The sequence below is a fragment of the Vibrio eleionomae genome (assembly GCF_009874545.1).
GTDB lineage: Bacteria > Pseudomonadota > Gammaproteobacteria > Enterobacterales > Vibrionaceae > Vibrio > Vibrio nitrifigilis.
Map to the genome: position 1 here is coordinate 1 of NZ_WEKT01000049.1, position 40879 is coordinate 40879.

33 protein-coding genes are annotated in these 40879 nt (G+C 43.4%); 16 read left to right on the forward strand and 17 right to left on the reverse strand.

Going from position 1 to position 40879, the window contains the following annotated elements; all coding sequences use genetic code 11:
* Positions 1-70 precede the first annotated feature (70 nt).
* From F9817_RS18845 to thrS, 5 genes are all read right to left on the reverse strand, one after another.
* Positions 71-2278 (reverse strand): family 43 glycosylhydrolase, encoded by a 2208-nt coding sequence (locus tag F9817_RS18845; RefSeq protein WP_161157714.1) that lies wholly within the window; start codon positions 2276-2278, stop codon positions 71-73.
* Positions 2279-2875: 597 nt separating this feature from the next.
* A complete protein-coding gene (gene rplT, locus F9817_RS18850) occupies positions 2876-3229 on the reverse strand; it encodes a 50S ribosomal protein L20 (protein WP_073605034.1) in 354 nt (117 codons plus the stop codon).
* Between the two features lie 41 nt (positions 3230-3270).
* Positions 3271-3465 (reverse strand): 50S ribosomal protein L35, encoded by a 195-nt coding sequence (rpmI, locus tag F9817_RS18855; RefSeq protein ID WP_161157715.1) that lies wholly within the window; start codon positions 3463-3465, stop codon positions 3271-3273.
* A gap of 105 nt (positions 3466-3570) precedes the next feature.
* A complete protein-coding gene (gene infC, locus F9817_RS18860) occupies positions 3571-4098 on the reverse strand; it encodes a translation initiation factor IF-3 (protein WP_202436523.1) in 528 nt (175 codons plus the stop codon).
* Positions 4099-4125: 27 nt separating this feature from the next.
* The gene (gene thrS / locus F9817_RS18865) at positions 4126-6054 is read right to left on the reverse strand and encodes a threonine--tRNA ligase (RefSeq protein WP_161157716.1); all 1929 of its coding nucleotides are present in this window, start codon (positions 6052-6054) and stop codon (positions 4126-4128) included.
* 397 nt (positions 6055-6451) lie between these two features.
* On the opposite strand from thrS, the gene F9817_RS18870 reads away from it, so the two are divergent.
* Complete coding sequence (locus F9817_RS18870; protein ID WP_161157717.1) at positions 6452-7690, forward strand: MFS transporter; 1239 nt, start codon at positions 6452-6454, stop codon at positions 7688-7690.
* A 44-nt stretch (positions 7691-7734) separates the two neighbouring features.
* Here F9817_RS18870 and F9817_RS18875 read toward each other — a convergent pair whose 3' ends face one another.
* Genes F9817_RS18875 through F9817_RS18890 form a run of 4 tightly spaced genes read right to left on the reverse strand, consistent with a single transcriptional unit; the run spans position 7735 to position 13281 of the window.
* Positions 7735-9327, reverse strand: coding sequence for an ABC transporter ATP-binding protein (locus tag F9817_RS18875; protein WP_161157718.1), 1593 nt, complete (start codon positions 9325-9327; stop codon positions 7735-7737).
* A gap of 5 nt (positions 9328-9332) precedes the next feature.
* Positions 9333-10373, reverse strand: coding sequence for an ABC transporter permease (locus F9817_RS18880; RefSeq protein ID WP_161157719.1), 1041 nt, complete (start codon positions 10371-10373; stop codon positions 9333-9335).
* A complete protein-coding gene (locus F9817_RS18885) occupies positions 10373-11455 on the reverse strand; it encodes a microcin C ABC transporter permease YejB (protein WP_161157720.1) in 1083 nt (360 codons plus the stop codon). Before F9817_RS18885 ends, F9817_RS18880 begins: the two co-directional genes overlap by 1 nt.
* An 8-nt stretch (positions 11456-11463) precedes the next feature.
* Positions 11464-13281 carry an extracellular solute-binding protein gene (locus F9817_RS18890; protein ID WP_161157721.1) on the reverse strand — a complete coding sequence of 606 codons (1818 nt, stop codon included), beginning with the start codon at positions 13279-13281 and terminating at the stop codon, positions 11464-11466.
* 326 nt (positions 13282-13607) lie between these two features.
* On the opposite strand from F9817_RS18890, the gene F9817_RS18895 reads away from it, so the two are divergent.
* Positions 13608-14396 carry a siderophore-interacting protein gene (locus F9817_RS18895; RefSeq protein ID WP_161157722.1) on the forward strand — a complete coding sequence of 263 codons (789 nt, stop codon included), beginning with the start codon at positions 13608-13610 and terminating at the stop codon, positions 14394-14396.
* A gap of 53 nt (positions 14397-14449) precedes the next feature.
* Here F9817_RS18895 and F9817_RS18900 read toward each other — a convergent pair whose 3' ends face one another.
* Together F9817_RS18900 and yjjG are read right to left on the reverse strand one after the other, a co-directional pair.
* Positions 14450-15151: a UTRA domain-containing protein gene (locus F9817_RS18900; protein ID WP_161157723.1), complete on the reverse strand. Its 702-nt coding sequence runs from the start codon at positions 15149-15151 to the stop codon at positions 14450-14452.
* Positions 15152-15193: 42 nt separating this feature from the next.
* The gene (gene yjjG, locus F9817_RS18905; protein WP_161157724.1) at positions 15194-15868 is read right to left on the reverse strand and encodes a pyrimidine 5'-nucleotidase; all 675 of its coding nucleotides are present in this window, start codon (positions 15866-15868) and stop codon (positions 15194-15196) included.
* Positions 15869-16080: 212 nt separating this feature from the next.
* On the opposite strand from yjjG, the gene F9817_RS18910 reads away from it, so the two are divergent.
* Positions 16081-16998 carry a LysR family transcriptional regulator gene (locus tag F9817_RS18910; RefSeq protein ID WP_161157725.1) on the forward strand — a complete coding sequence of 306 codons (918 nt, stop codon included), beginning with the start codon at positions 16081-16083 and terminating at the stop codon, positions 16996-16998.
* Here the strand turns inward: F9817_RS18910 and F9817_RS18915 are convergent.
* Positions 16995-17954, reverse strand: coding sequence for a transposase (locus F9817_RS18915; protein ID WP_161157726.1), 960 nt, complete (start codon positions 17952-17954; stop codon positions 16995-16997). The two genes, F9817_RS18910 and F9817_RS18915, sit on opposite strands and share 4 nt — an antisense overlap.
* A 415-nt stretch (positions 17955-18369) precedes the next feature.
* Here F9817_RS18915 and elbB point away from each other — a divergent pair, with 415 nt between their 5' ends.
* The 5 genes from elbB to eutC all read left to right on the forward strand — a co-directional run bounded on the left by elbB (position 18370) and on the right by eutC (position 25135).
* On the forward strand, positions 18370-19020 hold the full coding sequence (gene elbB / locus F9817_RS18920) for an isoprenoid biosynthesis glyoxalase ElbB (RefSeq protein WP_161157727.1): 651 nt from the start codon (positions 18370-18372) through the stop codon (positions 19018-19020).
* A 346-nt stretch (positions 19021-19366) separates the two neighbouring features.
* A complete protein-coding gene (gene yiaY, locus F9817_RS18925) occupies positions 19367-20515 on the forward strand; it encodes an L-threonine dehydrogenase (RefSeq protein WP_161157728.1) in 1149 nt (382 codons plus the stop codon).
* A gap of 199 nt (positions 20516-20714) precedes the next feature.
* Positions 20715-22463: a formate--tetrahydrofolate ligase gene (locus F9817_RS18930; protein WP_161157729.1), complete on the forward strand. Its 1749-nt coding sequence runs from the start codon at positions 20715-20717 to the stop codon at positions 22461-22463.
* A 420-nt stretch (positions 22464-22883) separates the two neighbouring features.
* Positions 22884-24287, forward strand: coding sequence for an ethanolamine ammonia-lyase subunit EutB (locus F9817_RS18935; RefSeq protein ID WP_161157730.1), 1404 nt, complete (start codon positions 22884-22886; stop codon positions 24285-24287).
* Positions 24287-25135: an ethanolamine ammonia-lyase subunit EutC gene (gene eutC, locus F9817_RS18940; protein WP_161157731.1), complete on the forward strand. Its 849-nt coding sequence runs from the start codon at positions 24287-24289 to the stop codon at positions 25133-25135. Before F9817_RS18935 ends, eutC begins: the two co-directional genes overlap by 1 nt.
* 102 nt (positions 25136-25237) lie before the next feature.
* Here the strand turns inward: eutC and folE are convergent, their stop codons facing one another.
* Positions 25238-25891 carry a GTP cyclohydrolase I FolE gene (folE, locus tag F9817_RS18945; protein ID WP_161157732.1) on the reverse strand — a complete coding sequence of 218 codons (654 nt, stop codon included), beginning with the start codon at positions 25889-25891 and terminating at the stop codon, positions 25238-25240.
* A gap of 167 nt (positions 25892-26058) precedes the next feature.
* On the opposite strand from folE, the gene moeA reads away from it, so the two are divergent.
* From moeA to F9817_RS18960, 3 genes are all read left to right on the forward strand, one after another.
* A complete protein-coding gene (gene moeA / locus F9817_RS18950) occupies positions 26059-27294 on the forward strand; it encodes a molybdopterin molybdotransferase MoeA (RefSeq protein WP_161157733.1) in 1236 nt (411 codons plus the stop codon).
* 9 nt (positions 27295-27303) lie between these two features.
* Complete coding sequence (gene moeB / locus F9817_RS18955; RefSeq protein WP_161157734.1) at positions 27304-28056, forward strand: molybdopterin-synthase adenylyltransferase MoeB; 753 nt, start codon at positions 27304-27306, stop codon at positions 28054-28056.
* Between the two features lie 77 nt (positions 28057-28133).
* The gene (locus tag F9817_RS18960) at positions 28134-28970 is read left to right on the forward strand and encodes a sulfurtransferase (RefSeq protein ID WP_161157735.1); all 837 of its coding nucleotides are present in this window, start codon (positions 28134-28136) and stop codon (positions 28968-28970) included.
* Between the two features lie 93 nt (positions 28971-29063).
* On the opposite strand, the gene F9817_RS18965 is transcribed toward F9817_RS18960, so the two are convergent.
* Positions 29064-30062, reverse strand: coding sequence for a sugar-binding transcriptional regulator (locus F9817_RS18965; protein ID WP_161157736.1), 999 nt, complete (start codon positions 30060-30062; stop codon positions 29064-29066).
* A 475-nt stretch (positions 30063-30537) separates the two neighbouring features.
* On the opposite strand from F9817_RS18965, the gene tal reads away from it, so the two are divergent.
* Both tal and tkt read left to right on the forward strand, forming a co-directional pair.
* Positions 30538-31488 (forward strand): transaldolase, encoded by a 951-nt coding sequence (gene tal, locus F9817_RS18970; RefSeq protein ID WP_161157737.1) that lies wholly within the window; start codon positions 30538-30540, stop codon positions 31486-31488.
* Positions 31489-31651: 163 nt separating this feature from the next.
* Complete coding sequence (gene tkt / locus F9817_RS18975) at positions 31652-33646, forward strand: transketolase (protein WP_161157738.1); 1995 nt, start codon at positions 31652-31654, stop codon at positions 33644-33646.
* Between the two features lie 69 nt (positions 33647-33715).
* On the opposite strand, the gene F9817_RS18980 is transcribed toward tkt, so the two are convergent.
* Complete coding sequence (locus F9817_RS18980; RefSeq protein ID WP_161157739.1) at positions 33716-34642, reverse strand: ketopantoate reductase family protein; 927 nt, start codon at positions 34640-34642, stop codon at positions 33716-33718.
* Between the two features lie 325 nt (positions 34643-34967).
* Here F9817_RS18980 and F9817_RS18985 point away from each other — a divergent pair, with 325 nt between their 5' ends.
* Together F9817_RS18985 and F9817_RS18990 are read left to right on the forward strand one after the other, a co-directional pair.
* Entirely contained in the window at positions 34968-35693 is a 726-nt protein-coding gene (locus tag F9817_RS18985) for a helix-turn-helix domain-containing protein (protein WP_161157740.1), read from the forward strand.
* A 182-nt stretch (positions 35694-35875) separates the two neighbouring features.
* On the forward strand, positions 35876-36550 hold the full coding sequence (locus F9817_RS18990) for a tRNA (adenine(22)-N(1))-methyltransferase (protein WP_161157745.1): 675 nt from the start codon (positions 35876-35878) through the stop codon (positions 36548-36550).
* A 49-nt stretch (positions 36551-36599) separates the two neighbouring features.
* Here the strand turns inward: F9817_RS18990 and F9817_RS18995 are convergent, their stop codons facing one another.
* Positions 36600-37403, reverse strand: a complete 804-nt coding sequence (locus tag F9817_RS18995; protein WP_161157741.1) for a DODA-type extradiol aromatic ring-opening family dioxygenase — start codon at positions 37401-37403, stop codon at positions 36600-36602.
* Positions 37404-37728: 325 nt separating this feature from the next.
* On the opposite strand from F9817_RS18995, the gene oxlT reads away from it, so the two are divergent.
* Entirely contained in the window at positions 37729-38991 is a 1263-nt protein-coding gene (gene oxlT / locus F9817_RS19000) for an oxalate/formate MFS antiporter (protein WP_161157742.1), read from the forward strand.
* A 100-nt stretch (positions 38992-39091) separates the two neighbouring features.
* Here oxlT and F9817_RS19005 read toward each other — a convergent pair whose 3' ends face one another.
* Positions 39092-40534, reverse strand: a complete 1443-nt coding sequence (locus F9817_RS19005; protein WP_161157743.1) for a carbohydrate porin — start codon at positions 40532-40534, stop codon at positions 39092-39094.
* Positions 40535-40879: the final 345 nt, after the last annotated feature.

Sequence of the window (40879 nt, forward strand, 5' to 3'; positions counted from 1 at the left end):
ATAATTAAAAGTATTTAAAGACAAAAAAAATGGACACTGTTATCAGTGTCCATTAATTTTCTATGACTCTTTAGTTTTGACTAACTAAATTAAACATCTGGTTAGTTGAACCAGCTGTACATTTATACTGCACAATATCTGCGCCATCGTCAGTAGAAGAATCAACAACATTTAGGCATAGCTCGCTATTGCGATTGATGAGACGCCATTTACCTGATCCGGCAGATTGAATCCGAAACTGTTGATCCCAACCTTCATCATAAGTATCTAACTCTATGGTTGTATTACTTGTTCGATAGCCATTTTGCACTGTCAGCGCTTTGGTCGGTGCATTTAATGGGGAAATACGATGCCAAATTTCATCGACACTAGAGATAGCAAATTTTTGGCAATCATTATCTAACCAGCTCCACTGCTCGACATTGGTACCGTCACTCGTCGCACAATTTGTAATATCGATAGCTTTACTTGATACAACAGGCGTAATGCGATAAGTGCCACTGACAGTCGTATTTGTGACAGTGGATGTTTCAACGTCTCGTAAGTAAAAACGCTGACAGATATTATCTAGATCGGAATACACGCCAATTGCAGTACCATCACCTAACCCACAATCAGTGAGATCGAGCAATTTACTGTTATACGCTGAAACAAATCGATAGCCACCTTCATCTCTTGGCTGTAAATACCATTGAGATTTGGTACTTGAACAACTTGCGAAGCTTGTGCTGCTGCCACTTACACTTAAACAAGTGGATGTGTCACTCTCAGGCATTAATGTCACAGTACCATTCGATTGAGCTGTGATTTGCCAAATTTGAGTGTCATCATCGCTCCATTCGTCTTGCTCTGCAGATGAACCTGTCGATGTTAAAACTCGACCACTCTGAGCACTGACAATTGCTACACTACCGGATGCCGATAATGTCCACTCATCACTACAATCATCATCGGTACAAACATCATAAGATTCGTTGCTTGTTGAGTTCGCTAAGGTGAGTAACCCATCAGAACCTACATCGAATGTCCATTTCTGGCAGTCTTCATTTTCCCATGCAGAAAATTCCTGAGTACTACTACACTGGTAGCCCGTAAGGAAGTTGCCATCATCATCAGCTAAGCGAACAACCCCGTCCGCAATCTGGTCGACAATCACTTCAGTAGAACTGTCCAACGTATAATCACCGTCATCACTCACTGTATAGTGGCTCAAGGTTAACATTGGAGCTTCAGGTTTCACTTGGATCGGGCCATCTTCACCTGAAGGAACAGCAATAGATTCTCCTGTAGCAACGGGTTCACCAAAATTAGGAGTGCCATCTGAGTTCCAAGTATAAGACTGAGCTCTTAGTGAGCGAGTGGTACCACAGCCATAACTTGAACTCGCATTTGCGTGATAAACAATCCAATCTTCAGTGCCATCCGGTGATGTGAAAAAGCCGTTATGTCCAGGCGCATAGACACCGTTGGCCGATTCAAATACGGGATCATCAGATTTCGTCCAGTCATCCGTGGTTAGCGGATCGTCTCCGGTGAGTTCCAATAGTCCCAGTTTATAACTTGAAGTGTCACAGTAACTAGCAGAATAGACAACGTAGACATGACCATCATGTATTAAAGGCTCAGGGCCTTCGTTAACGTTCATGCCCACCTGTTCCCAATCTAATGAAGGAGTGCTTAACAGACTAGGATCGCCGGATGTCGTCCATGGGTCAGACATTTTTACGATATAAAGTTGCTGATAGGCACCACTCCACTGTGAATACATCAAATAGAGCTGGCCTTTAATCGTAATATAACTACCATCGATGTTGTAGCTGTCTTCCAAAGGTGAACCTTTGTATTCATAAGGCCCCATTGGATCATCCCCCTGACTTTCCAGTACAGAAATATGCTGATAATCATAAGTTCCACTCTCGCCAGAAGTATAAAGCATATACCAGCGCCATCCGTCTGGACCATTGAGGCGGTGGAATTCAAATGCCCAAAAATTGCAACAGCGTGAAGAATCGGTTTCCGACCAGACATTCACAGGCGTTGCATCATCTAATCCCGCCAATGTCGGTGATTTTCTCATTTCTAACTGAGAACTCCACGTTGTCGTAGCCGAATAGTAGTTACCGTGATAATACATCAGCCATGGATCTGCGCCATTTTCATAGATGGGATTCGTAAAAGTTGAACTAGCAAAACCACTCCCCATAGCCAACATATAGAAAGCTATCATTGCTAACCATCGGCTCCACCAACTTTGGCATAACCGTTTCTGTTTTTTCATTGGTACTCTCCGTTACACGTTATGTATTAAATATTTAATGGCACTAATTGAGCCATTTATATCAACAAATATATGCATTTTGTTGTTTATATTTAGACTATAAATTAGTCACATTTAAAACGCCTAACAGGCCATTGTGATCTCCACTCAATTTAAAAATAAAACGTGATTTCATTTATTTATTTGAGCAGTAAATCAACTTTTATCGACAGAAAACAAAGGAACTAAGCGAGTAGTGTTATAGGAAGAGAATGATGGAAGGTTTATACCCAAGTAACCTCAAGATGCTGTTTCAGCGAGAATGTATTCGCTCTTAGGCAAGGCACTGATTTGAGGACATAGTCATTCTACGTTGAAAATCAGTAACACCGCCTAGGAGCGAATAAAACTCGCCCTTCGGGAGCTCATCAACAAACCTATTTCTGCGCTCAATCACGTTGAAAGGGAATGACCATTCCTGCCGTGATTGAGCTTGACCTAGGCTCGTTGATGAAGCTCTGAATCCTGCATCTTGAGGTCATTTGGGTATAAATCATTAAAACGAAAAAAGGAGAGCCTAGGCTCTCCTTTACTTTAAACTTTTGCTAGAGCTACTAATTAAAGAGCAGCTTTTGCTTTTTCAACTAAAACTGTAAATGCAGCTTTGTCGAATACAGCGATGTCTGCAAGAATCTTACGATCGATTTCGATAGATGCTTTTTTCAGACCGTTGATGAAACGGCTGTAAGAAAGACCGTTCTGACGAGATGCCGCGTTGATACGTGCAATCCAAAGTTGACGGAATTGACGTTTCTTGTTGCGACGGTCACGGTAAGCGTATTGACCAGCTTTAGTAACAGCTTGGAAAGCTACACGATATACACGTGAACGTGCACCGTAGTAACCTTTAGCTTGTTTCAGAACTTTCTTATGACGTGCACGAGCTTGTACACCACGTTTTACGCGAGGCATTATGCTTCTCCTAAACTAAACGAATTTAAAAACTAAAAAGATTAAGCGTATGGTAGACAACGAATCACACCCGCTACTTCACATTTAGGAAGAAGTGAGTTTGGACGTAGTTGACGCTTGTTCTTAGTAGTACGCTTAGTCAAGATGTGGCTTCTTGTCGCGTGCTTGTATTTAATACCGCCAGCAGTTTTTTTGAAACGCTTAGCAGCGCCTTTGTTGCTTTTCATCTTAGGCATGATGAATAAACTCCGCATTGTTGCAGTTAATAACATGTAATCAGGGCGAATTAAAAATCGACCGCCATAAAACGGTCGATTTCAATTACTTGCAAAAGCCGTTAATTACTTCTTCTTAGGGGCCAACACCATGATCATCTGGCGACCTTCGATTCGAGATGGGAAGGATTCAACTACAGCAAGTTCTGCAGTGTCTTCTTTCAAACGATTCAAAACGTCAACACCGATGTTTTGGTGAGCCATTTCACGGCCACGGAAGCGAATTGTTACTTTCACTTTGTTGCCGTCTTCAAGGAAACGCGTCAGGTTGCGTAGTTTTACCTGATAGTCTCCGATATCAGTCCCAGGACGGAATTTAACTTCCTTAATCTGGATCTGTTTTTGCTTTTTCTTCTGCTCTTTTGTAGCCTTGCTCTTCTCAAAGAGGAACTTGCCATAGTCCATTACACGACAGACTGGTGGCTCGGCGTTAGGGCTGATCTCTACGAGATCCAAACCAGCTTCCTCAGCTGTAGCTATTGCTTCTTGAATCGATACTACACCTACAGATTCGCCGTCAACGCCAGTTAAACGAACTTCACGAACGCCACGAATTTCACCGTTTAAACGATGCTGGTTTTGTTTGGCCGGCATTTGGCCACGTCTTCCGCCTTTAATAGTTTATTCCTCCAGATTAAGCTTACGGCTATCAATCTCAGCTTGGATATGGTCAATGAAATCATCCAACTTAAATTTACCGAGATCTTTACCTTTACGAGTACGCACTGCTACTTCACCGGCTTCCATTTCTTGGTCACCGCATACAAGCATGTACGGAACACGCATCAAAGTGTGTTCGCGAATTTTAAAGCCTATTTTCTCATTTCTCAAGTCTGCTTTTGCACGAATTCCACATTTTTGCAGTTTTTTCGCTACTTCATGAGCATAATCAGCTTGTTTGTCCGTGATATTCACTACAACAGCTTGTTCTGGCGCCAACCAAGTTGGGAAGAAGCCTGCGTATTCTTCAATAAGAATACCAATAAAGCGTTCAATAGAACCCAGAACAGCACGGTGAATCATAACAGGTACTAAGCGTTCATTGTTTTCACCAACGTAAGTCGCGCCAAGACGACCTGGAAGGTTGAAATCTAATTGAACAGTACCACATTGCCATGCACGGTCTAAACAGTCGTACAGTGTGAATTCAATTTTAGGGCCATAGAATGCACCTTCACCATCTTGAATCTCGTATGGAATATCCATCGATTCAAGAGCGACTTTAAGGTCTGCTTCTGATTTGTCCCAAATCTCATCGCTACCAACACGTTTTTCAGGACGAGTCGATAATTTAACCGCGATGTTGTTAAATCCAAATGTTTGATATGTATCGTATACCATTTTGATACAAGATGACACTTCTTCTTGAATTTGATCTTCAGTACAGAAGACGTGTGCGTCATCTTGTGTAAAGCCACGTACACGCATAATACCATGCAAAGAACCTGATGGTTCATTACGGTGACATGAGCCGAACTCCGCCATGCGTAATGGTAAATCACGGTAAGATTTTAAACCTTGGTTAAAAATCTGCACGTGACCCGGACAGTTCATTGGTTTGATTGCGTATTCGCGGTTTTCAGAGGATGTTGTAAACATCGCATCTGCATATTTGTCCCAGTGACCAGAGCGTTCCCAAAGTACACGGTCCATCATCATTGGACCTTTTACTTCTTCATAGTTGTACTCTGTTAATTTAGTACGAACAAATTGCTCTAGATTGCGGAAGATTGACCAACCATTGTGGTGCCAGAACACCATGCCAGGGGCTTCTTGCTGCATGTGGAACAAATCTAATTGTTTACCGATCTTACGATGGTCACGTTTCGCTGCTTCTTCCAAGCGAGTAAGGTGCGCTTTAAGCGCTTTCTTATCGTGAAACGCTGTCCCGTAGATACGTTGTAGCATTTTATTGTCACTGTTACCGCGCCAGTATGCACCAGCAATGTTCAACAGTTTAAAGTTCTGACAAAAGCCCATGTGCGGTACGTGTGGACCACGACACATGTCAACGTATTCTAAATGATGGTAAAGACCTGGGTGATCATCGCGAGCTACATTTTCATCAAGGATTTCCATTTTGTATGGTTCACCACGAGATTCAAATGTATCACGAGCTTCCTGCCAGCTTACGGTTTTCTTAACAACTTCGTATTTAGTCTTTGCTAGCTCTTTCATGCGAGCTTCGATTTTATCGAGATCATCTTGAGATAGAGAATGCTCTAAATCGATGTCGTAGTAAAAACCGTTGTCAATCGTTGGACCGATTGCCATTTTCGCTTCAGGGTAAAGCTGCTTTAATGCATGACCTAGCAGGTGAGCACAAGAGTGGCGAACGATTTCAAGACCGTCTACGTCGTCTTTCGTGGTGATGATTTCTAGACTTGCATCGTTTTCGATAAGATCACAAGCATCAACACGTTTACCATCTACACGACCAGCGATGGTTGCTTTTGCAAGACCTGGACCGATAGATTGTGCGACTTCAAGAGTAGATACTGGGTTGTCAAATTGACGCTGACTGCCGTCAGGAAGTGTAATAATAGGCATGTTTAATCCTTACAGTGGTGTTGCACACCAAGCAACACTTGTCAGTGAATGTAGTGCTTTAGAATAAATAGTAAAGCACGCGTAACATTGATTTGTATACTCGTTTAGGCACAAATACGGATGCACCTGCCTGAGCATGTCATCGCATTCTAAATGAATAGTTGGAAATGACAACCGCTTTTATTCCATCTATCTCAAATGACATCGATTGCAGGCAATTTATTATATTTTTCAACCTATTTATGAGGGTGATAGCAATGACAAGTAGGCTTGTTTAAGCACGTAAATCTGGTTACGATCCTTTCACCATTATTGCCATGATTTAATACAACCTTATGTGCTCCTAAAGGTTTTATATCAATAACGCGCTGATTAGCCGTTTCATGAGAGTTTACTAATGACATCATCACCTTCGCCACAAACTGGCGATTTACTGCGTCACTACCCGGCTTTTTTTCATTTTTGGTTTACCCGATTAGCCAGTGGCTTTGCTTTTCAAATGGTCTCTGTCGCGGTGGGCTGGCAAATTTACGACTTAACAGACTCTGCGCTCAATTTGGGGTTAATAGGCTTAATCCAATTTATTCCAGCGGTATTGCTGGCATTACCTGCTGGGCATATTGCTGATCAATTTCACCGTCGTAAGGTAGTGGTTGTCTGCCAAATTTTTGAATGGTTAGCCCTTGTCGGGCTCGCAGTCATGGGATTTGCTCACCTGCTGAATGAAGCCGCTATTTTATGCTTTATCGGCATCATCAGCGTATTTCGGACGTTTGAAAACCCATCGGCACGAGCCATCGTACCAGCACTGGTCCCTGAACGAATTTTACCGCGCGCACTGGCTATCAATGGCTCAGGAGGCCAAGCAGCGAGTATTATCGGCCCTGCTTTAGGCGGTTTTTTGTACATATTAGGTCCAAGTTATGTATACGCAATTGTGGCGTTAATGACACTCACTTCGGTCATTTTGATGGCGAGATTACACTATCAATATCAGCCACCTAAGCGCGTTCCAATGGACCTAAAGCGACTATTTTCAGGTGTGGTTTTTATTCGCCAACAGAAAACCTTACTTGGCGTATTGTCTCTAGATTTGTTTGCCGTATTACTGGGAGGTGCAACCGCACTTCTTCCTATCTTTGCCAAAGACATTCTTCATACGGGCGCATGGGGGTTAGGTTTATTACGAGCGGCACCTGCTGTCGGGGCGCTGCTCATGTCATTTTTCCTCGCTAAATACACCATGCAACGCAAAGTCGGCTTAGTGATGTTTGGCTCTGTTGCTGGGTTTGGCGTCGCAACGATTATTTTTGCACTTTCCAGCAACCTATGGCTATCACTTGGCGCGTTATTCGCGCTAGGAGCTTTAGACATGATCAGCATGGTGATTCGCAGTACCCTCGTTCAGTTAGAAACCCCTGACGAAATGAGAGGTCGCGTCGGTGCTGTCAATTCGATTTTTATCAATACATCGAATCAGCTCGGAGAATTCGAATCTGGCATCGTAGCGGCTGCATTTGGTGCAGTGAATGCGGCATTAATCGGTGGGATTGGCACATTAGTTGTTGTTGGGTTGTGGATGATGTGGTTCCCCACACTGCGTAAACGAGAGAAACTCGTTAATTCAGATTCTTAACTGACCTGCGGCAGTCACAGCGTAGCCTGGTCTCCCTTTCTAAGTCACAACGCAGAAAGAGAGACCAACTCCTGGGTATATTCTTGCACAGGATAAGTGAACAACTGCTGCGTTTCCCCTTCCTCAATCACCCTACCATGACGCATGACCAGCGTATAATGACAGAGCGAGCGCACAACACTTAAATCATGGCTAATAAACAAGTAAGTTAAGCCATATTTACTCTGTAATGATTTGAGTAACTCTAATACTTGGGATTGAACCGTTCGATCCAAGGATGATGTCGGTTCATCGAGTAAGATAAATTCAGGTTTGAGTACCAACGCGCGAGCAATCGCAATTCTTTGTCGCTGACCACCAGAAAACTCATTCGGATAACGGTGACGAGAGCTAGGATCTAACCCCACTTCTCGCATAACGTCACACACTGCGTGTTCAATCTCAGTAGAATCAAAATTTGTGTGAACCGTTAATCCTTCGCCAATCACTTGTGCAACCGACATCCTTGGATTTAGCGCTGAAAACGGGTCTTGGAACACCACTTGCATTTTACTGCGATAGGGCAACATTTGCTTGCGATTTAATCCCTGTAATTCATTGGCTTGATATTGAATTGAGCCTTGAGAGTGCACCAATTGCAGCACCGCCATACCCGTTGTAGATTTACCTGAACCGCTTTCTCCAACAAGACCTATGGTGTGTCCTTGCTGCAATGAAAAAGCCATATCAGTCACCGCCTTAACATGGTCAACTGTTCTTTTAAACAAACCACCTTTAATCGGAAACCAAACCCGCAGTTTGTCGGTTTTAACCAGCACCGGAGTTTGCGCATTCACTGCAACGGGGAATCCACTGGGATCAGAATTAATCAACATTTGTGTATAAGCGTGGCTCGGCTGGGCAAAGATAGTCCGACAGTCATTCACCTCGATTAAATGCCCATGCTGCATTACAGCAACACGGTCGGCAATACGCCGCACAATGCTTAAATCATGGGTAATAAATAGCATCGCCATGCCCAGTTCACGTTGAAGAGACTTCAGCAAATCTAAGATTTGCGCTTGAACCGACACGTCTAAAGCCGTTGTTGGTTCATCGGCTATGAGCAGTTCTGGCTCATTAATCAAAGCCATAGCAATCATTACTCGCTGGCGTTCACCACCGGATAGTTCATGAGGATAAGCGTTTATCTTTTGTTCGGGCTGATGAATGCCAACTTTAGTGAGCCACTCTATCGCTAACGATTCGGCTTTAGTTTGGCGTATACCGCGATGCACCGCGACGGTCTCCACCAGCTGCTTACCAATTTTATGTAGTGGGTTAAGCGAAACCATCGGCTCTTGAAAAATCATGCCTATTCGGCCGCCGCGAATCCCTCTTAACTGACGCTCAGAACAGGTCAACGTGTTTAAACCATCAAAATGGATTGCCCCAGTTTGATAATATGCAGCGCCTTTCGGCAGTAATTTTAAGATGGCATTCGCTGTAACGGATTTGCCCGATCCACTCTCTCCGACTAAAGCAAGAGTCTCACCGCGCTTTATCTCTAACGAAACGTTATAGGTGACCGTTTCTATGCTTTTAGAGCGTTTAAACCCAACCGAAAGTTTATCGATAGTTAACAATGTATCGCTCATATCTATCACCTTTGCATGTGTGGGTCAAACGCATCTCTTACTGCTTCGCCGACAAACACCAACAACGTGAGCATCAAAGATAAAACGACGAATGCAGAAATGCCGAGCCAAGGTGCCTGTAAGTTCGCTTTACCTTGCGCCAATAATTCACCAAGCGATGGGGAGCCAACCGGTAAACCGAAGCCTAAAAAGTCCAACGAGGTTAATGTCGTCACTGAGCCAGATAAAATGAATGGCATCATCGTCAAAGATGCAACCATCGCATTGGGTAACATATGACGTAACATGATACGCGTATCACTTACGCCCATCGCTTGCGCCGCCTTTACGTAATCAAAATTACGACCACGTAAAAATTCAGCTCGAACCACCCCCACTAAACTCATCCAACTAAACAGAACCATAATACCCAGTAACCACCAGAAATTGGGTTCGACAAAACTGGATAAAATAATTAATAAAAATAGCGTTGGCATCCCAGACCACACTTCAATAAACCGTTGGCCAAGCAAATCCACCCAGCCTCCGTAATAGCCCTGAGTCGCCCCCACAAAAACACCAATGAATGAGGAGACGATGGTCAACACAAAACCAAACAACACCGAAATACGAAATCCATAAATGATACGCGCCAAAACGTCTCTTCCTTTATCATCGGTTCCAAGCCAATTCGTTTCATCTGGTGCTGATGGTACGTTGCTTACCAAATCATAATTGATTGTGTCGTAACTAAAATGGATGGGAGGCCAAAGCATAAAACCTTGCTCGTTTATCCGCTTTTTCATGTAGGGATCGGTGTAATCTGTTTCTGTCAAAAATTCCCCACCAAACGTCGTTTCTGGATACATTTTAACAATGGGAAAATACCAATGGTGTTCATAAGACACCAACAGAGGCTTGTCATTGGCAATCACATCAGCCAATAAACTGATTCCAAACAGAACCATAAATATCCATAGCGACCAATATCCGCGCCGATTTGCTCTAAAACGTTGCCAGCGAGCGACATTCAGTGGGTTAGGTCGAGTTCGTTTGAATAAGGTCATTAGCGAGCCTCAAAATCAATGCGCGGATCAACCCACATATAGGTAAGATCCGAAATAATACTTAAAATAAGCCCAAGTAACGTCATGATATACAAAGAACTAAACACGACCGGATAGTCACGCTGAATGGTGGCTTCGAAACCTAATAAACCGATCCCATCAAGCGAAAACATCACTTCAATTAACATCGAACCGGTAAAAAAAATGCTGATAAACGCTGAAGGAAACCCGGCAATAATGATCAACATTGCATTACGAAAAACGTGTTTGTAAAGAATCGCCCCTTCATCGAGGCCTTTCGCTCGAGCGGTGACGACATACTGCTTATTAATTTCATCAAGAAACGAGTTTTTTGTCAGCATACTTAGAGTCGCAAAGCCACCCACAACCATCGCCAGAATAGGCAGTGTCATATGCCAAAAATAATCACCAATTTGCTGATACCAAGTTAATTGTGCAAAGTTATCGGAGACCAAACCACGCAGCGGAAACCAGTTAAAGTAGTTACCGCTCGCAAATAAAATGATCAGAATAATTGCAAACAAGAAGCCGGGAATTGCGTAACCAACAATGACTAAAGCACTGGACCACACATCAAAGCGAGAGCCGTGCCGTATCGCTTTAGTGATACCTAGTGGTATTGATACCAAATAGATAATAAGTGTGCTCCATAGGCCAAGAGAAATCGATACAGGTAATCGCTCTTTAATTAAATCGATGACATTACCGCCTCGAAATAAACTGTCACCAAAATGGAATGTGACGTAGTTTTTAAGCATCTCGGTATAGCGCTGCCAAAGCGGCTTATCAAAACCAAATTGTTGCTTAATTTGCTCCACCACTTCAGGATCTAGCCCGCGCGACCCTTTGTAACCAGCATGATGACTATCTTTACTCGGAGCGATATCCTGACCACTCCCCGTAAAACGGTCCATTAAACCGGATTTTTGCCCTTCAAGTTGCGCGATGGCTTGTTCTACTGGCCCACCTGGCGCGACCTGAATAATAAAAAAATTAAGGGTGATAATCGCCCATAACGTTGGAATCACCAGTAATAGTCGCCGAAGTAAATATGCTGCCATAGTTTTCCTTAACGCCTTTTCGCCGGCAAACGCTGCGCTTTTTGCTTACTCACCCACCAAGTATCTAAAGCAAGCGAATATTTAGGCGTAATAGCGGGACGTTCAAACTTATCCCACATTGCTACTCGGTATTGAGCTAAATACCAGTGTGGAATAATGTAAAAATTCCATTGCAGAACGCGATCGAGTGCCCGCCCCAATGCCAATAATTTTTGTGGGTGAGCTTGGTTACGCGCAATTTGTTCCGTCAGATTATCCACCACTGGGTCACTAACACCTGCGGTATTGTATGTTGAATCGATGTAGTGAGAATTCCAAACAAATAACAAATCAGCGCTTGGATAAGGATTCGGTGCGTAACTCGAGACCACCATATCAAAATCACGATCACGTAAACGCTTCATATATTGCGTGCTATCGACCATACGAATATGAATCTTAATCCCTAACTTTTTCAGGTTACGCTGTAGTTGAATGGCTACCTTTTCCAAACTAGGGCTCGATAACATGAGAGAAAATTCAAATGGCTGCCCTGTTTGTGCATTCACCAACCGCCCCTGTTTAACAATCCAACCCGCCTGCTTTAGTAAGGCAAACGCTTTGCGCATTTGCGGCCGAATGTATCCAGAACCATCGGTTACAGGAGGTTGATATTCTTCTGTAAATACCCGTTTGGGCACTTGGTGTTTAAAAGGCTTTAAAATGGCTAATTCAGCCTGAGATGGTAAACCTTTTGCCTCATAATCGGTGCTTTGAAAATAACTGCGTGTTCGAGTGTATTGATCGTAAAACAGGCGATGATTCATCCATTGAAAGTCCATCGCGTAATTGAGCGCTTCACGCACTCGCCTATCATGAAAAATCGTTCGCTGAGTATTGAATACAAAGCCTTGAGTGGGCGCCGGTGAGGTATGAGGGATTTGTTCTTTGACAATGTAGCCCTTATCGAAATTAATCCCCGTGTAGGAATTCGCCCAAACACGAGCCTGACTTTCTTGGCGAAAATCAAAGTCTCCGGTTTTAAAGGCTTCAAGCATCACGGTATCATCGCGATAATAATCATACTGAATCTGTTTAAAATTATTCCTGCCAACGTTAACGGGCAAATCTTTCGCCCAGTAATTATCGTTAAGGCTATAAGTGACACGTTGCCCCATTTTATAGCTGGACACACGATAGGCACCGCTCCCAACCGGAGGGGTTAACAAAGGCTGACTTAAATCTTTATCTCGCCAATAGTGCTCTGGCAAAACTTGTAATGATTCCACTAAAGAGAACAATTTATCCCGTTCAGGTTTATCCATCTCAATACGCACTGTTAACTTGGCGATTGCCCTTACTGATTTAATATCCTTATAGTAAACCCGAAACTGCGGCACTCCCTGCTTCATTAACTTATCAAATGTAAATGCAACATCTTGCGCCGTAATGGGCGTACCATCTTGAAAACGCGCATGGGGGTTAATCTCTACCTCCATCCAGAGGTAATCATCGGAATAGCGTAGCTTCTGCGCAATCAAAGGGTAATAGGAGTCGATTTCATCGTCTGCTTTTTTCAGCAGCGGGTCATAGAGTTCACTGCTATCCGCTGCGGCGACACCCCGTGAAGCAAACGCATTAAAATTATCGAAACTGCCAAGTTCACCAAAAGTAACCTTCCCGTATTTGGGCGCTTTGGGATTCACATAATCAAAATGACTAAAATTTGCTGCATATTTTGCTTCACCAAACCCAACTAGATGGGTTGTTTCAATGACTTTCGCAAGTGAAACCCCACTGAATACCATCATGAATAGGCCAAGTAATAACGACCTTATTGTGCGCATTGGGCTATCCTTAACATCGATAAATTCGCTTAAGCCTTAAGCTTTTATAATACGTGTCCTGCTACTTTATCATAGGTAACTATTTACATATATGGAGGAAGATTTCGTAAATTAATCAATAATTTCGACGTACTACCATTGTTGGGTAAACAAACGCAAATAACAACAATTCGCGTTGTTATAGTTGTAATGAAACGTTACTGTATAGATTCAGCCAACCCAAATACCCACGCTAGTAATGGCGTTGTACTCACACGATTGGTGGGGTACTGTTATCCATTATTTAGTCGGACACACAATAAAAATACACATAAAGTCAGGTGATTATGCAAGCAAAACCTAATAAACGCCCCAAGTACCGCTTAACTGTTACTGCCACTGAAAGCCTTTCAAACAACTACCAACGCGTCACCTTGCAAGGTGACAGCATCGCTCATTTTGGTGCGGAAAGTGCTGGTGATTATATTAAGTTACTGTTTACTCTCGAGGGGAAAACGGATGTTGATACGTTAGCCGAAGATGCGAAACCTGTTATACGCACTTACACTATTCGTCACTTTGATACAGAAACGAACAGTATTGATGTTGATTTAGTTCGTCATACCACCTCCGATCTCAGTTGCGGTTTTGCTGCTCGTTGGGCAACAGAATGTAAAGTGGGTGACACTATGTATATTATGGGCCCGGGTAAAAAACAGGGTATAAACTTAGAGGCCGATTGGTATTTTCTTGCGGCTGATATGACAGCCCTACCCGCGTTAGCCAATACACTAAATAGCTTACCTGAAGACGCTAAAGGTTATGCTGTCATCGACATCATCGATAGTACAGATAAGCAAGATCTTACCGCCCCAGAAGGGATGAATGTGATTTGGAACATTCAACATCCTGAGCACACATTAGTTGATGTGGTGAAATCTCAGCCATGGCTCGACGGGCAATGTGCCGTATGGTGTGCATGTGAATTTGATTCGATGCGTTCATTGCGCCAGTACTTTCGCAATGAACACGAGATTGAGCGAGACTATATCTATATCAGTAGCTATTGGAAAGATGGTGTAACAGAAGATGGCCACAAAGTGATCAAAAGAGACGATCTTAACGCTCAACATTAAGATTGATAGACAAGAAAAGTGTCATTCTCAACATTTTTCTTGTCTTTAAACGATTAAGAGAATGTAGATTGACCTTGTAAAACAACAACATCATGACGCCAATACTCAACATCCGCTCTTACTTTGCTCCCGTGAGTATCGTACAAAACTTTTTCTATCACTAATGCGGGTGTACCTTCGGTTGCATAGAGTGCCACCGCAATATCTCCTTGCAAAGAGCCCACCAAAATCCGGTATTCAATTTTCTGCCAATCAACGCCGAATTCTTGATGCAAGACATCAGTGAGAGAATGCTGAACGTCGATGTTCTCCAGATGAGTTGACACATCAGCAATCAAATAAGAAGTCACGTAGGCAACAGGTCGTTTATCTAGATGTCGGACTCGTTCTATTCGCTGCATATCACTGAATGGAGCCAACCCTAACAAGCGATTAGCCGCTTTATTCGCCATCTGACTTTGATTGGATATCACCATGGTATAGCCAACACGATTTTGTTGAGCGGTAAGCTCTCGAAACGATACGAGTTGATTAGGATCGTACGATAATGGTGGAGCAGCAATAAACCACCCACGACGATCTTCGCGATAGATCGCACCTTCAGACTCCAGCAAAGAAAGGGCCTCACGCAGGGTAACGCGGGTTGTATTAAACGACTCCGCTAATTTACGTTCCGACGGCAATTTTTGCTGAGGCGATAAGGTGCCCGCTTCAATCTGATCCAAAATCGCTTGTTTGATTTTTACGTACTGCACCTTGCGCCTCTCGTTAAGAAAATCATGTAAGCCTATACGATGCTATGCAAGCAACATTGCTTGTAACTCATCAAGAGAACGTACTTCAAAATGAGCATTGATGCCTTCAGGGGCAGGCTCACCATTCACATTGAGCCAACAGGTTTCAACGCCAATGTTTAATCCACCTAAAATATCTGAATGAGGGTTATCCCCTACCATCAGCACTCGCTGCTTTTCAGGATTACCCATTTTATCTAACGCATGAGCAAAAATACGAGCATCAGGCTTTGCTACACCCACCTCTTCAGAAATAATCACATGTTCAAAATGAGGAGTGAGGCCAGTTCGTTCTAAACGAATCGATTGTAAATCAGAGAAACCGTTGGTGATAATGCCTAACTTCACTTTACCATGCAGCGCGTCTAGTAAGCTTTGCGCACCAGGCAATAAACTGCAAATATCTGCCATCGCCGTCATATAAGAGCGGTTTAACTCCTCAGGTGTCGTATCAAGCTGTGTTGCCCATTCAACAAAACGCGTACGCTTTAATTGATCCGCGGTAATATCGCCATTTTGGTACGATACCCAAAGCGGTTGATTCACTTTTTGATACGCTTGATAAGCCTCGTCAGTCAAGTCCATCCCTTTTCGTTCAAGCATCAGGGTTAATCCACGACGACCATCAAAATGAAAGAGTGTCTCGTCTGCGTCAAAAAGTATCCAATCGTACTGCATGTTTCCTCCTCAATGTTTCCCTGCTAGTTTATACTGTTTCCAACAAACACTTAACCCATTGGTTAAGAAACTTTTTGTTTCCAAAACATCAACAATTTTACTGGGACACACACAGCAAGACTTTATCTTTCCTAACTAACTGGACACACATACCAGTATGTGGGACACACAGGGTTAAAGTGAGATAAATTTCACATCCAATAGAGGTATTCATGTTCAACAACTTTCCATCTATCCCCATATTTGTCGCCGTTGTTGAATGTGGAAGTTTCTCGCGTGCGGCCGAAAAACTAAATCTAACCAAATCCGCAGTAAGTAAGCGTATCAATCACTTAGAAGATGAGTTAGGCATAAGATTAATTCAAAGAACGACTCGCCACATTAGTTTGACGGAAGCTGGCGAACGATATTATGAACATGTTTCCAAAGCGCTTAACTTTGCTCAGCAAGGCGTTGATGCCGTCGCTGAACTACAAGGAGAGCCCAGAGGTAAGCTAAGGATTACAGCCCCGATGTCGTTTGGTGTACGTCACGTAGCGCCATTCATCACCGAGTTTTTAGCACAATATCCGCATATTGAATTGGATCTGCAACTAGAAGATCGCATGGTAGACATGGTTGCTGAAGGATACGATTTAGCTATCCGGATCGGTCATTTAGCCGATTCAAATTTGATTGCTAAAAGATTAACAGATTGCCACAGCGTACTGTGCGCATCACCCGAATATCTGAAAAATCATAAAGTTCCCGAACAACCTTCTGATTTAATGGAACACAACTGCATAAAGTACACATATTTTAGAGGTGGTAACGACTGGACTTTTCTGCGTGAGCAACAAGAATTTAAAGTATTACCGAAAGGGAATATGACGGTCAATAATAGTGAAGCGATCCGGCGTACACTGCTATCAGGCCTCGGTATTGGCCAACTTCCCACTTTTATCGTTGGCAAAGATATTCAAGCGGGGAAACTGGTATCGATTATGAACCACTACCATCTACCTAAACACGCGGTTTATGCCGTTTATCCGCAGCGTAAGCACTTACCACAAAAAGTCAGATTATTTGTTGATTTTATTGCTAAACAATACGGTACTCCCTCTCCATATTGGGATAATGGTGTATTTTAGCTAATCTCGAACGCAGCTAAACGCTTTCTATTTAATTGCAATTTGGCGTCATTTATTCGTGCTTTAGTTCCGATCCAATTTCTTACTTTATCTTCTAACTGAGTTGCGAGAGACAAGCATTCGCTCGGCTCCAGAGCCAGTCGTTGCAAAATGGGTGGCTCTGCATTATCGATAAACCCTTTTCCACTCACTTTTAACTGCTTACCAACCCAATCCACCAGCTCAAGGTAATCCCTTAATAGAAATGGAATTCCTCCTACCGATTTGGGTTTATTCCCGATAAAAGCAGCTAAGTTAGGTGGCGTCTTATTATTTTTTGCTAATTGTTTTAATCTCATATAAACAGAGGTATAACGTGAGTTTTCAGGTTTAGTGGCAATATTGGCGCGAATGGGGTTAAGGTCAACATATGCCATTGCGCTAATGAGCGCTTTTTCATCGAGTAGAGCTTGAGACTTGAAACGTCCTTCCCAAAAGCGCCCCGTACAGTCGTCTTCCTTATTTGCCTGCACAGCAATATGATGATTGAGCTCTTTCATAAACCAACTTAGTGAATATAGGCGCTCACGCCACGTCTTAATGATTTTGAGGCACTGTTTTCGTTCAGATTGATTCGTATTGTTATCTTCTATAAATCGATAAATTTGTAATGGCATTTTATGTAAAGAACACCATCTATCAATCACCTCACGATCACTTAGTTTAGCGGCAGACTCTTTGTTTACATGAACCACAAGATGGTAGTGATTACTCATAACCGAATAGGAGCAAATATCAATGCAATATACTGCAGCCAGCGACAACATTTTCTGTTCCACCCATGCTCTACGATGTTCATAAGATTTTCCTGACAATTGATCATACCCACAAAGGTAAGAGCGCCTGACACATCGAGATACACAATGGTAGTAAGGTGTCACCTCTGGGCAGAGTAACTTTGAACGCGCCGTTGCCATTCCAATTCCTCATCTTTTCAATAATTAAATCATGATGACAATGGGGTTATAGTCCAAACTTATACGACAAAACTTACGAGTAATTTCACAGCTAACCCAACTTTTTTAGCACTTTTAAAACGTGTGTGTCCGATAACAAAATGCCTTTAAAAGCACACGAGATTAATGTGTGTCCAATTTAGAAATGGTGTGTGTCCCATTTGAGGATTTTCTAATTTTTGGTGCGGTGCTATGTTGTTAGGTAGATGTATGTATTAACTGACTATGGAAAAGATTCAACCTCTACCCCTTTTCCTACCTAGTCTGACTGTATAAAATGCCTGATTTTTTAAAGCGTTGCCGTATAACGTTTACCAACAGACTCAGCGTTCTTATAACGTTGAGTGCTTACTAACAAACAAAAAGGAGTGAACCCATGAAAAAAGTCGCAGTAATTCTCAGTGGTTGCGGTGTATTCGATGGCGCAGAGATCCAAGAATCAGTACTAACCCTTCTTGCGATAGAGCGTAATAATGCGACTTGGCAATGTTTCGCCCCAGATGTAGAGCAAATGCATGTGATAAACCACGCGACAGGCGAAGAAATGCCAGAAAAGCGTAATGTGTTGGTCGAGTCAGCGCGAATCTGCCGTGGCAACATCAAAGACGTGGCGACATTGAAAGCAGCTGATTATGATGCGCTCGTCATTCCAGGTGGTTTTGGCGTGGCAAAGAATGTTACCGATTTTGCAGTTAAAGGTGCCGAGTGTAGCATCAACACTCATGTTGCTGGCGCGTGCCGTGCCTTTGCAAAAGCAGGCAAACCCGCTGGTTACCTGTGTATTGCCCCACACATTATTCCCATGATTTACGAAAATGGCGTTGAAGGCACAATTGGTAACGATGCAGATACTGCTGCAGCATTTAATCAACTAGGCGGTCAACACGTAAACTGCCCTGTTGATGATTTTGTCTACGATCAAGAACACCATGTTCTATCTACACCCGCTTATATGTTGGCCGAAAATGTATCCCAAGCAGCGTCCGGCATCGACAAATTGATCAACAAATTGATCTCATTAGCTTAATATTTTAGCGATTGGAAATAAGAATAATTCTCTTCTAAACCCCGTAAACACGGGGTTTACTGTTAAATTTTGTGTCTAACTTGCAACAATTGTGAAATTTAACATTACAACATTAGCACTTTATTTCTTAACAATTTAATCAAAAAACAATAATTGTCCGTTATTTAACCAGTAGAATTCATAAAACAATACATATCATAGGGGTTATTGTGTGATCCGCATCATGAACAAGAAGCAATTTTAACGTGCTTCAAGAATTCTTGCTCTAGATCAAACACCCTCAACAACATTCTGTGCAAATCTATAGCCAGATATTTTGAACATGATTATTTATTGGAGTTGACTCATGGCGAGTGCATTTTTTATTCCTACTGTAAACTTAATGGGCGCAGGCTGTCTTGTAGACGCTGCTGATGCAATTAAATCTAAAGGTTTCAAAAAAGGGTTAATCGTAAGTGACGCGATTCTTAACAAAATCGGCGTTGTAAAAGAAGTGTCTGATCTTCTAACTGAACGTGACGTTCAAACTGTTGTTTACGATGGTACTCATCCAAACCCAACAGTGACTAACGTAAACGAAGGTCTTGCAATTCTTAAAGAAAACCAATGTGATTTCGTTATCTCTCTAGGCGGTGGTTCTCCACACGACTGTGCTAAAGGTATCGCTCTTTTAGCCTCTAACGGCGGCGAAATCGCAGATTACGAAGGTGTTGACCGTTCTCCAAAAGAAATGCTTCCTCTGATTTCTATCAACACTACTGCAGGTACTGCGTCTGAAATGACTCGTTTCTGCATCATCACTGATGAAGTTCGTCACATTAAAATGGCAATCGTGGACAAACATACAACTCCACTGATTTCTGTTAACGACCCTAAACTAATGCTTGCTAAACCTGCGTCTCTAACTGCAGCAACTGGTATGGACGCATTGACTCACGCAATCGAAGCTTACGTTTCAACTGCGGCAACACCTATCACTGATGCTGTTGCTATCAAAGCAATCGAAATGATTCAAGCAAACCTACGTGAAGCAGTAGCACACGGTCAAAACCTAGAAGCACGTGAAGCAATGGCATACGCACAGTTTATGGCGGGTATGGCATTCAACAACGCTTCTCTAGGCTATGTACACGCAATGGCTCACCAACTAGGTGGTTTCTACAACCTTCCTCACGGTGTATGTAACGCAGTTCTACTTCCACACGTACAACGTTACAACGCAAGTGTTTCTGCAGACCGTCTACGTGACGTTGCTAAAGCAATGGGTGTTGACGTTGAAGGTTTGAGCGCAGAACAAGGTGCAGATGCAGCGATCAACGCTATTGTTGAATTGTCTAAAGAAATCGGCATCCCAGCAGGTCTAACTGAGCTAGGTGCTAAAGAAGAAGACGTACCTACTCTAGCAACTAACGCGCTTAAAGACGCTTGTGCTGTAACTAACCCACGTCAAGGTACTCACGAAGAAGTATGTGAAATCTTTAAATCAGCATTCTAAACACTGCTAAAAGTTAAGATTTTATCGTTAAAAAGGTGCTCTATGAGCACCTTTTTTAATAGTTCCAGAACAGTCATTACGACGTTATTATGTCAATTAAAAATAAGTCCATTTGATTTTTAGGGATTTACTTTACAACTGAAAAATAACGGTTATCATCCGACGCAAACGTTTTCCTTTTCTCTTTCCAAGAGGTTTTATGCTGTCAGATATCGACATTTGCCGCACAACACCATTATCTCCTATTGATGAAATAGCACACTCTGCTGGTTTAGAAAGCAACGAATTTCAGAGCCAAGGCCGTTATAAAGCCAAAGTGTCACTCTCTTGCTTAAATCGAATCAAAGCACACCGCAAAGGTAAATTTGTGTTGGTTACAGCTATGACACCGACTCCACTTGGTGAAGGCAAAACGGTAACCACTATTGGGCTTGCTCAAGGTATTGCTAAGTTGAACCAGTCGGTATTTGCCTGTATTCGCCAACCTTCTATGGGACCTATTTTTGGTGTGAAAGGCGGTGCTGCAGGCGGCGGTTACTCTCAGGTTGCGCCAATGGAAGAACTTAACCTCCATTTAACTGGCGATATTCATGCTGTGACCGCTGCGCACAACTTAGCGGCAGCTGCTATTGATGCTCGTATTTATCACGAGCAACGCCTTGGCTATGAGGATTTTGAAACTCGTACAGGTTTAACCGCCCTACGTATCGATCCTAAGCAAATCACCTGGAAACGTGTGATTGACCATAACGATCGAGCACTGCGCATGGTCACCATTGGTCGTAATGAAGAAGGCAAAACCATTAATGGCTACGAACGTGAAGACGGATTCGACATTTCAGCGGCTTCAGAGCTCATGGCCATTCTCGCTCTAGCTAACGATTTGCAAGACCTACGTCAACGTATCGGCCAGATTGTTGTGGCTTATAATGTGGATGGACTACCGATCACTACCGAAGATTTACAAGTGGCAGGTGCCATGACCGTCAGCATGAAAGAAGCCATTGAACCGACCTTAATGCAAACATTAGAGGGTGTTCCGACGTTGGTACATGCGGGCCCCTTTGCCAATATTGCCCATGGAAATTCATCAATTATTGCTGATGAGATTGCAACTCACTTAGCTGATTTCACAATTACGGAAGGTGGTTTTGGTTCAGATATGGGATTTGAAAAGGCCTGTAACATCAAAGCTAAAGCAGCAAATAATTCTCCGGACTGCGCCGTCATTGTAGCAACATTGCGCGGTCTAAAAGCCAACTCGGGCTTGTACGATCTTCGCCCAGGTCAAGCTATGCCTGCGGAATTATTTGAGCCGAACCAAGCAGGACTGTCTGCTGGATTTACCAACTTACAGTGGCATATCAATAACGTGAGTCAGTATGGCGTGCCAGTGGTGGTTGCTATCAACCGTTTTCCGCAAGACAGCGATGAAGAGCTCCAGCAACTAAAATTGATGATAGAAAATCTACCACAAGATGTCGAAGTTGCCATCAGCGAAGCATTTGCGAAAGGCGGTGAAGGCGCGCTTCAACTTGCACGTGCTGTCATCAAACAGTGCCAGAAAAACAGCACGTTCACTCCGTTATATCAAGCTCAAGATTCACTGGAAGACAAACTTCACGCTGTCGCAATAAAAGGGTATGGCGCAAAATCAGTAAGCTTAAGCGACAAAGCTCAACAGCAGCTCACGCAGTTAAACCAATTGGGCTTTGACAAACTTTCGGTATGTTTAGCGAAAACGCCGCTTTCAATATCGACAGATTCAGCCAAAAAAGGCGCACCAGCCAACTTTGACGTACCAATCCGTGAACTAAAACTGTGTGCAGGCGCAGGATTTATTTACGCACTGTGCGGCAACGTGATGACCATGCCAGGGTTACCTGACAAACCCGCATTTATGAACATCGATATCGACAGCGATGGGCATATCATTGGATTAAGCTAATCCAACGCTTCCGTTTCTGTTATTGAACGTAAATAATGTAGCGCAAATCTCACCAAAAATTTGTGCTACATTCTTCCCTACCACCATCCTTTAGCGCCCCACGATTGTGCACCGCACTCCCTAATTTGACGCAGTCCGTTCTACGGAGTAAATCGCCATTTCTATAATAACAAGCCAATCTATTTAACCTTATGATTTGTAATGACTAAATTTTATATTTCTCATGTCTCATTGTGGGGATGATTTTTGCATGTTTATTACATCAGAACACATTACTAACAACGATAGTCTAGGTTTATAGAAGCGCAGAAAGTAAAGGTGTATTTCTTAAGCTTCAGCAGTGAACAATGTTTGGTGATCTTCCTAATCGAACATGCTCACGCAATTCAATGATAACAACACCGAATTTGAGAGGGATTTATGAGTTCGGATTACCGCTACCAATTAGGCAGTAAAACCTTCCACTTTGCTTCTTTGAAAGAAGTAATGGCCAAAGCGTCACCATTACGTTCAGGTGACCAGTTGGCGGGAGTGTGCGCGACATCTGCAGAAGAGCGAGTAGTGGCACAAATGGTATTAGCCGATTTACCGCTAAAAACATTTCTTAATGATGTTGTTATTCCCTATGAAAAAGACGAAATCACACGGCTTATTATTGATGAGCACGATAGCACGGCTTTTACTGAAATAGCACATCTTACCGTGGGGGATTTTCGCAACTGGTTACTGCAAGAATCCACTACTCACGTCGAGCTAAAACGCGTGTGTCCAGGGATTACCCCTGAAATGGCGGCAGCTGTCAGTAAAATTATGCGCAACCAAGATCTGATCTTGGTCGCTAAAAAATGCCAAGTCACCAGTGCATTCCGTAACACAATTGGTTTACCGGGCCATATGTCCACTCGCCTACAACCGAATCACCCTACTGATGATATGAGTGGTATCGCAGCATCTATCTTCGATGGGTTAATGTACGGTAATGGCGATGCCGTCATTGGTATTAATCCCGCGACCGATAGTGTCAGCCAAGCTATAAAATTGATGCATTTAATGGATGAAGTGATTCAACACTACTCTATTCCAACCCAGTCTTGTGTGTTAACTCACGTCACCAACACAATTGAATGCATTGAGAAAGGGGCTCCCGTTGATTTGGTGTTCCAATCCATCGGAGGCACAGAAGGGACAAACCAAGGGTTTGGTGTGAACATCGATGTACTGCAGCAAGCCTACGATGCCGCAAATAGTTTGCAACGCGGAACCGTCGGTAACAATTTCATGTATTTTGAAACTGGCCAAGGCAGTGCTCTTTCTTCCAATGCCAACCACGATGTTGATCAACAGACCTGTGAAGCTCGTGCCTATGCATTGGCTCGCAAATTCAATCCTCTATTGGTAAATACTGTCGTAGGATTTATTGGTCCAGAATACTTGTTTGATGGCAAACAGATCATTCGTGCCGGTCTTGAAGATCACTTCTGTGGTAAGTTACTTGGTCTGCCTATGGGCTGTGATATTTGTTACACCAATCATGCTTATGCCGACCAAAATGATATGGATAACCTGCTTACTCTGCTAGGTGTCGCTGAATGTAACTTTATTATGGGCATCCCTGGTTCAGACGACATTATGCTGAACTACCAAACAACCTCATTCCACGATGCGTTGTATGCCAGACAAGTACTGGGACTCAAACCAGCCCCAGAATTTGAGGCTTGGTTACGACAAATGGGCATCTTTAGCCAAGATGGCTTAACACAATTAAGTGATCGTTTACCAGATGCCTTTAAACAGCCATTGCGTTTGATTCAGGAGGCAATCTAATGAACAAGCCCGCTGAATTAGAATTGGTTCATCAAGACCCATGGGATAAATTGCGTCAGTTCACTCAGGCTCGCATTGGAATTGGCCGAGTTGGTACAAGTATTCCAACCGATGAATTATTGCGTTTCCAACTCTCCCATGCTCAAGCCATTGATGCTGTGCATGTTCCTCTTGATGAGGAGCAGTTAGTCGAAAGTTTGGCAGAGAAAGAAAACTTACGCGCTTATTTACCGGCATTTCATGTACACAGTGAAGCAAGTGACAGGGTAACCTATCTGCAACGTCCAGATCTCGGACGTAAATTGAATGCCGATGGTATCGCGTTGCTGAAAACACATAGTGACCAGCACCCAAGTCCGTATGATTTAGCTATCGTCATTGCAGATGGACTCTCCTCTTATGCGATTGCAAACCATGCGGCGCCATTTTTATCTGCACTGATTGAGCAATTACAAACAAGTTCCGAGCAACCATGGAATATTGCCCCACTGGTTATCGCTCAGCAAGGCCGTGTTGCCTTAGGTGATGATGTGTGTGAAGCCATTAATGCCAATGAAGTGCTTATTTTAGTTGGAGAACGCCCAGGACTCAGTTCTCCAGACAGTTTGGGCCTGTATTTGACGTGGAATGCACACCGAGGCATTGAAGAATCACTGCGTAACTGTATTTCGAATGTACGCCCAGAGGGTCTATGCTATGAAGCCGCAGCACATAAATGCTGCTATCTATTGTCAGAATCTCGCCGTCGACATGTGACAGGAATTACGTTGAAAGACCGTTCCGATGACAACACGTTAGAGCATCATTCTGGACAACAGTTTTCTCTCGTTTCTCCGTCCAAAAATTGAAACGACAGAAACAAAAAGCGCCTTCCTTACGGTTGGCGCTTTTTTCTTGTCTGCTATTTAATGCTAAGCCTTATTCGCTCGCTTTTCCTTGATCGAGGAGACTTAACGTAACCCGCTCAAAAACTCCGAGCGAGTTGCTGGGTTCGATTTGAAAATACCACCCAATGCTGTTGTGGTCGTTTCGCTGGTTGCATCCATCACACCACGTGATTTCACGCAGTAGTGAGTCGCATCGATAGTGACTGCCACGTCTTCTGATTCAAGTAATGTTTGCAGAGCGACTAAGATCTGCTGCGTCATACGCTCTTGCACTTGCGGACGCTGGGCAAAGAAACGCACAATACGGTTAATCTTAGATAGGCCAATAATTTTTCCACGTGGAATATACGCCACTGCCGCTTTCCCGTCGATAGTGACGAGATGGTGTTCACAAGTACTGGTTACCGTAATGTCTTTAACACGTACCATCTCACTGACATTCATCTTGTTTTCAATGACAGTAATTTTAGGAAAACTGTGGTAATCCAGCCCGGAAAAGATTTCATCAACATACATTTTGGCAATGCGATGCGGGGTTTCTTCAAGGCTATCATCAGTCAAATCGAGTCCGAGGACATTGAGAATTTCACGCATGTGATACTCAATTTTTTCTTTTTTCTCATCACGACCAAATTCATTCGGCGTCATCGGAGTTTCAAGACCACGACTTGCAAGCGCTTCTTTTACTAACTTTGCTGAATCGCTCAGACCAGACATTACATTACCTCTTAACACGTTACCCCTTGGGATGGCTGACAAGGATACTCGGATTTTTTTATAATTACACCCATATTTTATAACAGGTCTTTCATATTCACTCTTATTGATCCGCTTTTTTCTATGGTAAAGTGCACAGCACAAGAATAACACCATAGGATTTTATCATGGGATGTTGTGACGCTCCGGGCCTAATGCCTATCGAAACAGCGCTTGAGACAATGTTATCTCGCGTCTCGCCTGTTCAAACAACGCTTGAATTACCCCTGCCAGAAGCTCTCGGCTTCGTACTTGCTGATGATATTCGTTCCCCGATCAATGTGCCTCCGTTTGCTAACTCAGCAATGGATGGTTATGCCGTTCGACTTGCTGAACTTAACCTCGGGCAACCATTACCCATTTGTGGTAAATCATTTGCCGGTCACCCTTTTAAAGGAGATTGGGAAGCAATGAGTTGTATACGGATTATGACCGGCGCAGAAGTACCGCTCGGTTGTGATGCGATCATTATACAAGAACAAGCTCAAGTGACAGAACAAGGTGTATTATTCACTGTAAAGAACGTCAAAGAGAACCAAAATATACGTCCAACTGGCGATGATATCTGCCAAGGAGATATTGCTCTTGCTAAAGGTACTCGTCTTAGCGCTCGTGATATTCCCATGATTGCCACCCTTGGTATTGGCCAAGTGACCGTTTTACGCAAACCCAAAGTGGCATTTTTCTCAACAGGCGATGAGTTAAAATCTTTAGGCGAAGCGTTGGAAGATGGCCAAATATACGATAGCAACCGCTACGGTGTTAAAGCCCTGATTGAAAAATTTGGTTGTGAAGCGATCGATTTAGGGATCATTCCTGATAGCCCGGACAAACTCAAAGCCACTTTCGAAGAAGCACAATCTCTGGCTGATGTAGTGATTACATCTGGCGGTGTAAGTGTTGGTGAAGCCGACTACACCAAAGATATTCTTGAAGAGATGGGCGAAATTGGTTTTTGGAAATTGGCCATTAAACCAGGTAAGCCTTTTGCGTTCGGTCGTCTTCCAAATGCTTGGTTCTGTGGATTGCCCGGCAACCCAGTATCGGCCTTCATTACATGCTACGCTCTCGTGCAACCTCTGCTCGCCAAATTAGCTGGACACACACAGTGGCAACCAGAGCCATCAATCCCCGCCGTAACCCAATCGCCTTTTAAAAAAGCACCTGGCCGCACCGATTTCCAACGCGGTATTTATCGCATCGAAAATGGTCAGTTTGTAGTTGAGAGTACTGGCAACCAAAGTTCTGGGGCATTTCGCTCGATGAGTTTAGCAAACTGTTTTGTCGTGTTAGAACAAGAACGTGGTCGAGTTGAAGCCGGAGAAACGGTTCAAATTCAACTTTTTAATTCAAGTATGTATTAAGGAATCATCATGGACATTCTCAGTGATGAGGAGATGCTCCGCTACAATCGACAAATCATCCTCAAACAATTCGATTTCGAGGGACAAGAGGCACTTAAGCAGAGCTCTGTACTCATTATTGGTGCAGGTGGTCTTGGGTGTGCAAGCAGCCAATACTTAGCTGCGGCAGGTGTACATAAAATCACTCTGGTCGACTTTGATACGGTGGAACATTCCAACTTACAACGTCAAGTACTTCACCATGACTGCGATATTGGCCGATTTAAAGTTGAATCAGCAGCAGCAGCGCTGCAAGAAATCAATCCACACCTCGAGATTCAGGCCATTCCAAGACAGCTTGAAGACAATGAACTAGCCAGCCTCATCCATCAACACTCAGTGGTTCTTGATGGCAGTGATAATGTCAGCACCCGTAATCAACTCAATCGTCTGTGCTATGCAAGTAAAATACCTCTCATTTCCGGTGCCGCTATTTGTATGGAAGGTCAAGTGAGTGTCTTTACTTATCAGGATGAGGACGAGCCTTGTTACCAATGCCTAAGTGGTTTATTCGGTGAGAACGCGTTGACTTGTGTTGAGGCCGGCATTATGGCGCCCGTGGTCGGAATAATTGGCGCAGTGCAAGCCATGGAAGCCATTAAAGTCATTGCCAATGTTGGCAAGCCACTAACAGGCAAGATATTGATGTTGGATGCGATGTCGATGTCTTGGCGTGAAATGAAACTGATGAAATTACCGAATTGCCCAGTGTGCCAGCCGTAATTTCCTCTAAGCTATACTCCTAAGGTGGCGCGACTGCCACCTGCCCAATTTCAGAAACATAAGCAAAGGATCGTGTAATGAAGTCTCCACTTATTTCAGTTGCTTGGCTGAAAGAGCACCTTTTTGATGCCAATGTCGTCGTATTAGATGCCAGCATCGAATTTCAAATTCCCGGTGAAGTTACAAAAGATACACTCAACGTGATTGCGGGTGCACGTCGTTTCGACTATGACAATGATTTTTGTGACAAAAACGCCTCCCTACCCCACATGATGCCATCAGAGCAACGGTTTAATATCCTTGCTCAAGATCTTGGTATTCACCAAACTTCAACGATTGTGGTTTACGACAACAGCGGCAACTTTGCTTCTCCACGCGCATGGTGGATGTTCCGAGCAATGGGGCATGAAAACGTGTTTGTTTTAGATGGCGGCCTTACCGAATGGAAAAACCAAGGTGGTGAAGTCACCCAGCAGTATGAGCCCGTTTCGACACAAGGTAATTTCCGCGGCCGCCTTCAACCAAACTACTTCGTAAGTTCTGAATACGTGTTAAAGCAAATTGACGATAACAATAGCCAAACCGTTGATGCCCGTGGGTCTAATCGTTTTTGCGGCGCAGTCGACGAGCCTCGTGCTGGATTAAGAAGCGGTCATATTCCAAAGGCCGTGAATTTACCGTTCACAACATTAATGAATGAGCATCGCCTCAAACCCGCCGAAGAACTAAAACCTATCGTGGAAGCCATCATTCCCAAAGGCAAAGGTGAATATATCTTTAGTTGTGGTTCTGGTGTGACAGCGTGTATCGTTCTTCTTGCGGCGACCGTTTGTGGCTACACCAATCTAGCGGTTTACGATGGTTCTTGGACCGAATGGGGTCAACGCGCAGATCTACCATTAGAAAAGTCGTAAAGCGCAATCCGTATCGCTATAAAACACAAAAGCACCGCGAGGTGCTTTTTGTTATTCAGTTGGTTGGTATCACTTTCGTATACAGCTCTTCTTTCATTCGACTAGATGCACACTATCCATCTGTTCAGCTAAGTTAAGCACCGTTAGAGCATTACTCACACTCGTCGCAACCACATCAATCGCACCAGTGCGTAACGCCCCTAACAAAGCCAGTGGTTTACTGTTCTCCGCAGCAATCGCAATCACTTCCGAAATGGGACGAAATTCTTGAATACTCATACCAATCACGCGATCGCTCATCACTGTTTTGGCAATATGTCCCTGAACATCAAAAAAATCATGCCCTGCAAAATCACCGACGACGCCCTGACGCAAACGCGACTGAACCACTTCATGTGGAGTAAACCATCCTAAGTCCACCATGTAACTGTTCTCGCTCATATCCCCAATTCCTACCAGAGCCATATCCGCTTTACGTGCAAGATCTAACGTTTGTTTGACCGTTTCATTTTGCATGAACACCATTTTCTGCTCTAAATTTTCTGCATAAGCGGGCGCATAGAGCGTTTCTGATGTGCCACCGTATTTTTTGGCTAACTGACGACAAATATGATCGGCATTATAAGTACTCCCTCTCGGGTGAATCCCACCGATACCGCAAACAAAAGTACAATCGCGCGGAGAAATCACCCCAACATGATGCGCAACAGCTGAGACATTGCGCCCTTGTCCGACTGTCACCACCATGCCATTTTTGAGGGTTTGCGCGAGATGATTCGAGACAAGCCCAGCAACTTGCTGACGCTGCAATTCTTCAGTGGGTTGGTCAAGAGCAATTAACGCTCGTTTAACGCCAAATCTTTCTATCAGGCGCTGCTCGATTTTAGCGCTAAATACTGGGTGATATTTCACAGTGATCTCAACGATCCCTTCATCACGAGCCTGTTTTAACAAGCGCCCGACTTTGGCACGTGAAATCGAAAACTTCTTGGAAATTTCTTCTTGCGTTGCCCCATCTTGATAATAGGCAACCGAAATTTCAGTGAGCAAATCACTCTCATCAACAGAAATTTCAGGTTTCGACGTATTCATGGCTCTCTCTCATTTCGGTGACAATCACAGCATCGACGACAAAATCATCGCTAAATGCCTGAACAAATGTCTCTTTAGGCGACAAATGTTACCGGATTATTGTGTCTGAACATTTGCTCTTAAGCAATACATTTTCTCAGATCATAAATTCTTAGTAAATTTCGTGAATTTGTTAACAAAACGAAATATTCTCTAGCAGTTGATTAGCATAGCCTCAGAGAAATATAAATTAGGTGACGAATGTCTTCATATTGAATAAAAGCTGATTGACTTTCAGTATCGATAAGTTAATTATGGAGGCATCATTTACTCAGCACACGATCATATGTTCATGAACATCTGTTATCGGGTGATACAAGAGTGCAGCCAGTGACGTACTACAATGTCATTGACGCGTAACGAATAACGAACATGCTTGCAAATGCCCAGTTTTAACAACTGTGACTGCCTAGCCCAACGACAAAGGACGAAAGAAATGAGCAACAAATTAGAGCAACTTCGTAAATTGACTACTGTTGTCGCTGATACTGGTGAATTAGATGCGATCAAAAAATACAAACCAGAAGACGCAACAACTAACCCATCTTTGATTCTTAAAGCCGCTCAAATCGCTGAATACGCACCTCTGATCGAACGTTCGATCGAAGAAGCAAAAAAACTGAGTGATAACAAAGCTCAACAGCTTGAAGATACTTGCGATAACCTAGCAGTTAACATTGGTAAAGAAATCCTTAAAACGATTCCTGGCCGTATTTCTACTGAAGTTGATGCACGTTTGTCTTACAACACAGAAGCAAGCGTAGAAAAAGCACGTAAACTGATTAAGCTATACAATGATGCTGGCATCACTAATGACCGCATCCTAATCAAACTAGCGTCAACTTGGGAAGGTATCCGCGCAGCTGAAATCCTAGAAAAAGAAGGTATCAACTGTAACCTAACGCTTCTATTCTCATTCGCTCAAGCTCGTGCTTGTGCTGAAGCTGGCGTATTCCTAATTTCACCATTCGTTGGCCGTATCATGGACTGGTACAAAGCAAAAGAAGGTCGTTCTTTTGAACCTGCAGAAGACCCAGGTGTACTGTCTGTGACTAAGATCTACAACTACTACAAAGAGCATGGCTACAATACGGTAGTAATGGGCGCAAGCTTCCGTAACACTGGCGAAATTCTAGAACTTGCTGGTTGTGACCGTCTAACTATTAGCCCTCAACTTCTTCAAGAACTAGAAGAAGCAGAAGGCGCAATTGAAGCTAAATTGGTTGACTCTAAAGGGTCTGCAGCACGCCCAGCAGCAATGACTCACTCAGAATTCCTATGGGATCACAACCAAGATCCAATGGCAGTTGAAAAACTGGCTGAAGGTATTCGCAACTTCGCTATCGACCAAGGTAAATTGGAAGCGATGATCGAAGCAAAACTGTAATGATACAGTGCAAAGCGAGGTGAGCGCCTCGCTTTGTTTTTATGTGCACTAGGAACTTGCCGTGACAGTGCATAGCGATGACAAAACAAGTCAACCATCCAATTTCTGACGAGCGGCAAGCCATCATTGTCTGCTCTGACCTACAACTTAAATCGAGACATAAATGATGAATCGTAAACAACTTGCAAATGCTATACGTGCCCTAAGCATGGACGGTGTACAAAAAGCAAATTCTGGCCACCCGGGTGCTCCTATGGGTATGGCTGACATCGCTGAAGTTCTTTGGCGTGATCACTTAAATCACAACCCACAAAACCCACATTGGGCAGACCGCGACCGCTTTGTACTGTCAAACGGCCATGGTTCAATGCTGATTTATTCTTTGCTGCACCTTACTGGTTACGAACTCTCTATTGACGATCTGAAAAACTTCCGTCAACTGCATTCAAAAACACCTGGCCACCCAGAATATGGCTATGCACCAGGTATTGAAACGACAACAGGCCCTCTAGGCCAAGGTATCACCAATGCTGTGGGTATGGCGATTGCTGAAAAAGCACTAGCAGCACAATTCAACCAAGAAGGTCACGACATCGTTGATCACCACACCTACGCATTCATGGGTGACGGTTGTATGATGGAAGGTATCTCTCACGAAGCTTGTTCTCTAGCCGGTACTCTTGGCCTAGGCAAACTGATCGCTTTCTGGGATGACAACGGCATTTCTATCGATGGTGATGTGGAAGGCTGGTTCGCTGATGACACTCCAAAACGTTTTGAAGCATACGGCTGGCAAGTCATTCCAGCAGTCGACGGTCATGATGCTGCAGCAATTAATAAAGCAATTGAAGAAGCAAAAGCCGACACTACTCGCCCTACTCTCATTTGTTGCAAAACCATCATCGGTTTTGGTTCTCCAAACAAATCAGGTTCTCACGATTGCCACGGCGCACCACTAGGCGCGGACGAAATCAAAGCAACACGCGAATTCCTTGGTTGGGAATACGGTCCTTTTGAAATCCCTACTGAAATTTACGCAGAATGGGATGCGAAAGAAGCGGGTAAAGCCAAAGAATCTGCATGGGATGAAAAATTTGCAGCATACGCAGAAGCTTATCCAGAACTAGCCGCAGAATTCAAACGCCGCGTCGCTGGCGAACTTCCAGCAAACTGGGAAGAAACAGCCAATGAGGTTATCGCTAATCTGCAAGCGAATCCCTCTAAAATCGCTTCACGCAAAGCATCACAAAATGCTTTGGAAGCTTTCGGCAAATTACTGCCTGAGTTTATGGGCGGCTCTGCTGACTTGGCGCCATCTAACTTAACCATGTGGTCTGGCTCTAAGTCACTGACTCCAGAAGATGCATCAGGTAACTACATTCACTACGGTGTGCGTGAATTTGGTATGACAGCGATCATCAACGGTATCGCCCTTCACGGTGGTTTTGTTCCTTACGGTGCAACCTTCCTCATGTTCATGGAATACGCTCGTAACGCAATGCGCATGGCTGCATTGATGAAAATTCAAAACATCCAAGTGTACACTCACGACTCTATCGGTTTGGGCGAAGATGGTCCAACTCACCAACCAGTAGAGCAAGTTGCTACACTGCGTCTTGTACCGAACATGAGCACATGGCGCCCATGTGACCAAGTCGAGTCTGCGGTTGCTTGGAAACTAGCAATTGAACGTAAAGATGCACCTACTTCGCTGATCTTCTCTCGTCAAGGTCTTGCACAACAAGAACGTAGTGCAGAGCAAGTTGCTGACATTGCTAAAGGTGGTTACATTCTTAAAGATTGTGCTGGTCAACCAGATGTCATCTTCATTGCAACAGGTTCTGAAGTCGAGCTTGCTGTAAATGCAGCAGCAGAACTTGAGAAAGAAGGCAAAGCAGCGCGCGTCGTATCTATGCCGTCAACAGATACTTTCGACAAACAAGATGCAGCGTACCGCGAAGCTGTTCTTCCTGCAGCAGTCACAGCTCGTGTTGCTGTAGAAGCAGGCATCGCTGACTACTGGTACAAATACGTAGGTCTGAATGGTCGTATCGTGGGTATGACAACATTTGGTGAATCTGCGCCAGCAGAACAATTGTTTGAACAATTCGGCTTCACTGTTGAAAACGTTGTCGCAAAAGCAAAAGAAATTCTTTAATCTTCTTCTTCCTTGGTATTAAACGCAAAAAGCCAATCGAAAGATTGGCTTTTTATTGAATTCAAAGAATTAATCGTAAAATTCATACGCGCCTTCGATGGCGTGAATTAGACCAACGATTAACGTATTGTAAGGGGTTGGCACACCATATTGTTTCGCTTGCTCAACGATCGCCCCATTGATTGCGTCAATTTCCATTTTTACGCGCTTTTTGCGATCTTGATACATCGAAGAATAACCATCTCCCGCAGTAACACATACAGATTTCACCATTTCTAGCGCTTCACGGCGGTCAAAATAGGTACCATCAGCTTCAGCCACTTCAATGGCTTCGTATACTAACCGTTTCGCAAAATCCCACGCATAGTCGTTTTTTATCATGTAGCCGATAGGTGTTTCGGTGATGGCAGTAAATGCATTTACCGACAAATTAACCAACAGTTTGCTCCAGATAATACGCTGAATATCATCAGCCACATCCACTTCAAAGCCTGTCTCACTGAGTAATTGACTTGCCATCTCTAGCACAGCATCAGCTTCATGGTTACTGCCAATATTCGTCACACCACTCGCAGGATGTTTAACCAACCCTTCACCTAAGTTAACCGCATTGTGTTTACTCGTACCAATGATCACATTTTCTTTATTCACATATTGAGCAATTTTTCGATCATTCCCTGCACCATTCTGTAGAGTCATGACAACAGTATTGGGCGTAAATAGATCTCGGTTTTGCTCTAATGCCATTTCGGTATACGTTGATTTAACAAAAACGATGACCAAATCCACTTGTTCCTTGCATTCGCCAGATACATAGGCGCGTACATTCGAAAATGTGTCGACTTGTCCAGAACTCTCTTCTAAACGAATGCCTTGCTCATTGATCGCATTAACCTGCGGCGCATAAGCATCAATCATAATGACATCATGTTGACGGCTAATATAAGCACCGTATAAACATCCCATTGCACCCGCACCAATTACAGCCACTTTCATACTTTTATCCTCATGAACACGTCCTTGTTCCACTCTGTGTTGGAGTACCAGACAATACGACTAATATGCCATGAGTATACAAACTGTAACTGTAAACGAACAAACTTGAAAAGTTTCGTTTAACGAAACAATTTTCAGATATATTCTAGTTTTAATAGATATATACCGGCTATTTTGCTACATTTCTCTGTCCATTGATTAGGGAGAACAAAAATTCATTAATATGTACCGTAGTACGAACCTAATATTGCAGTTATGTAGCAAAAGTCACGAGAAAGGAATTGATCCCCTAAGTTTGTGAGCCCAAAAAGGAAGCTTCATCAAAATGGACGAACCATTTAACATTAATCAACATGTGGGACAAAGAATACGCGCCCACCGAAAAATGCGTAATCTGACCATTCAACAATTAGCCGACCATATTCATAAAAGCCGTGCGACTGTCTCGAAATACGAAACCGGCGAGATTTCACTCGATATGGTCACACTGTTTAAGGTCGCGACCGCACTGCAAATCGCCCCGAACCAATTGATCGATTACCACCCAGAAGACACGCAAGTAACCACTGCCACATCAAGCGATATGCTCACCTTTCATAACGCACGTAAGCTCTATTTCTACTTCTATGATGGCAGGTATAAACGCCTCAAAGATGGTGTGATTGAAATTTCTCCGCATAAGGAAGGCAACCAACAAAAAGCCACACTCACCATAAGTGTGGTTACCCCAAACGGTCGCAACAGCGAAATATATTATGTCGGCACCGTTATTTATAGTGATCGACTAATCCGCTTTTCTTTCATCAACCAATATAACCGGCTTGAAGAATCGCTCCTCTATATATTCACGCCACTGGAATTACGCGATAGTACCTATGGTTTACTGTGCGGGATTTCCTCCGCTGACATGCGACCTTGCGCCATCAAATCACTGGTTACATTAACTCCACAAACCTATTCGGACGATCTCAAATCTCAACTACTTCTTACCAAGCAAGAGCTCAAAGAATCCAGCAAGCTCAATATGCTGGTTGTCGATAACCTACTGTAACTTCGTCTAAAATAACCCTATATAACTTGGACACACACCATAAAGGTATGGTGTGTGTCCTCTTTAACAGCTCTGTTTAACCGCTTTACCTTAGCGTGTGTGTCCCGCTTAGAAAGTTGGGAATTTGGTATTGTCTCAGGTACAATCCGCGCGGTTTGAAAATGACAGAGTGCCATAATGTGATGAAATTGAGCCCGCGTTTAACGCAATTAATAGATATGGTTGAACACCATTACGATCATATTTGGGATTGCTGTTGTGATCATGGTTTTTTGGGCGAAGCCTTACTAGAACACCAAGCGCACAGCACAATACATTTTGTCGATATCGTACCAGAGCTCATCGAGCAACTGGAGCAGCGTTTATCAATCTCACCCCACATGCCACAGCGTTGGAATGCACATTGCCTAGACGTATCAAGGTTGCCTTTAGACCAACATTCGGGCAAGCATTTGGTTATTATTGCCGGTGTTGGCGGTGAGCTGACTGCCGAGTTTATCCAGACGTTGCAAGCCAAGTTTGCTCACTTAGCCGTGGATTTTTTACTTTGTCCGGTTCACCATCACTTCACACTACGCCAAGCACTAATTAAGCAAAACATGCACTGTATCGATGAAGTATTAGTCGAAGATAATCGCCGTTTTTATGAATTGTTATTAGTCAGCAGTGATAAAACAACATTTGACCAAGTGACCCCAGTCGGCGCAAAACTGTGGCAATCGGCATGCCCAGTTCATTCACAAGTGATTGAGCGCTATTGGCATAAAACGATGCGCCATTATCAACGCATTGCGCAAGGATCGCCTGAAAAAGCAGGCCCCATTCTCGAAGCTTATCTGAGCGTTAAACCATTTTAAATCGATAAAAAAGCGCAATATAGCGCTTTTTTCATTCGTAACTGACTGGTTAATCCTTCCAGTAATACATACTGGCTTGTTTACCTAATATATTGAGTTGATAGTACTTATCGCACGCACGTTGTGCCACGCCGTAACACACGTGCAACGGCAATAAATGCTCCTCACGAGGTTGACAGAAACGAGCTCCTGGCGCTTTCGTCCATTGCGCAAATCGCTCAGTACGCTCTGCTTCGCTTAAGGATGTATCTGAACACGTTTCCACCAGCCACGCTTCAAAACCTTCATTTAGAGCTCGAATTTCATCATTTTGTGGCGCAAAAAAGGCGCGCATATTATGAAATGAGAAACCAGACCCAATCACTAACAGATTGTCGTAATCCAGTTCACTCAACGCTGCGCCGATATCTAGGTGATGCACAGGATCTAAGTTATTCGCTAGCGAAAGCTGAATACAAGGGATATCAGCATCGGGATACATCAACATTAAGGGTACAAATAGCCCATGATCGTAGCCACGATTTACATCCAATTTGGCATTGATACCCGACAGCTGCAGGTGATTATAGACTTTTTCAGCTAATTGAGGTTCACCCGGTGCAGGGTAAGTGATGTGGTAAGTTTGTTCCGGGAATCCGTAATAATCGTAAATCATACCAGGATTAGGCGCAGCGGTAATCGTTGGGACACTTTCTTCCCAGTGTGCACTAACCACTATAATCGCATCTGGCTTAGGAATACTTTTAGCGATAGCAGTAAGATGATCCACCATCTCTTGGTGGCCTTCATCACCAAGCAGAGGCATCGGGCCACCACCATGAGAGAGGTAAAGTATTTGGCGTGATTTAGACATAACAAGTTTCCATATTCAATAAGGAACCACTGTTCCTTTCTATTGCTTATGCTACCCCTAGAGTATGGAGAGAAACAACTGCTATAACGCTCAAAATATTAGACGTTATTGTTCTAAAAACAAGACTTTACTCAGTTTTTACCGTCAAAACAGCAGAAAACAATACGCACTAATAACGCCCTTCATTGCACTAAATAGTGACATTCTAAACCGTTATAAAGCAAATCCTTATCTTCAACCCTTTGTAATAAAGGGAGAATGCATAGCCACACATATTGGCACGCATTCTGTTTCAGTCTATTGGTATCATCAACAGGAGTGACTTATGGCGACAATGGAACTGCCTCTCACCTACTCAGTGAGAACGAAATGGACTCAACTCATCCTTGGACTTATATGTATGGCGTCAATTTCAAGTCCACAATATGTTTGGACATTACTAACCAAGCCTCTAGCGGAAAAACTTGGCGTGGATTTACCAGAGCTGCAAGTGACTTTTTCCTTACTGATCATACTCCAAACCTTTTTTTCTCCATTCCAAGGCCGCTTAATCGATAAATTTGGCCCGCGGGTATTAATATCTATAGGAACGGTTCTTTCCGGTTTCAGTTGGATTTTAACCTCCCATGTACACAGTTTATCGATGCTCTATCTCATTTATGGCTGCGTCGGGGGATTAGGAACAGGTATCGTTTATATTGGCGTTGTCGGTTTGATGGTTCGCTGGTTTCCATCTCAACGGGGATTCGCCACCGGCATGGTTGCAGCAGGGTACGGAATGGGGGCAATTGTTACGACTTTTCCAATATCGATTAGCCTCGAAGAGCAAGGGCTCAACACGACCTTGTGGATGTTTGGTGGAATCTTTGCTCTTATTGGTTTTATTGCCAGCCAAGGATTAAGAGTCCCCAAACGAAGTGACCAATATTTAAATGAGAAAACATCCTTACCTTATCAAGAAGGACATCAATACCTACCGCGCGAAATGCTTCGTCAACCTCTGTTCTGGTTAATGTTTTGTATGATGGCCATTATGTCGACTTCAGGCCTAATGGTAGTATCACAAATGGCGAGCTTTGCCAGTGATTTTGGTATAACAGGCATTACGGTGTTAGGAATGGCGGCTTTACCACTCGCAATGACGATTGACCGTTTTACTAACGGTTTAACAAGGCCACTTTTTGGTTATATATCCGATCGCATTGGCCGAGAAAACACCATGTTTATTGCGTTTGCTTTAGAGGGCTGTGCGATGACGCTCTGGTTATTGAGCCGAGATAATGCACTACTGTTTGTACTTCTGTCTGGCGTTGTTTTCTTTGGCTGGGGTGAAATATTCTCTCTTTTTCCATCAACCCTAACAGATACGTTCGGCACGCGTTACGCCACAGCAAACTACGGATGGTTATACACAGCGCAGGGCGTTGGCTCATTTCTCGGCGGACCACTGGCTGCGTGGGTCTATCAACAGACTGGCGGATGGACCATTGTCTTTTCCATGGCAATCGGTGCCGATTTTTTAGTTGCGTTTTTAGCGCTCGCGATATTAAAACCCTGGCGAGCGAAATTCCTAACGGCTCGCCGTTGATCTACCCCAATGACCTCAAGACGCTCTGAAATAGTATCTTGAGGTTACTTGGGTACAAAGGTGCCCTCAGGCACCTTTACTTCATGCGACCATATGGTTATTAGAACCAAGTTTCCATTTGTACGGCAAACACTGTCTCATTATTTTCACCCATTGCACAATCCACACCATTGATGGAATATGAATCTTCAAATTTATCGCTCCAGTTAATATAACTCACCGCAAAACGAATTTGTGGGCGGTCAAAGAAACCAGCGATATTAGAGATTTTAAATGTTGGTGCAATTGTCGCTTTATAAACATTACCAGTCATATGTTTGGATGTATTATCCAAATCTAAATATTGGTAAGTACCTTCATAGGCAATTTCAAAGTTGGGATTAAATTCCTGTGCTAAACGAACGTTAAATACCGCCCATTTATACTCATCGCCTTTTAAATAACGATCTTTGGTCCATTCCGTTAATAGCGATGGAGCAATACGCCAGTTATCGGTCATTTGTGTTGCGCCCACAGTATAAAAACGCACAGAGTTCGCATCTTTTAACAAATGATTATCTTGGCCAATGTTTTTGGTTTCGGCCCCCATCGCATGACCATACATCATCCCTGTTCGCGACCAACCATCTTTAACACCATAAAAGGTATCGGCTTTATAACCAATCATGGTGTGTACACCATATTGAGCAACATCACCTCGGTCAACAGCACTATCAAGTGACGCACGCTGGTCGTTTTTATTCGCTGCAATAGCGTTAAACATCACTTCCCAGTGATTATCAATCAAGTTATTCCAAGTAAATGTATACCCTTCTAAGTCGTAGCTCGTACCACTATCTGCATCAAACTGGTTACCGATAACCGAGAAGTTGGACGTCCAGTTGTCACCCATTTTGACATCGTAAATCCCAGCACCGGTACCGGTTAGGAAAATAACGTGAGTATCAATAAAGTCGATATCAAAGTTTTCTCTGTCGTAACGTTTACCCGCCCACAAAGTTGAGCCTGAGAACGTATCATTGCCCTTAAACGCTGCAATATCTGACATTTCCAAATAGAGCTGGCGCACGTTCAAACTACTTGTATCAGCGCTCACCCAGTCAGTTTCTGTTTCATCACCAGCAGATAACATCACTTGATACATAGATTTTGTGCCATCTTCCGCTTGCTGATTATGCGTTAAGCGAGAATCGACATAATTATCATCTTCTAAACCTAGTCGGCCAAAATAAGCGCCAAGACCAGATGCTATCGACATTTGTGGGCCAATCGTATTACTTCTTCCTCCGTGAGCACCTTGGAAATTTTGGTTAATGTTTAAGCCTGCACGCGCATATCCATGAAACTCAAAGCTCGATGCCTCATCTTTTGCATCTTGAGCTGTCTGCTCAGTTTGTTCAACTTTCTGCTGGGTCGCTTTCAGTTGCGCTTCTAATTCGCTAACACGTTGTTCAAGTGTTTGAGTTGGGGCAGCAATGGCACTTTGTAGAGGGGATAACGCACAGGCTATTGATAGCGCCAATAAGGCGTTGTTTCTTTTCATCGTGATTCTCCAGAGGTATCAATGAAAACCCACGGTTTTGCGCACTATTCATTACCAGCAGTCAACATCAGACAGAACTAAACGTAGGGAAAAATTGGCCGAACTGAATTCAACAACGTCACTGCTATTGGATAGAATAAGTTCAAAACTTAGGATTCTATTTTTGCTTTATTATATTCCTATGGTATCTTTATATAATTAAACAATCACCACAAATAAATTGGAACATGGGTTTGATCACGTTAAAAAGCGTTATCCATTTTAAAAATACAACACAAAACTCAAATTTCATATTACTTAACTTTTCATAGGCTTAATGGAATGAATTAAGCATGAATACTAATT

Bases quoted from the DNA above. Each gene is read 5' to 3' on its own strand.
- F9817_RS18845 (WP_161157714.1), bottom strand. From the start codon at position 2,278: ATGAAAAAACAGAAACGGTTATGCCAAAGTTGGTGGAGCCGATGGTTA.
- rplT (WP_073605034.1), bottom strand. From the start codon at position 3,229: ATGCCTCGCGTAAAACGTGGTGTACAAGCTCGTGCACGTCATAAGAAA.
- rpmI (WP_161157715.1), bottom strand. From the start codon at position 3,465: ATGCCTAAGATGAAAAGCAACAAAGGCGCTGCTAAGCGTTTCAAAAAA.
- infC (WP_202436523.1), bottom strand. From the start codon at position 4,098: ATGCCGGCCAAACAAAACCAGCATCGTTTAAACGGTGAAATTCGTGGC.
- thrS (WP_161157716.1), bottom strand. From the start codon at position 6,054: ATGCCTATTATTACACTTCCTGACGGCAGTCAGCGTCAATTTGACAAC.
- F9817_RS18870 (WP_161157717.1), top strand. From the start codon at position 6,452: ATGACATCATCACCTTCGCCACAAACTGGCGATTTACTGCGTCACTAC.
- F9817_RS18875 (WP_161157718.1), bottom strand. From the start codon at position 9,327: ATGAGCGATACATTGTTAACTATCGATAAACTTTCGGTTGGGTTTAAA.
- F9817_RS18880 (WP_161157719.1), bottom strand. From the start codon at position 10,373: ATGACCTTATTCAAACGAACTCGACCTAACCCACTGAATGTCGCTCGC.
- F9817_RS18885 (WP_161157720.1), bottom strand. From the start codon at position 11,455: ATGGCAGCATATTTACTTCGGCGACTATTACTGGTGATTCCAACGTTA.
- F9817_RS18890 (WP_161157721.1), bottom strand. From the start codon at position 13,281: ATGCGCACAATAAGGTCGTTATTACTTGGCCTATTCATGATGGTATTC.
- F9817_RS18895 (WP_161157722.1), top strand. From the start codon at position 13,608: ATGCAAGCAAAACCTAATAAACGCCCCAAGTACCGCTTAACTGTTACT.
- yjjG (WP_161157724.1), bottom strand. From the start codon at position 15,868: ATGCAGTACGATTGGATACTTTTTGACGCAGACGAGACACTCTTTCAT.
- F9817_RS18910 (WP_161157725.1), top strand. From the start codon at position 16,081: ATGTTCAACAACTTTCCATCTATCCCCATATTTGTCGCCGTTGTTGAA.
- F9817_RS18915 (WP_161157726.1), bottom strand. From the start codon at position 17,954: ATGGCAACGGCGCGTTCAAAGTTACTCTGCCCAGAGGTGACACCTTAC.
- elbB (WP_161157727.1), top strand. From the start codon at position 18,370: ATGAAAAAAGTCGCAGTAATTCTCAGTGGTTGCGGTGTATTCGATGGC.
- yiaY (WP_161157728.1), top strand. From the start codon at position 19,367: ATGGCGAGTGCATTTTTTATTCCTACTGTAAACTTAATGGGCGCAGGC.
- F9817_RS18930 (WP_161157729.1), top strand. From the start codon at position 20,715: ATGCTGTCAGATATCGACATTTGCCGCACAACACCATTATCTCCTATT.
- F9817_RS18935 (WP_161157730.1), top strand. From the start codon at position 22,884: ATGAGTTCGGATTACCGCTACCAATTAGGCAGTAAAACCTTCCACTTT.
- eutC (WP_161157731.1), top strand. From the start codon at position 24,287: ATGAACAAGCCCGCTGAATTAGAATTGGTTCATCAAGACCCATGGGAT.
- folE (WP_161157732.1), bottom strand. From the start codon at position 25,891: ATGTCTGGTCTGAGCGATTCAGCAAAGTTAGTAAAAGAAGCGCTTGCA.
- moeA (WP_161157733.1), top strand. From the start codon at position 26,059: ATGGGATGTTGTGACGCTCCGGGCCTAATGCCTATCGAAACAGCGCTT.
- moeB (WP_161157734.1), top strand. From the start codon at position 27,304: ATGGACATTCTCAGTGATGAGGAGATGCTCCGCTACAATCGACAAATC.
- F9817_RS18960 (WP_161157735.1), top strand. From the start codon at position 28,134: ATGAAGTCTCCACTTATTTCAGTTGCTTGGCTGAAAGAGCACCTTTTT.
- F9817_RS18965 (WP_161157736.1), bottom strand. From the start codon at position 30,062: ATGAATACGTCGAAACCTGAAATTTCTGTTGATGAGAGTGATTTGCTC.
- tal (WP_161157737.1), top strand. From the start codon at position 30,538: ATGAGCAACAAATTAGAGCAACTTCGTAAATTGACTACTGTTGTCGCT.
- tkt (WP_161157738.1), top strand. From the start codon at position 31,652: ATGATGAATCGTAAACAACTTGCAAATGCTATACGTGCCCTAAGCATG.
- F9817_RS18980 (WP_161157739.1), bottom strand. From the start codon at position 34,642: ATGAAAGTGGCTGTAATTGGTGCGGGTGCAATGGGATGTTTATACGGT.
- F9817_RS18985 (WP_161157740.1), top strand. From the start codon at position 34,968: ATGGACGAACCATTTAACATTAATCAACATGTGGGACAAAGAATACGC.
- F9817_RS18990 (WP_161157745.1), top strand. From the start codon at position 35,876: ATGAAATTGAGCCCGCGTTTAACGCAATTAATAGATATGGTTGAACAC.
- F9817_RS18995 (WP_161157741.1), bottom strand. From the start codon at position 37,403: ATGTCTAAATCACGCCAAATACTTTACCTCTCTCATGGTGGTGGCCCG.
- oxlT (WP_161157742.1), top strand. From the start codon at position 37,729: ATGGCGACAATGGAACTGCCTCTCACCTACTCAGTGAGAACGAAATGG.
- F9817_RS19005 (WP_161157743.1), bottom strand. From the start codon at position 40,534: ATGAAAAGAAACAACGCCTTATTGGCGCTATCAATAGCCTGTGCGTTA.